The sequence below is a fragment of the Salinicoccus jeotgali genome, assembly GCF_039538805.1.
Taxonomy (GTDB): domain Bacteria; phylum Bacillota; class Bacilli; order Staphylococcales; family Salinicoccaceae; genus Salinicoccus; species Salinicoccus jeotgali.
This window is the reverse complement of sequence record NZ_BAABCK010000022.1, coordinates 1-57,671: the sequence shown is the minus strand read 5'-3', so window position 1 is coordinate 57,671 and position 57,671 is coordinate 1. Positions and strand designations below refer to the sequence as shown.

Genomic DNA, 57,671 nt, shown 5'->3' with positions numbered 1-57,671 from the left:
AGCATTGCCCTCTTTACGCATCGCCGAACCGAGCGTCGAATACCTCAATATGAATACATGATAGCCTTTCGCAAGGAATTCATAGGCAATTGGCTCAGCCTCCCGATCCGATACATACATATAACTGCCACCTGGACATATGACGACTGCTGGGCGACCTTCCTTTTCATATAAGCCGCTCTCTCCAAGCATCATCGTTACTTCTGCATGCTTACCCCCGATATAAAAACTTTGAAGATTCATTGTTCGTCCTCCCTATCAGTTGATCAGTCTATATAAATATTTCTCATTTCTATAAATCCCGTCTATATTCACGGCATCTACACGCTCGCCTTCCTCAAGAAATCCAAGCATCTTGTACAATTCAATCATTTCTTCATGGTCATCCCGAATTGCCGCTTCCAACCTATGGATCTGTATATCTTCTGCCCATCTGATGGCTGCATTCAATAGATTCCTGCCTATGCTGTTCTTTTGTTCCGACTTAAGTACCCCCATAGAAACGACTGCACGATGTTTCGTCGTCTCGCTGTGGTTCCCTCTCATACTGATATACCCTTGCATCTCCTGGTTTTCCAGTGCCAGGAAAATTTGACTTCTGCCATCTTGAAGCATATCAGATAATATATCTTCGGTGTTGCTGAGATTTATTTTCTTTTCGACATATAGATCATCCTGAGTATTGTACTCGAGGGACATCATCAAGTTTAAGAAGTTTTCACTGTCCTTCATTTCAACTGGTCTTATCTCCATTTTCATCCTCATTCCTTTAGCAAGAATTCCATAATGAAATCCAAAGCCGGTGGATTTTCATTCTTAAGTCCTTCAATGAACTTCCGACGATCATAGGGGACGTTCCTAAACATTGTGTTTATTGCGCCATCGTCTTTCAATTCGAGTATCGCATAAGGTGCAAAGGGAGTCTCTGTTACACCGAGTGCTCCTGGGTTGACCATTACAGGCCCTGAAGTCTTGAAGTGCTGGATGATGTGGTCATGTCCATACAGCACTACGCTATATGCTTCCTGTCCGTAGATTTCCTCAAGTAGATCAAGTGAAGGAGATTCTTCGATTGATCGGTACCGGCAACCATCCAGATGATAGTGGGTCAACAATATTCTATGGCCGTCCATCCTTTTTTCGGTAGTCAGAGGGAGGTTTTCCAGCATGTGGATATATCCAGGGTCGATGTGTTGCGAAACCCATAGATGATGTTCATGTTCAGGACCATTCACCCGGGATTTCATGCCTTTTAGTGCTTTTATCACTTCGTCATCGTGGTTCCCCGTAATCATAGTCAAATTCTCCATTTCAGACAGCACACTGAGCACTTCATTAGTCTGATGGCCAAGGGAGATTACGTCGCCTAAGCAATAAACTTCGTCTATCTTAAACTGTTCCATATCCTCGATTACTTTCTCCAACGCCTCGTAGTTCCCGTGTATATCGGAAATGACGGCGATTTTCATGGTCATGCGTTCATCTCCCTTACGCTCCTTTTGCCCTTTATGTTACCAAAAACCCTTTATACCACCTACCACTCACTCCCATGTTATCATATATGTATTATGACTAAGAGGTGTAATATGACTAAAATCTCACTTGTCAGACACGGTCTGACTGATTTCAATAGATTAAGGAAACTACAAGGGTTTTCTGACATTCCCCTCAATGAGGAAGGGGAAGGACAGGCTATCGATGCTTCGCTCTACCTTAAAGACGAGCCTTTTGACGCCATCGTTTCGAGTCCATTGAATCGGGCATTCCGAACCGCAGAAATAATCAACCAGAGTCATGGGCTGCCGATCACAACAATGGACGAACTTAAGGAACAACATTTTGGCAATCTTGAAGGGATGCATATCGATAATATAATGGATAAGTATCCAGATGGTAACCTACCTGGTATTGAAACGTTCGAATCGCTTTCCGCACGTGTCGAAAAGGCAATGAACATAATTTCAGAAGAATATGATGGACAATACGTATTGCTTACAGCCCATTCCCGTACAATCAAATCAATCCTCTCCCTCTATAGCGATGAAATTGATATGGCACAAACCAAATTGGATAACTGCAGCTTAAGCATCATCCAAAAGGTGAATGGCAATTGGCATGTGATCGACTATAATATTTCCACGGCGGTGTCCGGATCCACCCATGAATAGATATCTTCTTTACGCTAAAATATTGCGGCCCTTCCAACGGGTCATCATAGGAGCTGTAAACCATGCAGAACATCGAATCCACCATCCTTGCTTATAGAGGCGATCACTACAGCTACGGTATAATGCAGGGTGAATCTTTGAAACAGACCCACTATATGCAGAACAGAAATTACGAATGGATCAAAAGACGCCCAAAATTCAATTTGGACTATAGGGAGACAAAAGCTCTGTACCAGCATTTTGCACCGCGTATCTGGGAGGAATTGATGGGTTTACAGGAATCACTCGAAATCACCGACCATGAGGTCCTACTAAATCTCGCCCATTACCGTATCTCCCCTAAAGACAGTGGGTGCAGCGTCTATTTGGATAATGATACATTCATCAGGAACTATGATTATCATCCGAACACTTATGACGGTATATACAAACTTTTCCAACCTGATGATGGCTATTCGCACATCGGCCCTGCATCAAGAATAACCGGGAGAATGGACGGCATGAATGAGCACGGTCTTATCATGGCCTATAATTTTATGAATAGAAAACAGCCATTCGATGGATTTACATGCTTCATCATTGGACGGTTCATACTTGAACTTTGCAGGACAGCACAAGATGCGAAAGATCTATTGGAAGCGCTCCCCCATAGAGGCGGCTTCAGCTACGTCATCCAGGATAAGGGAAACAATTCATTCATCGCAGAAACTTCTGCACGCGGGATGGCATTTCGTGAAGCAAACATCTGCACGAACCATTATGAAGCACTGGCGCACGAAAACAGGAGGTATTTGGTCGATTCAAAGGAACGGCTGGATATTCTGAGGCAGTTGCGTTCCCCTTCTGAAGATGAATTGCTCGATTATTTCACCCAACCTGGTGAAGGTCTCTTCGTCGACAACTACAGAAGTTGGGCGGGGACCATCCACACTACCCGATACGATAAAAAGAACCTGACGGCTGGAATCCAGCTCGGCTCAGGTGATATGTACGATTTCGACTTTTCCGGTTGGCTTGCCGGTGAAGCGATCGGCCAACAGACCATCACAGGACAGCTCGCTACTGAACTCCCCTTCACCACTGCCGATTGGCGGCTGAAACCTATAAAATAGAATGGAGGGAGATTCAATGCTTGAATTCGATAACCTGATATTCAGCGGTTTCGATGTCATCCTGAGGACCGTGATTGTAGGCATCATGGCCTACCTTTCACTCGTCATCATCCTCCGGATCAGTGGTAAACGCACTTTGACTAAAATGAACGCTTTCGACTTTGTAGTGACAGTAGCCCTCGGTTCAATCCTCGCGAGCATCATCACCACCAAGGACATCACATTGATGCAGGGGGTGACCGCTTTCCTTGTTCTGGTCGTCATGCAGTATATATTCACCAAACTATCTGTAAAAAGTCTCTTTTTCAGTAACCTGGTGAAATCACAGCCTATCCTGCTCTACTTCAAAGACCAGTTTCTTGAAAATAATATGGCCAAGGAGCGCATTCTGGAAAGAGAAATCAGGCAAGCCGTCCGGGCAGACGGAAAAAATGATATGTCTGATGTACTGGCTGTCATTCTTGAGACTGATGGCAGCATCTCGGTCATAGGACAGAATCATGATAAGGAAAACTCAGATATGACGCTTCTTTTCGAGGACGTAAAAAAATAAGACCAGCTGGTCTTATTTTTTTATGGGCAGAATTTTCCCATAGGTTGACATGCGCCATATCCATTCGAGTGGTCCATATCTGAAGTGTCGCACCCAAAAGTGGCTCGCCATGACCTGAATTGCAAAAGTTGCTGCAACAATCAGGGGAAACCATACTGCTCCAATTTCATTGAACAGGCCGAAGCCAAAAAACAATGTGATCATCAATACGCTTTGCATGATGTAGTTGGTCAGTGCGAGCTGTCCGACAGGCTGCAGCAGTTTGGTGAAGGATTGGATTTTCAAGAACATCAGAGTCAACAGCGCAATATAGCCAAGTGACATCAAAGGGCCGCCTAATGTATAGGCGAGCATAGATAAGATGGACAGTGTTGGAGACCCCATGCCGTACGTCATGGTATATCCTGTGACCACTTTGACAGGGAGTCCGACTCCGATGCTGATTGCTGCAATTCTCCACAACTCCTTTTTGAGTGACCCCAGCCTTGTGTGGTAAGCTTTTTGTCCAGCATACAGCCCGAGGAGAAATATTGCCAGGATAAGTGGTGTCATCGCTATATTATTGACTGACATGAGAGCTAATATAGATAGATTCAGGGAAACGATGTCCCAGTAGGATCCCTTCGCTGCGCCGATCATGTCAATGCCGTAGGCGGAGCTGCCCGTCGCTTCTGCACTGATGTCCGGCAAGGATAGAGCAAGCATCGTCATCAATATTACGAACACTGAACCCAGCAATAGTATCATAGTCGAAATAAATAGATTAAAGCGAGGATTCAGGCGGTAAAAGAGAAGTAGTATGATGCCAGTCACAGCGTAGACGGTCAGGATATCGCCATACCAGATGAAAATGGCGTGGAGCAGGCCGATGATCAGCAGTATCGACATGCGCCTTACGAATAGCCTGTTCACCTGATGTGTCCTATTTTCAGCTCTTGATAAAAAGATGTAGAAGCCAAGCCCGAATAGGAAGGAGAACATCGTATAGAAATTGGCCGTGACGAATATGTTTATCAGCAGTATGATGATCGAATTGGAACCTGTGTATATCTCACTTGTATCAAATGTCAGCTGATTCTCCATCTGAGGGCCGGCAAAACTCATTATGTTCATCATCAAGATCCCAAGCAGTGCAAACCCGCGTATCGCATCAATTTCATGGACTCTGTCAGATGATCCAACCGGCAGATATTCCCGCTTCATGACATTCCTCCAAAACTAAAATGATTTACCCAATCATACCACAGTCCATTTCCGGATCACCCAAAAATCGGGGCATATAAAAATGGACTCAAAGATTTTGAGTCCATTTCTGCAGCCAATCCAGATCTATGAAATTTTGCAGCCAGTCCAGATCCATAAACTCCACCGGAGCACCTGTCATATAGGAATATATATAGTTGATGAAGAGTGCCAATAACGGTAGAAATACGAATATGAACAGGAACACCTTTAAAAATTTGGTGAATATATAATAGACCACCCTCAGTAGAACCAGGGCGATGGAAGTGGCAGCCACCGTCTTAAAATTATAGTCGAGATCGGCTATATCAAAATAATTTATGCCGTAAATGACGAAAAATGAGAGTGCTATAGTAAGTAGCAGTCTTATGAACATTTTTTCACACCCTTTAACTTACTGTCACTTCGTTTCTTTGACTTCAGTTACAAAAGCAGTGCAGAGTATGCCGAGTGCAATGATGAAGACACTGAGCCACGGTGCATAGCTGATATCAAAGTTGCTGATATAGATGCCGCCGATTACAGCTCCGATGCCGATACCTAGGTTCAGCCCGGACATATTCCAGCTGAACACCAGTGCTGCAGACCCCTGCACATTCTCCACCAGACCACTTTGTACTGCTGGGCTCGTGCTCCATTGGAACAGACTCCATATGAATAGAGTAATATAGAAAAGAACTGGTTTGCCATAAACGAGCGGCATTATTGCCATCGCCACCATAAATAAAGTCAGCATGATGAGAAGTGTGCGCTTCGTCCCGATCCAATCCACCATATTGCCCCCAAGATATGTACCAAGCATGCCGCCGACTCCCGCTATCAATAGAGCAACAGAGACATTCTCAATACTGAATCCATTTGTGGTCATCAACGGAGATATATAACCGAGGACGATATAGTTACCGATAAGAACAGACATTGTTACTCCAATATAAAGCAGGATATTTTTCCTGTCCAGAATTTTATCCGGCTCGGTATCACCAAGTTCTTCAGCATTCTTGTTAGGCACCAGAGCGAGTATGCCGGTACCCACCAGAACAGCTAATGCAATGACAATCCAAAATATGATACGCCAGCCAAATTGCTGGCCGATGATGGTGCCGAGTGGAATCCCGAATACATTCGCGGCACTGAATCCCATATAGACCAGAGCGATCATCCGTCCCCGAATTGCCGGTGCGGAAAGCAGCACTGTCATATCCATAATTTTGACTATAAACACTGCAGCAGCAAGTGCGGTCACAACTCGCCCGATGGCAAGCATGAAAAATGTAGTTGATAGCCCAAATATTATATTTCCGATTATAAATACGAGCAATGAAGCCATTATGACCGGTTTCGGCCTGATTTTTTCAGTCATCTTTACAAGCAATGGGCCGAATACGGCAAAGCTGACGGCATAGACCGTTATCAACTGCCCGGTCAATGCATTCGAAATGTTTAGATCAGCACTCATCAGTTCCAATATGCCTGATATGATAAGCTCCATCATTCCAAGAAGGAACACACCGACAGTAAAAGTTATTAATAGTTTCCTGTTCATGATAACCACCCATTCAAAAAGTCAACTTGACTATTATACAACATAAAGGCCTTCAATCAAACCTAAACGTGTTAATATTAAATAGAGGTGGTATTGTGAAAAATTTATTTCCCGTTTTGATTCTATTATTACTGACAGCCTGCAGTCAGCCTGACCAGGAATCCCTAGATGCACTCTATGAAGCTTTTGATAGGAATCACGACGAGCTTAAAACAGAATTTGAAGAAATGTATAAAGAGAGTTCAGAAACATCCGATCGAGAAGAACAACTTAAAATCATATACGATGAAATGCTGCCCAAAATCGAAGACTTCAGAAGGACCATCCATAATCATACTGTAACAGGGCATGAACATGAAAAATTCAAGGAAGATATATTGACATACATCGATTCCCTAGAGACTCTCGTTAAACTGCATGGCGAGTTCAACCGTACTTTCATAAATTATAATCCTCTCGGGGAAGATGAATTCAAAGGTGAAATCGAGGAGATCATGTCAGAAATAGAAGCCCAGGAAAAACAGCTTGATGAGCGATATGAAAATATCAATGAAACATATGAGGCACTATCATCGTCCTCCTCTTGAAGGGACCTGTCTAAGACAGGTCTCTTTTACAATATTTTTCAAAGAAATTCCTATAGGCAATCTTTTCAGTGAACGTTTCTCCGTACTTTCTCTTTAATGTTTCGATTAAATTGCCATATTCACCGGCATTTCCAAGGCGTTCAACATGATATGCAATCCCATCGAAGTCAGAGCCGAGTCCAATAGCATCTTCACCGCCGAGATTGATGATCCTATCTATATGGGGAGATACGTCTTCTATCTCTATTTTCCCCTCTCCAATAAATGGCGGGTTGAATACAATGTTGATCATCCCCCCTTTCTCAATCACCTTCCTTATCTGGTTATCCGTAAGATTCCGCCTGTGGTCACATATACTCTGTACATTCGAATGCGTCGCGATGACCCGATCCCCCTGCTCGATGACCTCCGTGATTCCTTTAGGGCTCAGGTGACTTATATCAATAAGCACATCATGGGCGTTACAAGAGGCCACAAACCTCTCTCCATACTCACTCAATCCAGCATCACGATTTTCCCCGACGCCGTCAGCCACCAGATTGGCATTGTTCCATGTCAGCCCTACAGAGAGTACTCCCAATCGGAATAGTGTACGGAGTTTCATCAGATCATTACCTACTGCATCCGCCCCTTCCAGTGTAAGGACCGCCCCAATTTCTTCTGGTTTTAGCCTCTCAATTTCTATAAGATTCTTTATATGGATAAAGTTCTCCTGACTCAGAACTTCATTATAGAAGCAATCCACCTGTTCCAACGCATGCTGCCATTTTTCATTGTCAGGAACTTCCGGTGGAATGAAAATCGCAAAAAATTGTACCTTCACTCCCCCCTCTTTCAGCCTCAATACATTCGTTTCAATTTCAGGAGAATCGTAGAAATTAAGCGTTTTCTCCCCATCATCATATGCTTTCCTGACATCCTGCTGTAATTTCAAAAGTGCGTCACAGTGTGTATCTATTATATCCATTTTTCCCTCTCCTTTATGTACAGTGCATGTAAGTTAATGGCACTCAGTTAGATTTTCATAATTATAAATAACAGTATAAACTAAATGCTATATTGAAAGCGTTATCTTATTAAGTCAAGATTTACAAATACCTTTCAACATGTATAATTATAGTACTAGGAGGTTAATTTATGCAAAAAAATGCNTACCCGTAGCATATCTCGCCAATCTTATGAACGAAATGATTGGATTGGATAATGTTGTTTTAATTGTTGTCATACTGATCAATATCTCCAGTCTGCTGACGATTGTTTTCAGCTGGTTCATCACGCCAAGTTCTGAATTTATAGGCAGTCTATTCAAAACCAATAATATTTGGGTCGTTTTACGTTTTCTTGGTGCACTATTCTCATTGATGGCCTATTTCGTTTTCGGACCAGAAGTGATCAATTCAGAGGTGACAGGCAGTTTGATGCTTTATGACTTATTGCCGACGCTGTTTTCAATCTTCCTGTTTGCCGGCGTACTTCTTCCCCTGCTGTTGAATTATGGTCTGTTGGAGTTTGTCGGAACCTTGTTCGCTAAAGTAATGCGCCCCCTCTTTACATTGCCGGGTCGCTCTACTGTAGACAATCTCGCTTCTTGGGTTGGCGACGGCACGGTCGGCGTACTCTTGACGAGCAAACAGTATGAGCAGGGATTCTATTCAGAGAGGGAAGCGGCTGTCATTGCCACGACATTCTCGGTAGTATCCATCACTTTCTCTATCGTCATACTCGATTTGATCGGACTTATGGATTATTTTGGTCTTTTCTACATGACAATTATAATAGCGGGTGTGATAGCCGCGCTGATAATGCCGAGGATTCCCCCTCTTTCCAGAACACAGGATAATTACCATGTAGAAGGTAGGGAACTTGATGAAAGCATACCTTCAGGACACAATATGTTTTCATGGGGCTATAACAAGGCGCTTCAAAGAGCGTCAAAAGCCAAAGGCTTTGCCGATTTTGCCAAGGACGGCATAAAGACTGTTGGAGACATGTGGTTTGCAGTCTTGCCGATAGTCATGGCAATCGGAACGATCGGCACCATATTTGCAGAATACACCCCTCTTTTCTCCTGGATCGGAGCGCCATTTGTACCTATTCTGGAAATGATGGGTATACCTGAAGCAAGAGCTGCATCTGAATCCTTATTTATAGGATTTACTGATATGTTCCTGCCATCCATACTGATAGAAGATGTCGCATCTGATATGACCCGGTTCATAATTGGTACACTCAGCATCACCCAGCTCATTTACCTTTCTGAAGTGGGAGGCGTCATCCTTGGGTCAAAGATTCCTATCGGTCTAGGCCGTCTCTTTGTAATCTTCCTGCTCAGGACGATCATCACGCTTCCAATCATTACAATAATTGCACACATGATTTTCTAAAAAAAAACTTCTGTTCAATATGAACAGAAGTTTTTTTATGCTGTATCATTAAAATCCGCGTCCGGCACCACCGCCGCCGCCAGAGCCGCCGCCGAAGCCGCCACCGCCAAAGCCGCCACCTGAGCTTCCACCGCCTGACGGTGGGAAGAAGATGGTCGGTCCGCCTCTTCCATGTCTTCTGGAACCGCCTTTTGGCGGCCCTCCGCCCCCCATAATCTTAAAGAGGACATAGATGACAATCATGGCAAATATTAATTTGAAAATACTCTCACCAATGCCGGCAGGTTGTCCATCGTTTGATGCCTCCCCTTTAGGGGTATCCCTTGTGAATTCGCCATCTTTATATTCGAAAGCTTCAAGGGATTCTTCGTATAATGTATTATAGAGGTTGGTCAACCCCTCTTCGTACTCGGCATAGGCGGCTTTTGACCCCTCTTCTTCCTCTGTTGCTGCAGTGAAGTGCTCCATCGCGACATCGTCTATGATGCGGCCTATTTTGGCATCGTTGAGATACCCTTCCACACCGTAGCCGACTTGGACTTCAACACCCCGGTTATCAAACTCATCTCCATTGTCAAGATTGAGCAGTATGACGATACCATTGTCACTTTCGGATTTACCGACGCCATATTCCCTCAGAGCCTCCAAGGCGAAGTCCTGGCGATGTACCTGACCTGTTGAAGGCATGGTCAACAGCATCATTTCGACTCCTGTTCCTTCCTCTAGATGTGTGCCTTTATCATTGAGTTCAGTAATCGTTGAATCACTGAGCACCCCTGCATTATCCTGTACAAAATGATGATCGGTGTTGAGTTCCGGAACTTGAACGCGCGCCTGTACAGGACCAGCTGTAAAAATGAATGCGGCCAGCAGAAGCATGACCAAACGTTTCATTACTCATCATCCTGTTCAGTATTGAATTCAATCTCCGGAACTTCTTTACTGCTCTCTTCTGCTTCAAAATAAGGTTTCTCATTAAAGCCCAATATACCTGCAACCATATTGCCCGGGAATGTCCGTGTATTCTTATTGTACTCCTGGACTGCTTCATTATAATCCTTTCTTGCCACTGCAATGCGGTTTTCCGCACCCGCCAATTCATCCCGGAGGCCCGTAAACTGTGAATCTGCTTTCAAATCAGGATAATTTTCAGAGATTGCCAGTAATCTGGATAGTGCAGAAGTCATGTCATTGTTTGCTTCCGCCATTTCTTCTACATTTTCCGAACCAGACAATTTGCTCCTTGCTTCAGCAATATCCGTGAAGATTTCCTCTTCGTGGGAAGCATATCCTTGGACGGTGCTGACTAGGTTTGGAATCAGATCACCACGCCTCTGGAGTTGGGTTTCGATTTGTGATTCCTGCTGATTGACCTCTTCTTCAAGATTTACGAATTGATTATATTTAGGGGCGAAAATGAGGGCCAGAATAATGAACAGCCCGATGATGATGCTTAAGGGTATAAGTAATTTTTTCATGATTCCTCTCCTGTCTCAAATGAACTGTCTTCCATTAATATTTTACCATCTTTCCATGTTTATGAAAGCAGCAGATGCAGATATTAAAAAAGCCGGTCTGACCGGCTTTTTTAATAATCATTTATAACGAATCATGTGATATTTTTTCTTACCACGTCTGATGATCGTAAATTCATCATCAAGCTTATCCTCATCCTGGAGGACATGGTCGACATCCTGCTTACGCTCTCCGTTGATATAGATAGCGCCGTTTTTGATGTCTTCCCTTGCTTGTCGACGTGATGGTGAGACACCGGTTTCAACCAATACTTTCACAAGATTTTTGTCATCGTCCTGGTAGATTGCTGACGGCACATCTTTGAATGCGTCTTTAAGTTGGTCAGCAGACAATGCTTTAATGTCTCCACTGAACAGTGCTTCTGTTATATTTTGCGCTTCTTTCAATGCAGCATCACCATGGAGGAAAGCTGTGATTTCCTCAGCAAGCCTTTTTTGCGCTTTCCTGAGATGTGGTTCTGACACCAATGATTCTTCAAGTGCTTCGATTTCTTCCTTCTCCATGAATGTAAAGAGTTTAATGAAACGGATGACGTCTGCATCACTTTGATTTATCCAAAATTGGTAGAATTCATAGGGTGAGGTGCGGGCTGGATCAAGCCAGATGTTACCGGATTCCGTTTTACCGAATTTTTTTCCGTCGGCTTTGGTAATAAGTGGAATAGTCATTCCCTCTGCTTCTGTTTCCCCGTACATTCTCCTCATCAGATCCAATCCGCTTGTAATGTTGCCCCACTGGTCTGAACCGCCAATTTGCAATTTACAACCGTATTCTTTGTTGAGGTGTCCAAAATCGATAGCCTGAAGAATTGTATATGTGAATTCCGTATATGAGATCCCTGTTTCCAGCCTCGTCTGAATGGAGTCTTTCGCAAGCATATAGTTTAAGCTGACATGTTTTCCGTAATCCCTAAGAAAACTGATCAGACTAATATTTTTAAGCCAGTCCCTGTTGTTTACAAGTATGGCCCCGTTCTCATCCGAAAAGTCAAAAACACGCTCCATCTGCTTTTTGATCCCTTGAACATTCTCTTCAATCTGTTCTTCCGTTTGAAGTTTTCTTTCTTCACTTTTGAATGAAGGGTCTCCAATCATGCCTGTACCTCCACCTAATAATACAATTGGACGATGTCCATGATTCTGAAAGCGCCTCATCGTCAAAAATGGGACGAGGTGTCCAATATGAAGGCTGTCAGCTGTTGGATCGGCCCCACAGTAGAGGGTTACTTGTTCCTTATCCAATAGTTCACTTATTTTATCTTTGTCGGTCATCTGATAGATGATGCCTCTGTACTCCAAATCTTCAAGCAACGCGTTCATTTTACTTCCTCCTAATTTGATATAAAATAAAAACACCCTTACATGACGTAAGGGTGCTGAATACACGGTACCACCAAACTTTTTTACTTGAGGGACAGGGACGTCTGCCCAGACGTTCGAATGTTTATACGCAGTGTATTCATCGGGAGTGTGCACTGATTTCCACCAAGCATCAGCTCTCTATATTCCACAAATCCGACTACTTCTCTGCCAATCGAATAATATCAATTTACAGAAATGATATATTTCCCATTGTGAAAAGTCAAGGGCAAAATCTATTTTCTGTATCGATATTACTGCAACTACAGCCTTTTAACATTAACTCACTTTGTTTTTTATGTGTTATAATGACCGATGATAGGAGGTAAAAATGAATAAGATTAACGACTTTTTAGATTATATTAAACACCTCTTTTCCAAAGGAGAAAAGACTTCCAACAAGGAAAAGGCTGAAAGTACTACATTCAAAGAAAAATTGAGCCATACCAAAACCCGCTTCAAAAAAGCGGGTTCCCCAATAAGAATATCATTCTTCACCGCCTACGATACCATCTGGAACATTATTCTGTTTACCGTATTGGCAGTAAGCCTGATAGCCATCTTTGCCTTCAGTATCGGAGTAGGCTACTTCGCTTCTTTGGTCAACGATGAAGAGATCCAGCCGGTAGATGAGATGAAGACTGCGCTCACTGAAATGACTGAAAGTACTACCGTGGCTTTCGGCTCCGGCGAATCGCTCGGTACACTACGGGCAGACCTCATCCGCGAGCGAGTCGACTATGAAGATATCAGTCCAAATGTCATTGAAGCTCTTGTGGCGACTGAAGATGAATACTTCTACGAACATAATGGCGTGGTCCCGAAAGCATTTCTGAGGGCCACGCTTCAGGAATTGGGAGGCTCTGAATCAGGTACAGGAGGCAGTACACTCACCCAGCAGCTTGTAAAGAACCAACTGCTGACGAATGAGTCGACTTTCGACCGTAAGGCAACTGAATTGCTTCTCGCTTTCCGTGTCGAGAAAGTGCTCTCAAAAGAAGAGATCCTCGAATCCTACTTGAATGCAGTTTCTTTCGGCCGCAATGCAAACGGTCAGAATATTGCAGGGGTCCAGGCCGCTGCTGAAGGGATTTTCGGCAAAAATGCAGATGAATTGAACCTTGCTGAAGGAGCCTTCATAGCGGGGCTTCCTAAAAACCCCTATGCCTACACTCCTTTCATGCAAGGCGGTAAGGTAAAAGATGAGGAGTATCTGCAACCAGGTAAAAACAGGCAACTCTTTGTTTTGAAGCGCATGCTTCTGGAAGATAAGATCACTCAGGAGGAGCATGATGAGGCAGTCGAATATGACATCTATGGTTCCTTGACGGACAGTGTGACGGTACCGAACCAGAACTATCCTTTCCTGGCAGATGAAATCGAAAGGCGCAGCGTGGACATCCTCAAGTATTACCTTGCAGAAGAAGATGGTTTGACTCGGGATGATGTCGACAGCACACCCCTGATCAACCAGGAATATACCACTAAGGCAGATTCTGCGCTCCGCAACAAGGGGTATCATATCGACACCACCATCGATAAGTCAATCTATGACAAGATGCAGGAAGTCAAAGATAACGCCCAATTTTATGGTTCCCGCAGCAGCCTTGATTCGACGGATGCCACAGAAGAGACAAAAGAAGAAACTCTGGAGCATGAACTTGGTGCAATATTAAAAGATAATCAGACGGGGCGCATACTCGGATTCATTGGTGGGCGCGACCACGACCGTTCATCCATCAATCATGCAACCCAGACTTCAAGAAGTGCCGGATCGACGATGAAGCCATTGATCAACTACGGCCCGGCGCTGGATAAAGGCTTGATCACTCCTGATACTGTATTGTTGGATAAATTCTTTACTATAGAGAGTCTGAATTATAGCCCAAAAAACTATGACGCAGACAAGGAATTCGGTCTCGTTTCAGCGAAACATGCTTTAAGCAACTCCTATAACTTGAGTACATTACGGTTGTGGGCCGAAGTCAAAAAGCACAATCCTGAAGAATACTTTGAGAAGATGAACATCCCTCTACCGGACGGGGCGACCAATAATCCTTCACTTCCACTTGGCACCAACGACATTTCCGTTGAGAATAATACTAACGCTTTTTCAACGTTCGCCAACAATGGAGAGCTTGTTGAAAGTTATATGATCGAATCCATTACAGATCCTTCAGGCGAAAAGATTTATGAAAATGAAAGCACATCAGAACAAGTGTTCAAAGATTCTACCGCTTATCTTATGACGGATATATTGAAGGAGACCCTCCAAACAGGTTCCGCATATTATATAAAAGATTATTATAATAGTGTTAAGGGCACCTATGATTGGGCAGCTAAAACCGGAACATCGAACAATTTCGTCGACTCCTGGTTTATGGGCTATAACCCGAAAGTAACCCTTGGCGTGTGGATGGGTTATGACCGTAATATCCCACAAGTTGCAAACCAGGATGCCGAACAGCATCTCCACATCTATAATTGGAGGAATCTTGCACAGGCACTCACAGAAATAGCGCCTGATAAGATGGGCGCCTACGAACGCTTTGAACGTCCTGATTCGGTCAGGGAAGAAACGTTCTGTGCCCTTACCATGGAACTTGAAGATGATTGTGAGAAGAAACTCGATAAGCCGATTAAAGGGCTTATCGCTGAAGACACACGTTTTGAAGATAAAAGCAGCCTGAATGACCCAGCAATCATGGACCGCATGGGAGATGACTTTGACTCCGGCCTTAGTGCATCGGATCTGATGGGTACTGTGACACGCTCCTATGACGACATATATCGGGTCGGTGGAAGCGAATCAAAAAGTAAAAGCGACGATGAAGATGAAGATAATGAAGATGATTAAAAGTTCATAGCGTAAAACTGCCTCCGGGCCCTCCAGATGAAGTGAAGTATCTAGAAGGCCCGGAGGATTTTCAATTATAATATAGAGAGAATTTTTACTAAAAAATTACATAAAAAGAAGGGCTGATTTACCAGCCCTTCAACACAACATTTCTTTCATATCAATGGTTCCAAAACTTGTTTTCCAATGTTTGCCACATTTTCAAGTGTTAGAAAAGTCCTTTTGAATTTCCCTCCGAATCTACATCCATGTTAACTGCAGAAGGCACTTTTGGAAGTCCTGGCATGGTCATGATATCCCCTGTTAGGGCTACTACGAAGCCCGCTCCTGTCTTGGCAATCACTTCTCTAACAGTAACCTTGAATCCAGTTGGACGACCGAGGAGTGAGGGATCATCGCTTAGCGAATATTGTGATTTGGCCATGCATACAGGGAAATCGCCCCAACCATGACGGTCGATTTCAGCCAACTGCTTCTTAGCCTTGTCCGTAAAGATTACACCGTCTCCCCCGTAGACTTCGGTGACAATCTTCTCTATCTTCTGGTCAATCGGCAGTTCATTTTCATATAGCTGTTTAAAGTTCTGAGGCTCATCAAGTACTTCCATCACCTGTTCTGCAAGCTCGACGCCCCCTTCTCCACCAAGTTCCCAAACTTTCGTCAAGGAAACCCTCACATCCTTAGATTTGCACCAGGATAGCACAAAATCCCTTTCTTCATCTGTGTCAGTGACGAAATCATTCAATGCCACAATTGGTTCCACCCCGAATTTGCGCGCATTTTCTATATGCTTTTCGAGATTTACGATCCCTTCTTTCAAAGCATTGACATTCGGTTCCCCAAGATCACTCTTGGCTACTCCACCATTCATCTTCAATGCACGGATGGTCGCTACCAGAACAATGGCATCCGGAGCGAATTCGCCCTTCCTGGCTTTTATGTTCATGAATTTCTCCCCACCGAGATCAGAACCGAATCCGCATTCAGTAACTACTATATCTGCAAGTTTTCTGGCAGTATTCGTTGCTATGAGCGAGTTGCACCCATGGGCGATATTTGCGAACGGTCCGCCATGGATCAATGCCGGCGTACCTTCCATCGTCTGCACCAGATTCGGCTTGATTGCTTCTTTCAGCAGCAGTGCTAAGGCACCTTCCACTTCAAGTTGTCCTACTGTCACCGGCTCCCTGTCGTAAGTATAGCCGAAAACAATTTTGGATAATTTATCTTTCAAGTCGATCAGGTCACTCGCAAGACAGAGTACCGCCATGATTTCACTCGCTACAGTGATATCGAAACCGTCTTCCCTCGGCACCCCTCTTGAAGGGCCTCCGAGTCCGACCACCACTTGCCGCAAGGCACGGTCATTCATATCGAGTACACGCTTCCATGTTACGCGTCTTGGATCGATATTAAGCTTGTTTCCATGGTGTATGTGGTTGTCGATGAATGCTGAAAGTGCATTATTGGCAGTAGTTATTGCATGAAGGTCCCCGTTGAAATGAAGATTTATCTCTTCCATCGGAAGCACTTGTGCACGTCCGCCTCCAGTAGCTCCACCTTTAATGCCCATAACAGGTCCGAGTGAAGGTTCACGTAATGCAACCATCACATTTTTTTCGAGCTTATTGAATGCATCCGCCAAACCTACAGTACAAGTCGATTTCCCTTCCCCGGCCGGGGTTGGATTCATTGCTGAAACAAGTACGACTTTTGAATCCTTCTCATTCCCTTCTATTTTATGTATATCAATTTTAGCTTTATATTTTCCATACATCTCGAGAGCATCGTGGGGAATATTTGCATTTTCAGCTATCTCTTCGATACCTTTGATATCCACTTCTGCGGCAATTTGTTGATCAGTCAATTGTGCCATATTTACATCTCCCTCTTAAGTATTATCTTATCCTCATTACATATCCATTATGCCATAATTCACAGAAAATTGCCTCTGATATCATCAGAGGCAATCAATGATCAATCATCATCCATTGAAGATAAATCACCTGCAGGTAGATCAAGTTCCCAAGCCTTCAGGACACGTCTCATGATTTTACCGCTACGTGTCTTCGGCAGTTTATCCTTGAATTCTATTTCCCTTGGTGCAGCATGCGCCGCCAAACCTTCTTTGACATATTTACGGACTTCTTCCTTCAACTCGTCTGTCGGTTCGTACCCTTCACGCAATGCAATGAATGCTTTGACGATTTCTCCCCTTACAGGATCTGGCTTGCCGATGACTCCCGCTTCCTGTACTGCTGGATGCTCCACCAGCTTGGATTCTATTTCAAATGGCCCAACACGCTCACCAGCAGTCATGATGACATCGTCCACGCGCCCTTGGAACCAGTAGTAGCCATCTTCATCCTTATATGCAGAATCTCCTGAAACATACCAATCTCCAATGAAGTAGGATTCATACTTGGCATCATTCTTCCATATTTTACGCATCATCGCTGGCCAGCCACTCTTCATTGCCAAGTTACCCATACGGTTTGCTGGCAGTTCATTGCCTTCATCGTCAATGATGGAAGCTTCGATTCCAGGTAATGGTTTACCCATCGAGCCGCCTTTGATGTCCATGGACGGGAAGTTGACGATCATATGCGCACCCGTTTCGGTCATCCACCATGTGTCATGTATCCTTAAGTTGAATACTTTCATCCCCCATTTGACGACTTCCGGATTAAGCGGTTCCCCAACGGACAGGACATGGCGCAAGGAAGATAAATCAAAATCATTGATGATTTCATCCCCTGCCCCCATTAGCATACGGAATGCTGTAGGTGCACTGTACCAGATGGTGACTTTGAGGTCTTCGATGGCACCATACCATGCTTCTGGAGAGAATCTTCCCCCTACTACAACGTTTGTGGCACCATTCAACCATGGCGCAAAAATTCCATAAGAAGTACCCGTGACCCAACCTGGATCTGCTGTGCACCAATATACATCATCTTCTTTAAGATCGAGTACATACTTGCCTGAAATATAGTGCTGGATCATTGCATACTGTACATGCAATACACCTTTTGGCTGACCAGTAGAACCACTTGTATAGTGGAGAATCATACCATCTTCCTTATCCAGCCATTCAATTTCAAAATCTTCTGAAGCATTATTATAACTTTTATTGAAATCGATGTATTTATCTTCTACATCGTCTCCTACGACAATGACTTTTTCTAAAGAAGGCAAATCGTCGACTGGGATTCTTGGTAGCAGCTCAGGTGTTGTTACAATGACTTTAGCATCACTGTTCTCAAGTCTATCCCTTACCGCCTTTTCCATGAAAGCCTCGAACAATGGACCAACGATTGCACCGAGTTTGAGTGCGCCCAACAGCGTGAAGTAGAGTTTGGGGCTTCTTGACATGAAGATGAAGACCCTCTCCCCTTTCACGACTCCACCCTCATCTTTTAGGATATTCGCAGCTTTGTTCGACGCCTTCTTCATATCTTCGAAGGTAAACGATGATTTGTTATCTCCATTCTTATAATGGAGCGCCACTTTATCACCACGACCGTTATCCACATGCTTATCGATTGCTTCATAAGCCATATTGAACTTGCCCGTTTCATACCAGGAGAAGTTCTTCTCGACTTCTTTCCAATCATGGTTTTTTACCGCTTCTTCATAATCCTTCAAGTTAGGATTTTGATCTGTTGCTTCATAAAGTTCCACGTCCATAATCTTAACTCCCCTTTTGTGTTTTCACTTTTACAATTCTTATTATATAATAGAATAGTAGCATATTTCAAAATAATTAAAATAACTTTCCAGGAGGTCTTCTTTTTGCGTCACATAAAGGCATACAATAAAGAAGAATATGACACGCAAAACCAATCATTTATCATAGAAGGACCGCTGACCGAAAAAGAACTTGAGCAGTTCACATATGATGATGGTCTTGATGCATTCCGCCGTCCTGCTGAACAGTTCGATGCATTAAAGGAAATTGCAGAGCTTGAGGAAGGAAGGATTATAATCGCACGCCTTAAAGACCATATCTTAGGCTATGTGACTTTCCATCACCCGGATCCCATGGAACGTTGGTCTGATGGTAATCTGCCTTATATCATGGAACTTGGAGCGGTTGAAGTCACTCTTAGCTATCGCGGTTTCGGCCTTGGCAAACAGATGCTTAAACATGCCATGAAAGACAATTTCATGGAAAATTACATCATATTGACTACAGAGTACTATTGGCATTGGGACCTCAAAAATAGTGGCCTCGATGTATATGAATATAAAAAGCTCATGATTGATTTTATGGCAAGTTCCGGTTTTGAAGTCTTTCAGACGAATGACCCCGAAATAACAGGCCACCCGGCCAATACACTCATGGCACGCATCGGTGAAAATATAACCAATGATCAGATGATGGAGTTTGACAAGCTCAGATTTAAAAATAGATTTTTTTTCTAGGAGGTTAAACATGCTAGTAGAAAGAATTATGACCAGCCCGGTTAAGACACTCTCACCGGAGCATACTATAGAAGACGCCTTGAATATGATGAGCACATATTCATTTAGACATATTCCAATTGTCGATGGTAATGGAGGCCTTCAAGGTATAGTGTCCGACCGCGATGTGAAGCTGACACTACCCTCAGTACTGTCTGATGATGACCCTGACTTTACGTTGAAAGTTCCGATATCGAGAATTATGCGAAAAAGGGTAACCTACTGCCACCCTTTGGACTTTGTTGAAGAGATAGCCCTCGATTTCTATCATTACTCCATCGGGGCGATACCAGTGCTCAGGAATGAGCAGGTTGTCGGCATCATCACGCAAAAGGACATGCTAAACACTTACTTGGAACTTACGGGTATAACTGAACCCGGCTCAATCATTGAAGTGGACATTGAAGACCGGACTGGCGTCATCTACGATATCGGTAAAGTTTTTAAGGATCTGAACATAAAGATAATCAGCATTTCCGTCTATGGAAATAAGGAAAAGAAAGGGTATAAGACAATTGTTCTCAGGGTGCAGGCGATGAATCCACAAAAAGCCATAGATACTCTTAAAGGTAAAGGGTTTTCAGTGCTTGAACCTTCTGAGATGGGCCAATGACGAAACCAATCTATATCTATGATGATTCATTGCTGAAATATCGCTTTAGTTCCACCCACCCTTTCAATCAAATGCGGGTCAAGATGACAACCGACCTACTCACCATGTCCTCACAACTCAATGAAGCTGACATTATCAAACCTCGTGATGCCACTGACGCAGAACTTGGCCTGGTTCATAAGCAGGATTATATGGATGCGGTCAAACAGGCGGGGGAAGGCAGATTGTCTCCTGAAAAAATGGAAAGTTATGGCTTGAACACAGATGACACACCAAGTTTTGAGGGAATGCATGAAAAAAGCCGTATGCTGGTCGGTGCTACATTGACTGCTGTTGATGCAGTGATGGAGGGGCGTGCCAAAAAGGCCTTAAGTCTTGCCGGTGGCCTCCATCACGGATTCAGCGGTAGAGCAAGCGGATTTTGCATCTACAACGATTCGGCTGTCGCTATAGAGTATATGCGCCAAAAATATAATCAGCGTGTGATGTATATTGATACGGATGCCCACCACGGTGATGGTGTCCAATGGATATTCTATGACAGCAATGAAGTCATGACTTATTCCATCCACGAAACGGGACGGTACCTATTCCCGGGTACTGGCAGCCTTACAGAACGTGGCACGGAAGAAGGTTTTGGATTTGCCGTCAATCTTCCAATTGATGCATTTACAGAAGATGAATCTTTCCTTGAAATCTTCAAGGAAACGTTGGAGGCTGCCATCATTAAATTTAAACCGGACATATTATTCAGTCAGAATGGTGTGGATGCACATTACAGGGATCCGATGACGCATCTTTCAGTGACTTCAAACACATTTGAGGAGATTCCAAGATTCGTCAATGAGATGGCAGATAAGTATACGGATGGAAAATGGATCGCAGTTGGTGGTGGCGGTTATAACCTATGGCAGGTCGTACCCAGGATGTGGGCGCAGATATGGCTTGCCATGAATGATATTCCTCCTTTACGGGGGCGGTTGCCTGAAGCATTCATCACCAAGTATGAAAGCAAATGTCCAGTTGACTTCCCAGTCCTCTGGGAAGACGATTTCAGTGATTATGATGATATACCCAGGCGGCGAGATATCAATGAAAAAAACAGGAGTATGCTCTCACGTGCCATGCTTCATATAGAAGATCAGTAAGGATACTCGGATATATGTGTTTTATGTGTATTTTTTAGCTGTGATATGGTTATACCGAATATTCATACCCATTACGACAGATGGGCATAAGAAAAATTTTGAACCTTATTTTGTCATTCACCATCAAAAAAACGGCTCGGAAATCCTAATTTAGGATTTCCAAGCCGTTTTCCGCTTCAGAGTTTGCCTCAGTGCGTTTACTTTGTAGTGGACCGATATTCAATTTTGTATGGGAGGATGACATTCGCTTCTTCAATCGGTTCATCCTTCATGTACTTCGTCAACAGCCTCATCCCGACAGCTCCGATATCGTAAAGCGGTAGAGCTATGCTTGATAAGGATGGACGCGACATATTGACCAGTCTTGTGTTGCTGCAGCTGATAATTTGTACATCAGCAGGCACCTTAAACCCTTCATCCATATAGGCATGAAGAATACCTATTGCAGTCTCATCACTCATGGTAATGATGACATCAGATTCAACAGTACGCAATTTCTCGAATATTTCTTTTCCAGACTGATAGTCTTCACCAGTCGAGAATATCAATTCATTTCTGAAATTTTTTCCTTTTTCCTTATAGGCAGCTTTAAGCCCTTCCTCAATATGCTGTTCAAGCTGCTCAGAATAGGAAGCTTTGACAAAACTGATCTGGGCGGCTCCTTCTTCAAAAAACTTCAAGGATGCTTCTTTAATTGCTTTGTGATAGTCAATATTGACTGAAGGCAGATTCTCATCCTTCTCACTTGTTCCACAGATGACTACAGGAAGATGCGAGCGCTTGATATCATCCAAAGTTTCGTCATTCAATGCACCACCCAAAAAGACGATGCCATCCACTTGTTTACTGATGAGACTCAAAAAGGCATCGCGTTCCTTTTCCGGATCATTATCTGTATTGGTGATGATGACCTGATAATTATACATTTCTGCTATATCATCCAATCCTCTTGCCAAAGAGGAATAGTATAGATTGGAGATATCAGGAATGATGACACCGACTGTTGTCGTTTTCTTGCTTGCCAGACCGCGTGCTACAGCATTAGGTCGATAATCAAGACGCTCGATGACGTCTTTGACTTTCTTTCTGGTATCTGGTTTAACATTGGGATTCCCATTTAATACCCTAGAGACTGTCGCCATCGAGACTTTGGCTTCCCGGGCAACATCATATATTGTAACCGTCATATTGCACCCCCGCGCGCTTTCTGAAAGCGCTTTTTGTATTATGATAACACGAAGAACAGCAATTAGTCACTGTTATGAGATGTTTTGATGAAATTTATCAAACTCCTCAAGTGTCATCTGCTGAGCCTGATCGCTAAGGGCATTTACAGGATCTGGATGCACTTCAGCCATTATGCCATCCGCACCTGCTGCAAGGGCAGCATTGGCACAGTCTGCCATGATTTCCTTAACTCCTGTTGAATGCGTAACATCAACCATGACAGGAAGATGAGTTTTTTGCTTAAGCAGTGGTACAGCAGAGATATCAAGGGTGTTTCGTGTCATCTTTTCATAAGTCCTTATGCCACGCTCACATAATATGACATTACTGTTGCCTTCTGAAAGTATATATTCGGCAGCCATCATAAACTCTTCTATTGTTGCACTCAGACCCCTTTTCAGAAAAACTGGTTTGTCGGATCTTCCAACAGCTTTCAATAATTCGAAGTTCTGCATATTGCGTGCACCAATCTGGAACATGTCCAAGTAAGGCTCGGCCAGTTTAACATGTTCAGGCGCTACAATCTCACTGATCACTTTCAGATTATAAGTCTCCTTGATCTTCAGTAATATTTCCAGACCCTCTTTGCCAAGACCTTGGAATTCATAGGGAGATGTACGCGGTTTGAACGCCCCTCCCCTTAAAATATCGAAACCTTTACTTTTCATGTGTTCTGCTACTGTCGCCACTTGATCGAACGATTCTACTGCGCACGGCCCGAAAATATGTACAGGAGAACCTTCACCTATCGACACATCGCCTACTCTCACAACAGTGTCCGTAGCTTTGGTAGATCTTGACACCAACAAAGGTGTTTTCCCTTTAGACTCGGCTGTAAGATTCAGGAGCGCCTCCATTCCTTCTCGTGAACCGAGCTCGCCAGCCAACTGTTCCAACCTTTTAAAATGATCAGTCATGTTGAAGGATTCTGGTTTGTCTAGCATTAATTCATGCCGTTTTTGAAAAAGTTCAAGCAATTCAATATCCGTATCCAAAATGGCTTTTTCAATATCCTTGCTTTGTCCATTCATGTTTTCACCTCATAAAATTAACCACATGCATGTACATGTGGTTAGTAGAAGAATGCCATCATATTATTACTATTTCTTATCTCCGTCAAGTGTTTCCTCGAATTTAGATACATCAACCGTTCTTACATCGTCACGGCCAGGCTCTTGGACTTCTTCCTGAATTGCATCTTTTTGAGCTTTGACGGCAGATTCGTCAAGGGATTTGACTCTCTGCTTTTCCTCTTGCTCACCTTTTTTTGCTTTTATCTCATCTTTGGTTTCATTAACTTTATTGCTGAGCTCTTCTTTTTTTTCTTGAGCCTTTTCCTTCAGACCACCCTGTCCCCCACCGGTTTCAGAGTTCAGGCCTTCTGAGAGCTTCTGGGTCTGCTCGGAGATATCATCCCTAAGCGCATCGCCAGATTTTGGTGCCAGTAATAAACCGCCGACTGTACCTACAATTAAACCGACAGCCAGGCCGACAGTGAAATCCCTGCCGGTCGATTGATGGACTTGTTCTTCATACTCTTCAACACCATGAAGGTGACGGTCACGGTTATAGGTTTCCATATATAAACCTCCTGTTATTTACGATCTTGTTCAAGACCTGCATTGATGCGGTCTTCATCTACATTATCGCTTTCTGTTACCGCTCGATTTACAGCGACCGGAAGATTATCCGGATCTGTTTCTGCTGTTGCAGAATATTTCGTGTTAAAAGCACTATTGCGCTTTTGTCTCATCTGCCATTTGTCGGCAACTTCCATCGCTACGTTTGACCATTGGACGACTTGCGAAATCTTATCTTCATTTTGGGAAATGTTATGTGTAATGGAGTTTGTCACTCTATCTACAGATTCATTAAGATTCCCCATGGAATTACCGATGCCTTGGACTGCATCCACTACAGAATTGAGTTTTGCAGATTTACCCTGAACATCTTCAGCAAGACGGTTCGTCTTATGAAGCAGGTCTGTCGATTCCCTAGTGATGCCTTGTATCTGACCTTCTACACCATCAAGTGTTTTTGCAACATGATCCAGATTCTTCTTCACTGAAAACAGTACTACCGCCAGTGCGATACAAAGAATCAGAAAAGCAATTGCAGCAATGCCTGCAGCAATATATAAAACTATTTGCCAATCCATTCCAACGCCTCCATATTCATTTATATTTGATTAGTCATACTTAAGATTAACCCAAAACATACGGGTGTAAACATGATTCATCCCTATTATGATAATAACTCTGTAAATCTCTTCTCATATTTCTGTATATCTCCCGCACCCATGAATATTATTACGGCTTCCTTGTGCATATTCAACTTCCCGATATCTTCTTCATCAAGGAGTTCAGCTCCTGGTATGAGCGCCACAAGATCCCGACTTGATAGGCTGCCCGCGTCTTCACGTGCGGAACCAAAGATATCCACTATATAGGACTTGTCGGAGCCGGACAATACTTCTGCAAATTCCTTAAGGAATTTTTCGGTTCTTGTAAATGTATGCGGTTGGAACACCGTAACGATTTCCCTTCCGCTATACTTTTTTCTGGCCGTTTCCAAAGTAGCCCTGATTTCACGGGGGTGGTGTGCATAGTCATCCACTATCACCATTCCATCTTGGTAGGTTTCGCTGAAACGCCTTTTAACCCCCCCAAAAGTGGTGAATGCTTCTTTAATGTTGGTCATATCCAAGTCTTCTAAGTAACTGACGGCTATGACAGCTAAAGCGTTTAAAACATTATGGTCTCCATGGAGGGGAATAAGGAAGTTGTTCAGGAATTCTCCTTTAAAATAGACGTCAAAAACCGTCCCATTGCTATTTGACTCTATATTATCAGCATAGAAATCGTACTCTTGCCCTATCCCATAGAAGTAGACAGGCACCTGATAGTCGATCTGCTGCGCATAATGGTCTCCACCATAAGCAATGACTGCTTTTTTCACCTGGGAAGCCATATCGGAAAATGCATCTATAACATCATCCAAGTCTGTGAAGTAGTCGGGATGATCGAAATCAATGTTGGTTATAATTGCGTAATCCGGATGGTAGCTTAGGAAATGACGTTTATATTCGCACGATTCAAAAGCGAAATATTCACTACTCTCAAGTCCGAAACCTGTGCCGTCCCCTATCAGGAATGTAGTGTCCACATCCCCATTCATAACATGGCTGAGAAGTCCCGTGGTCGATGTTTTACCGTGGGCCCCCGTGACTGCTATCGATGTAAACTGATTCATGAATTCAGATAAAAATTTATGGTATCTGATGACTGGATACCCGAGTTCATGAGCCTTTTTAATTTCTTCATGCTCGTCATTGAATGCATTGCCGGCAATATACGTCACACCTTCGACAATGTTATCGGCACTAAAAGGCAATATCAAGATGCCCTTATCTCTAAGTTGGTACTCTGTAAACACTTCTTTTTCTATATCTGATCCTTGGACCTGGTGCCCAATATCATGCAGAACTTGTGCTAAGGCACTCATGCCTGCTCCTTTGATTCCTATAAAATGATATTTTTCCATGAGACCACCACACTTTCATAAAATCTATTCATTTTCTCATTCCCTTGATGTGGGAAAATATCCTCTGCTTGATTTCCGGGGTCAGAACGCCTGCGTTGACTCGTACAGGCTGATTGGAAATTGGGATTTGAACCAGCATATCGTTTCCTTCTGCAAGTTCATTACTGCCATCGATCACCTTCGATTTTTCATCCTTAAACGACAGACGCGTCTGCATCTGTTGAAGCAGCTCGAATCGGATTCCAACATCACTTCTTGAATGGTTCAAGATCAAGTGCATTCCAAGCGGTTTGCCTTTTTTAAGCAGTTGGACGATTGCCCGTATCGCTTCAGGATTATTGTACTCGAACAAGTCAGATAAATCATCAATCACTACTACTATGACACTCTTTTTAGCATCATTGCTGACCCTTTGGTTATAACTGCTCAAGTTCCGCACATTCGCTCTTCTGAACTGGTTATGCCTGTCGTTCAGTTCATTGAGGGCATCTTCAAGTACCGTCTTGTCCCCAATTGACTTAGGTGTGCTGAACATGTGGGGCAAATCTTTGTAGGCGTCATAATGCGCCTTATCAGAAGCCACATGAATCCGAAACTCATCGGGGCTATGGTTCATCAGTAGGGAGACGAGTATATTGTCGATGACTGATGAGGTCTCTGCTTCATTTCCACCGTAAAGCAGGATATGTCCGGCTTTTGGCAGAAGGAAGCTGAAAATTTGATCGTCGACGGTTTTGCCCATGACGAACTTGTAATCATTTTTGCGAAGTCTAAGGCTGCTGGATGTAAAGAGTGTGGCGAAGGAAATGGGATAAGGTTCAGGTAGCATGAACTCTATCCCGATATTCGATGTGCCTGTAATCGGTGCTATTATCTTCATATCATCAAATGGTAGATATGGCAGTAGATGTTCTTTAAGCTTACCGACTACATTCAGCCTGAAATTCCGGTCCAAAGACAGTTCATAGCGGGCGGTTACACCATTCGTCTTGACATCACGCAGACGGGTCGGCACACCAATGGCCTGGAACGCTGAAACGATGACATCCCCCAGGCCTTCATCCCTCAACTCATACTGGCCATCCTTTTGCTGTCCCAGAATTTCGAGCGGCGGCAAGGTGTTTTTTGGTCCACTGCGTTTCACAGGGCGGTTAGGTGCGCTTTGTGATTTCTTTTTATCATAGGGCGTCATGATGACATTAAAAGGAGTTGATGCTTTAACCGAGTTTTGTTCATCAGCCTCTTTACCATCGTTTTCTCCAGATGAACTATAGGTCAACTTTCCAGGAGCAGTTCGCATTCCCTTCTTTTGTAGCGGGCCCTGATATTGGTTATGCTGAATTTTCGCCTTCTTTTTCTGGCGTCGTGCCCGTTCTTCGCGCTGGCGTTTCAATTCCTCGACGAGTGGAGACACATAGCCTCCATCTTTTTTTTCTTTTGCTTTTGCCTCGGATTCTTCTTTCTGATCCGGTTCGTGACCTTTTTTTGTTCCATGGATCGCAGAAGGCACTTCACGGGCTTTACTTATCGTGAACTTCGATGCACGGCGTTTCCTGGAATTATGCTCATCCAACAGAATCTTCTGTTGCTGTTGTCTGATCAGATCTTTTGAAGGTTCGTCAAAATCATCTGGGCTGCTTTCGCTACCCTTCGCCTCGTCGCCTATATCCAGCGGAAACCTGAAGTTTTCGCTGCTTGGATTTCTGTCTTCGAAATCACGACTGAATCGTCTTCTCCTTCTTCCTCTATCCACTTTCATCACCCTTATTTAACTTCAAATGGTTGTGATACTTCATAGCTGTCGTCCAACACATAAATTCCTTTGACACCATCATCCTCGAGGTTGAGTTCTTTCTTCGAACAGATCATCCCCGATGATTCCACGCCTCTTAATTTAGAAGGCTTGATATACATCCCGTCCGGCATCACTGCGCCGACTTTAGCGACCACTACAAGTTGGTCTTCACTTACGTTAGGTGCCCCGCATACTATCTGCAGCGTTTCATCACCGACGTCCACTTGACATACATTCAATTTATCAGCATCGGGATGAGCTGATTTCTGTATCACTTTTCCGACTACGAACTTTGGTGATAGATCTGGTTGGATTGTTTCCAGTCCGTCCTTCTCAAGTAGGTTATTGATTTCCTGAACAATATTTTCATCAGGCTCTATATTGACATCATCGGGCATAGTGATATGTTTTGAAGCATTGAATATATTCAATCCTATGATCCTATTCCCACTTTTAATGATTGTAACATCATCATGATACTCATAGATTGGATCATCCGCTTTTTCAAAGGTAACAAGTAGTACATCACCGACGTGTTTCCTGTTATATGTCAATTTCATTCTTCTCTACCTCTTTTATTGTTCTGTTGTTTCCCGAGTATGAATACCGGCTGCAGTTTGTCGCCATCATAGGAGAAGGACAGCGAAGTGATTGGTGTCAACCCTTCGGCGAAATACTGCATCATCATTTGTGCCATCACATCATAGCCCACATTATTTTTGACATCTGCGATTATAAGGACGTCCTGATGCGGTAAACCGACCATCATTTCACCTTCCATACTGTGGTACATTTCTCCGAGGAAGGCGTCATTCAGGATCCTGGTCGCATCATAGCCATCATTGTGGTTGATGAAATAGAAATCATTTTCCTGGATTGTATCCTTTTTGTAACTGATGGGTAATTTCTCAAGGTTTTTCCAAGCGAGTTTCTTTAAAGCTGCTTTATCGATGCCTAAGGAGTTGAGCAGTTCTTCATCAATCAGACGGTAGCTTTTCTCAAAATCGAGGGCATAATAGATATTTGTTTCATTTGTATGGTCATCTGTTATGAAAGGCAATCCACTTTTAGTTTCTTTATGGAAACTCGTTGACCTTACAACAGGATAGATGGCATTCTCATCGAGTGTCAATTCGCCTTCTTTCATTCGCTCGAGAGTTTCATCGATATAATACACCACTTCATCGACGAATTTATCATCCTTCTTTGCTTTGTCCACGGCTTTTGATAACGCAATATCCAATCCTTTGCCATTGTCAATGCGCTCCACCCTCAGCATTTCCTCTTCGCGATCAAATGCTGTCTGAAAATCATCACGCTTCTCCTTTAATTTCTCGATGATTCTGTCTCTAAGCTGAAAAATATTCATAAAAAAACCTCCACATCTGATTCTAATCTCATGTTCCCAGTTTAAGTGTCTGATCCCCTTCTTTTATCAAGCCTATACGTTTAAGCAGGATATAGAATATCAGAGTTACAACGGCTGGTAAAATAATTTGGAAGATCAGGATAAGTAACAGTACTTCCATCGTCGGCCCCATGGTTTCTATGGTCATGATCTGTCCAACAAGCCCGCTTGTGCCCATCCCGGCACCGGCAGCATTATTTTCCATCGGAAAGAATACGGTCATGATAGGGGCGATGATTGCACTCGCAAGGATTGGAGGCATAAGGATAAATGGATTCAACAATACATTAGGCACTTGGAGCATTGATGTGCCGAGGCCGATGGATAATACACCAGAAAAACCATTGTCCCGATACCCCGTCACAGCAAGACCCACCATATGACAGCAACAGCCAATGACTGCAGCTCCCGCAGCAAGTCCGCTTATATCAAGCATCAGGGCAAGGGCAGCACTCGATAATGGGGCCGTCAATGTAATGCCGAATATGACTGCTACCAGCATACCCATCACAAATGGACGCTGTTCCGTGGCAAAGACGATTACATCGCCCATGCCAGTCATGAAATCACCGATTACAGGTCCAATAAAACGCGCCACACCGTATCCGATGATAAGGGTGAAGAGCGGTGTCAATATAATATCTATTCTGGTCCTTCCAGCATATAGTCTGGCAATCTCTATAGAGGCGATGCTCGCAATATAACTACCTGCAGCCCCACCCATGTCATAGGCTGCATAACTGATCGCCACCACAGTGAAGATGACAAGAGGTGGCGCCTTCAAGCCGTATCCGATTGCGGCCCCTATGGCAGCTCCTGCCATGCTCATCGCCACAGCCCCTATCTCCCTAAAACCTGAAAGGTAAGGGATATATGTGCCGATGGTATCAATGATGAGGCCGATGATCAGTGATGAGAACAGACCGAGTGCCATAAAACTCATGCCATCTATGAACCATCTCCTAAGAAGCGTCCTCATCAGTGTCCTCTCAACTGTTCAACCTTTTGGGCGTCAATACCCTTCACAAGCTCCATCAGCATCTTCCTCGCTTCAAGATAGTCATTCCTATTGATGATTGAGTGGCTCGTGTGTATGTAACGTGCCACAATCCCAACCACTGCACTCACCACTCCATCATTGGCAACATGGATGCTGCCTGCGTCCGTGCCGCCTGGGGACTGATAGTATTGATATTTGATATCGTTCTCTTCCGCCGTGCTGATCATATAGTCGCGCATCGGTTTGGATAGGATCATTGTGCGGTCCATTATTCTCAGGAGGGTTCCCTCACCCAGTTTCCCAATGTCATCATTTTTACCCATCATATCATTCGCCGGGGAACAATCCACTACAAACGCGATGTCTGGCTGTATCATGTTGGCGCTTGCTTTTGCCCCTCTGAGCCCTACCTCTTCCTGGACATTCGCGCCGACGTATAAGTCACAATTAAGCTCAACATCCGCCAGTGCCTCGAGCGTCTCTATCGCGATCAGACAGCCGTAGCGGTTGTCCCAGGCTTTGGCGAGAAGTTTGTCCTCATTTTCCATCACTTGGAAATCCACATCTGGTACAACAGAATCTCCTGGATAGATGCCCATTTCCTCTAGTTCTTCCCGGCTATCTGCTCCGACATCAAGCAACATATCCTCGATCTTCACCATATTGCCTTTATCGTCCCTTTTTCTGAAGTGGACGGGCACGCTGCCTATAACCCCTGGAATCTCTCTGTCCCCAGAAGCCCTCACTTTAAACTTATGGCTAAGCAGTACATCATTCGACCATCCCCCAAGCGGAGTGATCTTCAATAGACCATTGTCGGTCGTTTGGGTAATCATGAAGCCCACTTCATCCATATGGCCTGCTATCATCACTTTAGGCGCATCTTTCACTTTGGATTTTTTAAGTGCAAAAATGCCTCCTAGACCATCTTGGATGATGTCATCCGCCAAAGGTGCCATTTCTTGTTTCATATAAGCGCGTACCTGATCTTCAAATCCCGGTGCGCCATGAAGTTCTGTCAATATTTTCATTCTCTCGAGAGTGTTGTCTGTGACTTTCATTACAATTCCCCTTTTCATGATCATTTGACACATAAATATGATAAAATTATTGCGATAGGAGGTCATACCATGCCATCTAGAAACATAAAGATTTCCATAGCTATTCTTCTTGCGCTGCTTCCCGCCCTTATATGGATCAGGATGAACAAAAACATCCACCCCCATGCCATCCTAGCAGAGTTACGTGCTCAATATGATGACATTACATTTATCTCACTTGACTATAGCCCTTCAAAGAAGAAGTTCCTCGGTCTCGAACGCGATGTCTACACTGGCCGTTTCCATACAGGAGAAGGAGATGCGACAAGGCGTTACCAATTTACTGCCGATGCTTATACAGGTGAAATGATGGAAGCTGTGGAACTGTAGTTCCCCAGCTTTTTTATTTTTCCATACCTTGAGAAACAATGGCGCCATTTACATTTTATCATTATTCATTGAGGAAATACACGACATAAAAAAAGCATCCTAGAAAGATGCTTTTAACCGATATATTTTATTTCCTTGAGCCGAGAACTTATTCTCATATTCAGTACGTATGTTCTCAGGAGGCTCATCAGCATGAAGATCCAGGATGACTTCTTCAAATGCCATTCCATAATTGTTCATGCTTCTCAGGCTGAACTCGAACAGATTCCTGTTATCAGTCTTGAATTCAACGTAGCCTTCCCTGTGCATTATTTTTCTATATCCATCAAGGAACCCTTCATGGGTAAGCCTTCTCTTCTCATGTCGATTTTTCGGCCACGGGTCGGAGAAATTGAGATATATCCTTTCCACTTCCTCTTCCCCGAAATATTCTTCCAGCTTACGGGCATCCAGAAGGACAAGCTTGATATTATCAAGCTCCTGTTCCTTCACCTTCTCGACTACACGGATCAGAACATTTTTGTCGAGCTCGATGCCGACGTAGTTTATTCCAGGGTTTCTTTTAGCCATTTCTATGATGAAGCTCCCCATTCCAGTACCGATTTCCATATGAATCGATTGCTTTGAAGGGAAAAACCCTTGAATATTTCCTGCATAGGACGAATCCGTATCCACGATATGCCCATGTTCGTTCAGAAAATCCATAGCCCATGGCTTATTACGCATCCTCATTATATACCACCTGTTACCGATTCTTATAAAACGTGACTCTATATGAAGCGGTCCCTCTCTATCACTTTGTTCAAAAAGATAATCCAGTCGTTCATGTCCTTAAACCGCTTATGGTCCTCATACCACTGGATCATAGTGATCGCCTGGACCAGAGTATACCACTTCATACGTTTCTTTAAATCTCTATTGAGCGGTTTACCATAACCCTCAAGCCATTCTTCCCAATCCTCCGGCTCCACATAAGTATACAGCAGCATCCCGAGGTCGATGGCCGGATCGGCTATCATCGCGCCTTCCCAGTCCACCAGATAAAGTTCATCCTGTTCAGACAGCAACCAGTTATTATGGTTGACATCCCCGTGACACACTGTGCAGAAGGATTCATCAATCTTTGGCATTTCATTCTCCAGATATTGAATGGCCGTCCGCACAGTATGATGGGCATTCACCTTAGGTGAAAGAGACGTTTGAATCTTATTGAGGAGGAGATCCGGCAACATCGGTTTCATGCCCAATTTTTTCAGCATGGTGCGGAGAGGATTGGATGAGTGTATCTTACTCATCAATAAAGCGACCCTCTCCGAGCACATTTCATCACGAGTCAGCTCCCGGCCATTCTTCCAATGCTGTGCCGTCACTACTTCGCCGGTCTCTATTCTTTTTGTCCAGACCAGCTTCGGAACGATGCCTTCAGCAGACAACGCAGCAAGGAAAGGGCTGGCATTTCGTTTCAGGAAGAGTTTCCTGCCATCCTGTTCCGCCTTATAGGCTTCACCGGAGGCACCACCGACGGGGTCTAGTGTCCAGCCGAGCTGATAGAAATGCTCCAAATTCCACACCTCTTTTCATCATCAAAGAAAAAAGCGCTAAATATTCAAGAATAAGATAGCGCAGATTTCTGTTCGTGTTATAAATTTTATAGTGTTTCTTCGGTTATTTCAAGAACTATCGTCGAACCGATTTTGATAACTGGATGTCCGGCACCTTCAAATCCATACAGTGCAAGCGTTGAAGGAATAAAAAATAATTAGAGTAATTTTTCCGTTTAACATTATTTGGACATGTTTAATTTTTGGGTCTTTTTTTGAAAGGTTTCTTGGATTCGCATCGTCATCGGACCTTTACTTCCTTCACCGATCGTCTGTCCATCCACTCTGCCTACCGCCAGCACTTCCAAAGTTGTGCTTGTAATGAATACTTCATCAGCTGCAGCGAGGTCAGCCAATGTAAAACTTTCTTCTTTTACTGGAATCTCCAATTCACCAGCTATTTCGAGTACTGAAAGTCTGGTAATGCCATTCAGTATTAAATTGTCCGCTGGATGAGTATATAAGACACCCTCCTTGACGATGAATACATTCGTTGAGGTTCCTTCCGTAACGATGCCATTGCGGTGCAATACCGCTTCTTTGGCCCCCTGCTCTACAGCACGCTGTTTTTCCAGTACATTCGGCAGCAGGTTGAGGCTTTTGATATCACACTTCAGCCAGCGGTAGTCTTCAGATGTGATGATGGCCGCTCCTTCTTTACTATGTGCGGCAGAGCCTTCAATCGTATTCATATATGCCATAACTGCAGGAGGCGTGTTAACCGGGAAAGAATGGTTTCTGCGATCTATACCTCTTGATACCTGAAGATAGATATAGCCATTGCTTATTTGGTTCTGTTGCTGCAGCCCAGCTATGATCTCCATGATTTCATTACGTTCGATCCCTTTGATCCCTATCTTTTCAATACTTCTGAAAAGCCGATCGATATGTGCTTCAAGTGTATAGAAAACGCCATTGTAAAGTCGGATGACTTCATAAACGCCGTCCCCAAAATAAAATGCTCTATCATTATAGTCAATCGAAATGTCAGAATCTTGCTTGAATTCACCGTTATAATAACTAATTTTCATTCAATTCACCCTTTATACATATTCTATGCAACGCTTCCAGATAGATTTCAGTGGCCAATAGCAGTTCTTCTATTTTCATCCGTTCATTCTTCTGATGCATAGTATCTTCCGTATCATTGAACATGGCACCATATGCAACACCCTTCTCGAGGACTCTCGCATATGTACCCCCACCTATCGTGAATGGTTCGGAATCATCTTCTACATGGTTGCGGTATGTATCTGTAAGTATTTTAACTAGAGGATCATTTTTATCCACGTAGTGGGGAGGCTGAAAGTCGACATCTTCGACAGTAAAGCCTTGTTCCATGATCTCCGCATCCAACTTTTCCACACTTGCTTCAAAATCGAGGCCTTCGGGATATCTCAGATTGACACCAAAGACGCCGCCATCGACTTCGGTATAGTTGATCATTCCGACATTGACGCTCGTCTCCCCGAGTTCCGGATGGGAGGCATCCATGCCGAGTAATGAACCATCGGTGCTGTTGGCCAGTCTTTCAGTGGCAAAACTTACGAAGCTCTCCGCATTATCATCCAGATTCAATCTCGATAGGAAGTCAAGCAGTATAAGTCCGGCGTTGACTCCTGCTTCTGGTGTAGACCCATGCGCACTTTTTCCTTGGACCCCGAGCTTCAGGAATCCGTTATCCACTTCATAATTCCCTTCTGCCTCAGTTTCGCGTAAAAAGTCTTCAAACGACTGGATCACTTCACTCATGTTCTGGAGCACTTTGAGTTTGGCTTCCGCATCTTCAGGCACCATATTATATCTCTCGCCTGAAATCAGAACCTTCAATTCGATGTTCGGCTCAGTTTCATCAACCTGAAGATTCTTTTGTACAAGATTGAATGTAGAGATGCCCTTTTCCCCATGTATAAGCGGAAATGCAGCATCCGGCGCAAACCCTGCCTCAGGCATCTCTTCTGACTTGAAATAGGCTTCTGTACATTTCCAATCGGATTCCTCATCAGTGCCGATGATTAGACGTGTCCGGTGTTTGAAGGGCAATTCTTGTTCATTGAGTATTTTCATTGCATAATAGGCAGCCATTGTCGGCCCTTTGTCGTCCTGCACGCCACGCGCGACAATTGTGCCATCCACGACTTTTGGCGTGAACGGATCGGAATCCCAGCCGCTACCCGGCGGAACTACATCAACATGCCCCAATATTCCAAACAGCGGCCCTTCCTTCCCTGCTTCGATATGTCCCGCTATCGAATCGACGGTCTTAGTCAGGAAACCATCCCTCTCACCAAGTTCCATCATGTAGTCCAATGCCTGTTTCGGTCCAGTACCGACTGGTGCACCTTCTACGGCCTCTCCCTTTACACTTTCTATCTCAAGCAACCCTTTGAGATCATTGATCAGTGCTTCACTATGCGATTCTACTAATGATTTATAATCCATCGATGACAACCCCCATAAAATATGACGCAATCTTTAGCTTAATGATAAAGAAAAGGAACCACAAAAACAAGGGGACACGTGTATATCACGCGTCCCCGTTATTATTACTTATTTTTCTTTTTTGATTGTAGACCTTCATCTGTGACGACGTGGATATTATGGTTGCCGTCCATCTCACCTTCGTCTTGTACCACATCAACATCTTCCTCGTCTTCTAGCCCTTCAATCACTTTTGCTTCATCCTTATTCAACTCACCGTGACTGACATCGTCCTGCAAATGTTCCTGCGGATGGATGCCGCCTTCTGAAATCCACTCATTGTTCATCTGTTCGTCTGTCAGCTGACCTTCTGCATCCATTCTGTCAGGTTTTGTGGAGTGTTCACCGGAAACACTACTTTTGCCCTGGCTTGCAGAAACCTTGTCACTATCATCTGAACCATCGTCTGAACTTGCTGATTCATCTTTGTTCATTCTTGATTTGGCTTTCTCCTGCGCTGACTGGGCATATCCTTTAGGATCTTCTTTAGCTTTCTCGATTTCGGATTTTGCCCGCTCCTGATATTCAGCAGCTTGTTTATTCACTTTTTCCTGTACATTTTGAGCGTAGCCTTTCGGATCTTGTTTCACCCGATCATATTCACTTTTCGCTCTTTCCTGGTATTCTCCAGCCTGTTTTGAAAGTTTGTCCTGAACATCTTGGGCATAGCTTTTAGGATCTTCTTTCACTTTATTGTATTCATTCTTCACTGCATCACGGTTTTCTTTCTTGGAAAGTTGTTTGGCAGCTACCGCCAGGCCAAGCATAGCTGCAACTTTCAGCAATCCACCTGTTTTTCTAGCCATTTAAAACACCTCTTGTCATATTATTTTGTAGTTGTCTACTGATTGATATTTACCCATTGGCATATTTGTTAAACGTTTCTCAACAAAGCAATTTCATTTTCTTTGAGTCGCCTGTATTCTCCAGGTTCTAAAGTCTTATCCATCTCCAAGACGGCAAAGGAGCTGCGCTCAAGGGCAATGACCTCATTTCCCAGGTAGCCGAACATTCTTTTCACCTGATGGAACTTGCCTTCGGTGATCGTCAACTCAACGACCTTCTCAGACAACCTATGTGCTTGAGCCGGAGCGCTCGTAAAATCTTTCAGAGGTATCCCTTCCCTGAGCAGCTCCAGGTCTTTTTCCTCCGGTACTTCTGACAATGTTGCGATATATGTCTTGGGTTGTTTTTTCTTTGGACTCAAAAGAGTGTGGGCGAGTTTGCCATCATTGGAGATCAGCAACAGACCGGTTGTATCTTTGTCGAGTCTTCCTACTGGAAAGAGTTCTTCTTTTTGCGGGTGATCGATCAGGTCGATAACAGTTGACGTGGCACCTTCTTCAGTGGAAGAAATGACACCTGAAGGTTTATTCAGCATAAAGTAGATGTACTGTTCGAGCTGGATTGTTTCTCCCTCCATCTCGACTGTATCTTCGGTTGAAACGGATGACTTCGGATCGGTTACCACTTTGCCGTTGACTGCGACATGTTTTTTTCTGATGAATCTTTTAACATCATTCCGACTGCCCACGCCGGCATTCGACAAATACTTGTCGAGTCTCATTTATAACACCTTCAATCTTTTGCGAATCTTATCTGCTCTACTTCCCAGTATTTCATCAGCCAGGCCGGTTCTGAAGGATAGTATCATATAGACTATTCCCCCCACCGGAACTGCGACGGCCATGATGATGATGGAGTTGAGTTTCTGCTCAACCTCGGTATTCAGGATGAAAATATAGTATACAACTTCGACTGCGAGAAGCATCACGAGACTGTAGACCATTATTTCCACCAGTGGTCTGAACAACGTCCTCAAGCTGAACCCACCGTGCTTTCTGATGATGTAGAAGTTGATTGCGACACCAATGCTAAGCGCTATGCCGGTGCCCATGACGGCTCCGACCGTGCCGAACTGCATTATAAGCGGAATATTGATTGCCGCCTTGATGGCAAGCATCGTCAGAACGACATAAAGCGTCAGATTCTGTCTATCGATGCCCTGAAGGATGGAGCATGTGATTGTGAATAATGAAATGACGATGCTGACCGGTGCATAGAACATCAGAATCTTAATGCCCATTTCATTATAGCTGTAGAACGAAGTATACAGTGGTGCTGCCAGGATCATCATGCCGATTGCTGCAGGTACTGCAAAGAACAGCAACATTAAAACCATCATCTTGATCTGGTGGTGTACGCCTTTCAAATTGCTCTGATGGTAGTTTTTCGTGATGAACGGCAAGATCGTAATAGCAAATGCAGAGGCAAAGGCCGTCGGAATCATGACGAGTTTGTGCGTCGTCAAGTTCAGCATGCCAAACCATGCATCATGAAACTCTTCAGGTACCCCTCCAAGGGCAAGACCATTATTATGGGTCAACTGGTCGATGAATAGAGTAAGTGGGATGCTGATGCCGACTATGATGAATGGAATACCGTATCTGATGATTTCAGAGTACATTTCCTTATATGAGAAATCATAGTCCGTCTCATCCGACTCGACCATTTTTTGGATATGAGGCTTTCTTCTGCGCCAAAAGAACCACAGTGTCGCCAGTGAACCAAGTCCCCCGATGAATGCTGCAAACACTGCAAGTTCATTGGCCGTCTGTACAGATCCACTCCAGACGTAGAGTACAAGAGAAGAACCGATGAGCAGGAAAGCGATCCTTAAGATCTGTTCGACGACTGCAGAGGCGCTTGTTGGTCCAAATGACTCGAACCCTTGGAAAATACCACGCCAAGTCGCCATGAATGGGATGATGATCACCGCAACGCCCACGACCCTGATGATGCGGGTGATATCTTCGGTAGACCAACGATGCTCACCATCACCGGCAGCAAGCGTCTGCAGTTCTGCAATATAGGGTGCCGCCATGAAAAGAATTAAAAAAGCGATGAACCCTGACGCCATCATGACGATCAGACTTGACCGGTATAACTTCTGGCTTGTGGCATACGCCCCTAATGCGTTGTATTTGGAGACGTACTTGGACACTGCCCCCGGCACTCCGGCTGCAGCAATAGACAGCATGATTGTGTAGGGCGTATACGCATAACCGTAGAGGGCAAGATTTTCTTCCCCGCCCATAATGCTGTAGAATGGTATCAGGTAAAGCATACCAAGGACTTTCGTGATGACTGTCGCGATAGTGAGCAGAAATGTTCCGCGCACCAGCTTATTTGAATCAGACATTTTATAACCCTCTTATTTTAAGAATAATATTCATTATAATCGAAAGCATAACAGTTTTAAACAAAAAGGAGAACAACAGATGTACCAGACAGTTGTAATAGGCGGCGGTGTGAGTGGGCTCATGGCGGCATTCGCCGCTTCCCAGACCCAAAAAAAAGTGCTGCTGATCGAGAAAAATAAAACTCTCGGAAGAAAGCTGCTCATTTCGGGGGGCGGCAGATGCAATGTCACCAACCGCCTTCCCTATGAGGAGATCATCAAGCATATCCCCGGTAACGGCAAATTTCTCTATGGGCCCTTCTCTACATTCGATAATGAGAGCATCATCGAATTTGTCGAAACCAGGGGGGTGGCGTTAAAAGAAGAAGACCACGGACGCATGTTTCCGAAAACGGACAAGGCAAAAGACATACTGCAAGTATTTCTGGACGCCCTTGAACGAAACGGTGTGGAAATCATGACTGAAACGATCGTAGATGAAATCATATCCGACAACAGTACGGTGCAGGGAGTCAGACTCACTGACGGCCGTACCATGAATGCCAGGTCAGTCATTGTAACCACAGGCGGCAAAAGCGTACCGCACACTGGCTCCACTGGTGACGGGCACCGCTTTGCAGAACAGGAAGGCCATAAAATCACTGAGCTCTTTCCGACGGAAGTTCCCATCACTTCTTCGGAACCTTTCATAAAATCAGGTGCGTTGAAAGGGTTAAGCTTGTCGGACGTCGCCCTTTCTGTGCTGAAAAAGAACGGCAAGCCGCGGGTGACCCATCGTATGGATATGATCTTCACCCACTTTGGCATCAGTGGCCCGGCAAGCCTCAGGTGCAGCCAGTTCGTCCATAAAGAGCTGCAGAGCCAGAAGTCAGAGACCATAAAAATGTCGATCGATTTCCATCCCGATGCAACTGTCGGCCAATTGAAGGAACAAGTGGAGCGTGCCATCAGGGAGAATCGGGACCGCTCCTTGAAAAACATCCTGAAGCCGCTCATGCAGGAGCGTATGGTAGTCTTCATGCTTGAATTTTTGGATATTGATGCAGCGCTGAGCGGCCATCATGTTTCCAAGGAAAATATCAATGCAATCATCCAGTTCCTGAAGCGTTTTGAGTTCGATGTAGATGGTACCCAGTCCATTGAAAAAGCCTTTGTGACCGGTGGGGGTGTAAGCCTCAAGGAAATCGTGCCCCAAACGATGGAAAGTCGTCTGGTGAAGGGGTTGTACTTTGCTGGAGAAGTGCTTGATGTCCATGGCTACACAGGCGGTTACAATATTACAAGTGCACTTGTCACGGGCTACGTCGCCGGCAACAGTACAGCACAATAGAAAACCCGCTTCCAAGGTATTTTGGAAGCGGGTTTTCTATTAATTGGCTACTATATTCACAAGTTTATCCGGAACCACGATTACTTTACGTACCGTTTTATCTCTGATCGCCTGTTGGACGTCATCGGATTCTATTGCAATTCGTTCCAGATCATCTTTTGAAGCGCCTGTTGGTACATTCATCTTCTGTTTCACTTTACCATTGACCTGAATGACGATTTCAATCTCTTTTTCAACAAGTTTTGATTCATCATATATTGGCCAATCTTCGTAGGCGATTGTAGTATCATATCCCATCTTTTCCCACAGTTCTTCCGCTATGTGCGGTGCGACCGGAGACAGGAGTTTGATGAAGCCTTCGACGAAATCCCTGTTTATCTGTTCTTTTTTATAGCCTTCGTTAACGAATACCATAAGCTGGGATATTGCCGTGTTGAAGTTGAGCGTCTCGTAGTCATCAGTCACTTTCTTGACTGTTTCGTGGTAGACCTTAGTCATATCGGCGGTTTCTCCATCGACTATGAAGTCCCTTATACTGCCATCCTCATCTATGAACAATCTCCATACCCGGTCCAGGAAGCGGCGGGCGCCATCCAATCCTTTATCACTCCAGGCAATCGACGCTTCGAGCGGCCCCATGAACATTTCATAGAGTCTCAGCGTGTCTGCCCCGTGGGAAGCGACGATATCGTCCGGGTTGATCACGTTCCCTTTGGATTTACTCATCTTCTCGTTACCTTCCCCAAGTATCATCCCTTGGTTGAAGAGTTTCTGGAAAGGTTCTTTAGTATTGACGACGCCGATATCGTACAGCACCTTATGCCAGAATCTCGCATACAACAGATGAAGTACGGCATGCTCTGCCCCGCCGATATATAAGTCGACTGGCAGCCAGTGCTCGATCTTCTCCTTGGAAGCCAGGGCGTCCGGGTTATGGGGATCGATGAATCTCAGATAGTACCAGCAGCTGCCGGCCCACTGTGGCATCGTATTCGTTTCCCGCCGGCCTTTGACACCATCTTCACGTGTGACGGAAATCCATTCTTCGTTGTTTGCCAACGGCGATTCGCCTGTCCCGGACGGTTTGATCTTCTCCATCTGTGGAAGGGTGAGTGGCAATTCATCCTCTTCCAGGACACTCATTGTGCCGTCCTCCCAGTGGATGATTGGAATCGGTTCGCCCCAATACCTTTGGCGGGAGAAGAGCCAATCATGCAGCTTGTAAGTCGTCTTCTGCTCCCCTACTCCTTTTTGCTCGAGGAGCTGGATTGCTTTTTTGATTCCTGCATCTTTATCCAGGCCATCCAACTCTCCAGAATTGATATGCAAACCGTCGCCCGTATAGGCTTCTTTTGAAATATCGCCGCCGTCAAGAACTGCTCTGACAGGCAGGTCGAAAGCATGGGCAAATTCGTAATCTCTCTCGTCATGAGCTGGTACAGCCATGATCGCACCTGTGCCGTAGCTCGCCAATACATAATCTGCAATCCATATCGGCATTTTTTCGCCAGAAAGCGGGTTTATGGCGTAAGCGCCTGTAAACACTCCTGTTTTTTCCTTTGCCAAGTCAGTCCGTTCAAGTTCACTTTTCATTGCTGCTTGTTCCTGATATGATTTGACCGCTTTAATCTGTTCATCTGAGCATATCTTTTCAATCAGTGCATGTTCAGGGGAAAGGACGGCATACGTCGCGCCATAGATGGTATCCGGGCGGGTGGTGAATGCTTCAAAGGATTCCTCGGTGCCGGCTATGTCAAAGCGTACGTTGGCGCCTTCAGATTTGCCGATCCAGTTGCGCTGCATGTCCTTTAAAGACTCTGGCCAATCCAATTCCTCCAAATCTTCGAGCAGTCGGTCGGCATATTCTGTGATCTTCAGCATCCACTGCTTCATCGGTTTTCTGACGACTGGGTGTCCACCGCGCTCCGACAACCCATCAATGACTTCTTCATTCGCCAGTACCGTACCGAGTGCCTCGCACCAGTTCACCGGCACTTCATCGATATAGGCGAGATCCTTTTTATAGAGCTGGATGAAGATCCACTGTGTCCATTTATAGTATTCCGGATCCGTCGTATTGATTTCGCGGTCCCAGTCATAACTGAAGCCGAGCTCTTTTATCTGACGCCTGAAATTATCGATGTTCTTTTCATTGAAGCTGCGGATATCATTCCCCGTATCGATGGCATACTGTTCAGCAGGCAGACCGAAAGCATCCCAACCCATCGGGTGCAGCACATTATACCCTTGCATGCGTTTCATCCTTGAGATTATGTCGGTTGCTGTATATCCTTCCGGATGTCCCACATGCAAGCCGGCTCCTGAAGGATATGGGAACATATCCAGCGCGTAGAATTTATCCTTCCCGATTTCATCCTCAGTTTTAAAAGTTTTCTGCTCTTCCCAGTATTGCTGCCATTTCTTTTCAATTTCTTTGTGGTTGAACGTCATGATAATCCTCCTTGAATATAAATAATCCCATGCCAATATAAGGCATGGGACGATCATATATGTATACGACCGCGGTACCACCCGCATTCACTTGATAGTGCAGCTCTTTTATACTACATGGAATTGATTCGTACCGGATGAGTTCCTATGCACGCATTGCCGGTTTGCAGCATCCACCGGCTCTCTGGAAATGATTATGCACAATACTAGTTCCTATACTTATAAATATAGATTATAAACCGCCAATAAGCAAGACGCAACCTCGCTATAGCCCCGTCCCTTCAATCATTAGAAGTTTTGTTTTTTTGTCTACTCCACCAGTATACCCCCCAAGCGACCCATCTGAGGCAATGACCCGATGGCATGGGATGATGATTGATATCGGATTTTTACCGTTCGCATTGGCTACTGCGCGTGAATAGGTTGGTCCACCGCAGTCGACTGCCAATTCCTTATAGCTTATGGTTTCGCCGTAAGGTATCTCGCTGAGCCGGCGCCATACTTTTCTCTGGAAGACCGTGCCGGAGCGGGTGATATCTACAGGCACTTCAAAAGTACGGCGTTCTCCTGAAAAATACTCTTCAAGCTCCGTTACACATTGGCGGATGACTCCGGACACTTCCGATAAATCCCCACCGACTTTCGGTCCATCAGCATGATCGAGTTCCACGATCACCCCATCTTCAGAACGAATTTTCAACCATCCTACTGGTGCATCCATAAAATAGATGTTTTGCATTTCCTTCACTCCTTATAGGTGATTTTGAATCCTTTATCATAGCGCTCTGCCACTTTGCGTAGCAGCCATATTGAAACCACTGCTGGTAATATGAGTGAACCAGCTACCAAAACTTGCCGGTCCACTCCAGTTGACCCGTCCATCAGCCCTGTAGCCACTCCTGTCAGCATAAGTACGACCACGAGGGAGAAGCTGATCATTACATTGCTTAGGGTATCAAGCCTTTTCCTCGGATTCCTATAGCTGACCACAGGGTTTTTGCTGCCTATCATCATGCCGATCGGCACTGCTACCAAGGCGGACAGCCATATCATGATGATTAGGAGGACGAGGTCCGCTGGCGTCGCTGGGGATAAGTACCAGACCACAGTGAAGGCCGCCATCATTACAGGTACAGTGGTCAGCAGAGTGAAAAGGTATTTAGAGACCGCAATGCTTGAGCCTTTAAGCGGCAGAGCTTTCAGCATGGCGAAATGTTCAGCATCACGCGCAGTATTATATGCTCCGACAAATAAAGACATCACCAATGTCCCTCCAACTGCCGATATGAGGATGTCGGTCATATCCAGAGTGCCCGCCTCGGTCTGCTTTGAGAATCCAGAGATGTATATTAGAAATAGTGGCAATAGATAATATGGCAATAGTACAGCCAGCTCCTTAAAGTCGCGCATTGTCACTTTCAAGTCTTTGCGCATCAGCGTAACGATTGGATGCATGACCTGCTCGTGTTTCGTTCCTGACTTCATTTTCTTGCCGGAATGACCGTAAAAATTCCAACCCCGGACCATCGCCCGTCTTGTCACATGGCTGGCTGATTTGGCCATTACGACCGCAAGCCCGACTAGAGACAATATGACTATGATGCTTTTTAATCCATCAAACCCGTAAAGGAACCCGTCGAATGACACAGGACTCCCAGGCATACTCTTCGTCCATCCTTCTATCGAATCCCCAAGAGCGAAGAAAGCGAGATAGACCAGTATGAAGGATGCAGCTCCTACGAATGAGAGTACCCCGCTGACCTTTTTGACTGGCAGGATATGGGCTGTCAGAAAAGTGCATAAATAAGCCAAGGATGTGATTACTACGCCTACTGCCAGAAAGTATACCGCGCTATTTACGAGCAGCATCCATTCCTCGAACCGAATGGCTAGGGCCACCCCCACTATCATGCCTATCGGCATAAGGATAATGGCCGCATGAAGAAATGCATGTTTGATGAACTTAGCCCAAAACAATTCCCCGGCCGAGATGGGAAAGGAGAGATACATCGGTACATTGGCACTTAAAATCATGTCCTTGATGATGAAATGTATCGACAGCAGAGTCAATATGACTATCGCGGCCAGCGACAGGATCATTATGTAACTGCTCAAATGATCCGTTTTCAGCGATAGCGTCAATGTAAAAAGTAATGATCCGAGCAACGGTAATGGCAGAAGCATGAATAGAAGCGCCATGATGATGTATAAAATCACCTTTGTTTCTCCCATTGACTTCCAATAGTTGAAGGCAGAACGCATTTCAGTTTTAAGTATCAGACGAATCATCGTGTGCCCTCTCCATCAGTCAATTCCAAAAAGATATCTTCCAATGTCGCGCCAACCGCTTCCTGCTTCAAGGAATCGAGCGAACCATGGGCACGTTTCTTCCCGTTATATATAATCAATATATCCGTGGCAATCTCTTCAGCAAGGGAAAGGTTGTGGGTCGTCAGGAAAACCGTTTTGCCGCTCTTTACGTACTCCATCAAGTATTGCTTGAGATTTCTGTTGCTTTTAGGATCGAGCCCCACGGTTGGTTCATCCAGAAATAGGACATCCGGCTGATGGACCAAGGCACCGACGAGAGCCAACTTTTGTTTCATGCCATGGGAATATTCTTCTATCAAGGTCCCGAGAGCGCTTTCTAGGTCAAACAGTTCCAGCAGTTCCTGTTTTCTTTCCATAAATACAGATTGCTCCATACGGTAGGCACTCGCTATAAAATTCAAATACTCATGGCCATTGAGCCTGCCTATCAAGTCAGGGGTATCCGGCACATAACTGATACGCTGCTTTAGCGCAACCTTATCGAGGCGCATTTCCTCACCAAATAGCTCAACTGAACCCGATGAGGGTTCGAGCAGGCCCGTCATCATACGGATGGTTGTGGATTTGCCGGAACCATTCGGGCCTATGAACGCAAACAGCTCGCCATCCCCCACTTCAAAATCGAGGTCTGTCACTGCATTATGTGCGCTATAGTTTTTATTCAACCGCTTTACTTTAATCATAGAATCTCCTCATCGTCCACACTCTGGATTAATAATTCCATCATACCTCATCTACGCCCTATGATAAACTTTGCATTTCTTCTTCAATTCTGTGGAGACCCGGTAAAACCATCCACGACATATGGTACACTTCTCAATATGTCAGGATGAGAGGTGGATGAACGATGGATTTTAAGTACAGTTTTGATGATAAACGATACCATACTTTGAATTATCATCTTAAAAATAAATTCAATGAAAAAATATTCAAGATCGCACTAGATGCTGGTTTTGACTGTCCAAACAGGGACGGCACCGTAGCCTATGGTGGATGTACCTTCTGTTCCGTCGCTGGCAGCGGCGATTTCGCCGGAGATCGGGTGGATCCGATACCGGTCCAATTTGAAAAGATCCGATCCAAAATGCAGTCACAAAAATGGAGGCATGGCAAATACATCGCCTATTTTCAGTCTTTTACCAATACCCATGCACCACTCGAGGTGCTGCGCGAGAAATTTGAAGCGGCGCTTGAAATTGAAGGAGTTGTCGGATTGTCGATCGGCACACGCCCCGACTGTCTCCCTGATGATGTCGTCGAATACTTAGCTGAACTCAACGAACGGACTTACCTATGGGTTGAACTGGGTCTTCAGACGATTCATGAAAGTACTTCAAAACTGATTAACCGCGCCCACGATTTGAAGTGCTATCGTGAAGGGGTCGATAAGCTCAGGCGACACAACATCAATGTCTGCAGCCATATAATAAATGGCCTTCCTGGTGAGGATTATCAAATGATGATGGAAACCACCAGGGCAGTGGCCGATATGAATGTTCAAGGCATCAAAATCCACCTGCTCCACCTGCTACATGGAACGCCGATGGTCAAACAGTATCAAAAAGGGTTACTCGAATTCATGACCCAGGCGGACTATGTCAATCTGGTCTGTGACCAGATTGAGGTGCTTCCTGAAGAAATGATCATCCATCGCATCACCGGTGACGGCCCGATCGACCAGATGATCGGACCGATGTGGAGCACAGATAAGTGGAATGTGCTCAATAGTATAGACACCGAGTTGAAGGTGAGGAATACGCATCAGGGACTGAAATATAAGAAGGAGGAGAGAGTCGATGTTTAGACGTATATTGCCTCAAGCAAAGCATTTATCAGAAGAAGTCATTCAGCCTGGCGACACTGTCATAGACGCCACGTGCGGGAATGGTCATGACACGAAATTTCTGGCAGAAGCGGTAGGACCAGACGGCGCAGTGTTCAGCTTCGATATCCAGGCCCAGGCGATCGAAACCGCCAAAGACTTATGTCATTCCCACAACAATATAGAATTCATATTGGACTCGCATGCAAACCTTGGGCGCTATATACCAAAAGGCACGCCAATCCGTTCCGCAATGTTCAATCTCGGCTACCTGCCAAAAGGTGATAAAGAAATCACCACTGTCTATGAGTCCACCTTCACCGCCTTAAATGAAATATTCAACCGTCTCACTGTCGGGGGGAGAATCATCATCGTGGTCTACCATGGGCACCCGTCCGGGAAAATAGAACGCGATAAACTGCTCGCCTCCCTTTCAGACTGGTCCCAAAAGGAAGCGCAGGTCCTCAAGTACCAATTCATCAACCAGAATAATGATGCCCCTTTCCTGCTGTGTGTGGAAAAAATCAGCATGCCTTAACGGTAGATTATTTTCCGCTTCATCAAAGAAGTATGCCCAACAAGTAGAAACCGCAGTTTCGATGTTATCTTCAGCCTATCCGAGTATATACAGGGACTTAAACATTTTTTTATTATATTAGAAGTTTACAGCTCGAAAAGAAAGATGAATATGGAATACAAAACGGCTCTACTTATGCCATGATGATCGTTGAAATGCTTCCCGAACTGAAACGTAGAGCCAAGGAAAATGACATTCCCGTCATATACTCAAACGATAACTTCGGCCTGTAGCATGAAGATATGAACCGGAGATAGGTGTGTTCTGTTCACTTCCTCCGGGGGATACATGCGGGAATTTAACTTGTGGGTGCCTTTTAATTGTGTGAATTCGGAGGTGGATGAAGATCACACCGTCTGCTGAAACTGATATTCCTGAAGCTTTTTAACGGTTCAAGTGAAAGTACAACTAAAAAATCCTTCAACCCAATAATATGGGCTGAAGGATTTCTTTCATTGACCAGGCACTGTCTCTTTTATATTTGTGCACAATAGGAATTACTGCGTAGACTATCTAATTTAAATGTCACTTTACTGCATGTCATCCATATAGGTGATGGACACTTTCAAATTTGCATTTTCTTCGCGTATCCTATCCAATAATTCTTTATCACTTGTCGTGTTTTTGCTGCGGATGGCATAAGTGTACAGAATCATCGTCCCCAGATTCGTCGTTTCAATCTGGCGAAGCGAGTGGCTGAGTGTATACTCATTGAAAGCATCCTCAAGCAGCCCATCATGATTCAGATTTTCTGGAACAGTAACTTTAAGTATCTGAGTATCCTTACCTTTCCCATATTCGAATTTATAAAGCAGGTACAAAACCAGACTTGCAAATAAAGTCAGTAGGATGGCCAATTTGAATTGGAAAAGTCCACTTGTCATGCCGGCACACAGGCCAAAAAATATGTAAGCAATGTCTTTAACGTTCGTGACAGCACTTCTAAAACGAATCAGTGAAAATATCGCAAACAAACCAAACGCTACTCCAGCATTGTCACTGACGACATTCATGACCACCGAGACCAAGACACTCAATATAACGATAGTATGGACGAATGATTGTGAATATCGTTCTCCAGTAAAAGTAATCATATATACTTGCGTAATAATCAAGCTCAGTAAAGCTGCAAGAACCAAAGCGACCATCACCATATAAATGCTTTCTGAATTCCCAGCTTGTGATTCAAATAAATTTGTAATGAAATCCACTTATATCATCTCTCCAATACAACTTTTTCTTTATTTATTCCGTTTGGCAGCTCATGGCCGCGCAGTAGTTCCATACTGGTGCAGTATTTGGATGCGCTGCGTTGTTCACACTCAAGCTCTTGCAATATGCGTGCCAACCACAGAGGAACACTGTTGTTCACTTTCACCTCTAACACGACCAACCCGGGATCAATAAAATTCACCCCGTCTGGACCGTTTTCAAGGTGAAGGTCCTCGCTGCGCGTCCGCAAGTTCAAATCAAAAGTAATGCGGAGTTGTGGATCATCGACGGCAAACAGAGCGAGTCGATCATAACTGACTATCATCTCAGGCCTCAACTGATACAGGCTTCGAAAACGATCTATTTCACGAAGAACTTGCGAGTCGCGAAGCATCTCCTTCACTTCTTCTTTTGATCCATCTTTCGTCATGGAAATATATCGGTACGCTTGTTGAAGTGGCAGGGATGTCCTACGCTTATTCACCACTTGACTATGCTTTTGCTTCACCTCAAAAAAAGAAGGATCTTCTAATCCGGCTTGACCATATATACGAAGGCGAAGTTTTTGTCTGAATGGCAATTTATTTTTGGTTTCAAAATATATTTTATGGTCGACACTATCGAAATATAGACTGGTGACGGTGTACCTCCCCTCATCTCCCAATCGGTCCGCCCTCATATAAGGCGATATTTTTTCCAAGAGTTTTTCGTATTGTTTCTTTGTAATAAGATATTTCTGTTCTCTTCTATTGAAGACTTCTACAGACATTCTCTGCACCTCTTAAGCGATTTTTAATAACCAATTTAAAAAAAGACAATTAGAGTACTTTACAGTAACATTATTATTTTGTCAATTTTCATTAATTTGTCTATATAGAGTAAATGTTTTCTATTTCTGCATCATTATTATTTAAAAGGAAAATCAAATTAAAAAAAGCCTCTTTAGAGGCTTTTTTTAATCAATCTTTGAATAGTAATGCACGGCTGTTGGGGTAAGTCGGAAATTGATTGAAGGGAATGGTCCAGTCCTGTTCTGGTACAGAAAAATCATATCTATTGACTAGGTGATCGGAGAATACCCTCATGCTGTGGAGGGTGATCCATTCTCCGGCACACCGGTGCATCTCCCTGAACTTCCCGCCCCCTTGGGCAATCATTTCATACTCTTCTTCGTAGGAGAGCGATGTCGCATTGTCCTTGTACCGAGTGATCTCAAATTTTTCAGGATCTGCAATCGTTCTCGCATCATGGTTGCTGCCGTAGAGGTCAAGCACTACCCAACTGCCTTCAGGTATTTCATAGCCGTCGATTTCCACATCACGCACTGCGATCGCCGGCAGCATCGGGAAGAATGGATAGTAGCGGCGCATTTCCTGGATGAATGGGTCTTGCAGGGCATCAAAATCTTCCTTTAGTGCCGTGCGAATGTCATCGTATGAGAACAACGCATGTCCCATCAGCGCAATCCAGACTGTCAAGGCGACTGTCGGTCTGATGATATTCAATAGTTCAACAGCAGCCACTTCCACAGGCAGCAGGTTGCCATCCAAATCAGTTGCCTGAGCAAATGTATACAATGCAAGATGTTCCTTGCCCTTCACCGGATGGGCGCGAGCTTCTTCTATCAATCCGCGTGCCCACTTTTCCGATTCATTGCGGTCTGTGACTCCCTTTATATGATCTTTAGGTGAAGTGACTGCACCACTGATCATGGATATTTGGTTCTGTGCCAGATCTTCAAGCGTCTTGTCGTCGTACCTCTCCAGATTGATGCCTGACCACTCGGCGATGGAATTGAACAGTACTCTGTTGGCTAGGTCGAACAACTCGAATTCTCCGTGCTGCTTGTCGAGTTCCGCCGTCAGGTTCCTATCCAATATCTTCTGGTAGTCCTCCATGCGTTCAGGTTTCATCAGATCCATGAAGTAATTTTTGCGATGGTGGTGCGCTTCACCGTCGAGTGTCTGGACACCATCTTCTCCAAACAATGTTTTCAGGATGGGGGTCGGCATTGCGCCGCCCCTTTTGAAGTTTTCCGGGTCGTAGAATTTGCGTGCCGCTTCTTTCCCGTAAGTGATTATCATCTCTTCATTCAAAAGTTCCGCTTTTACTACCGGCGCCCCTACATCCTGCCGAAGTTCCTCTAAAAGGCCATAGCCTTTATCCATCAGCTCTTTGATTTCGGTCAATTTGATTTTTGTTTCTGGTACTTGTTTCAATGTTCATTCTCCTAATACTTTTTTAAGTTCTACACTATAATGATAACGATTGATGTAAGCGCAATCAAATAAAATGCATGCAGACGACATTTATTATCCCGGTTCAGCGACAGCCAGCTCCTTGCGACGCCAACGTTTGGACAGTCAGTTTATGGAATTATGGTATTGGAGAAGATGAAGGTCTCCGGAAAGTCAAAGTACGCCGATCCGGAACAGCTGATCATCGAGGAAACGCGCCACGTAATGGTAAGGCTCTGTAATGTCGTCTCTTTGGAACACGCTGTGCTGGACATTGTCTAACGCCAGCAGTGTCATCTCGCTTGTATTTATATCTTTTAGAATCTTAACCGTCAACGACTTTTCAATGATGTCATTTTCCTTGCTTGTAATCGCCAGTATGGGAACATCCGGCATATCATCAATGTACTCAGAAGTATCTTTCATCTGATTGACGACAGTGCGGTACCAATGATGGCTCACTTTACGCACTAACAGCTCATCATTCTCGTACAGTTCCAGATATTTTTTGTCTGTCGTAAAATACCCGGGTTCGAGCCCAGGGTCAAAGCGTTGGGTGTCACTTCCCATTCTGATGCTCGAGCGGATTGTGTTTTTGCGGTTGATGAATGATTGCTTGAATGCAAGCAGCGGATTAAGCACTATCAATCCATCTGCCCTGACCATATTGTGTCTCAGTGCTTCAATTGCAATAAGCCCCCCAAGCCCTTGTCCAAGGATGAATGTTGGCAGTCGATAGGCCCGTGCCACCTCATGCCATTCCTTCATCCTATCCAGATATTGGGCGAAGTCGGATATGTGCCCTTTATTCATACGTGTCGTCTGGCCATGGCCCGGCAGATCACCTGTGACCACATGGTAGCCGTCATTTCTGAGCTGTGCGATCAGACCGGCATAATAATCATGATGCTCCATCATATCGTGTATGACGAGGACGACCCCTTTCGGCCGTTTATCAGTTTCCCACTTCCACATTACAAAGCTCCTAACATACTTAAATTCATTCTTATATGATAAACTTATTATAACAATACTTGGAAGAAAGGAAATATGAAATGATAATGGACTATAAGGGATATACCCCTGAAATTGATGAAAGCGCTTTTATCGCCCCGGATGCCACCGTCATCGGTGACGTGGTGCTCGGCGCCCACTCTTCTGTGTGGTTTGGCTCCATACTGCGGGGGGATGTCGCTCCGATCAGGATAGGTAGCCATACCAACATCCAAGACTTATCGATTCTTCATGAGACTCCTGATATGCCCCTGACCATAGAAGATCACGTCACTGTAGGCCATAAGACTACGTTGCACAGCTGTACAATCAAAAAACATGCTTTAATTGGAATGGACTCTACAATACTGGATGGGGCCGTCATCGGCGAAGGTGCTTTTATCGGCGCTGGAAGCCTAGTTACTCCCGGGACTGAAATCCCTCCAGGTACATTGGCGTTTGGACGGCCTGCAAAAGTGGTAAGGGAACTCACAGAGGAAGACAAAGAAGAGATGCAGAGGATAAATGAAACATATGTGAATCATATCCCGTATTACAAATGACACTATATGTTTCTTCTAACTCGAGATTCACGTATGATAATATAAAGATAAAATTCAGGAGGTACACTATGCCACTACTTAGGGATGTCTTCATCAAACTATCAGAGAATCAGGTTTTGAATGATGCAACAAAAAAGATGGGACTTAAATTCGGTGCAAACAAGGTCGTAGGCGGCATTTCCGTCGATGACACGATTGAACGCATCAAAGATCTTAATTCACAAGGTATGAGCGTGTCGTTCGATAACCTTGGAGAGTTCGTAACGAGACGTTCTGATGCAATACATGAGAAAGACATCATCTTAAACATGATCAATGCCATCGGCGAGAACGGTGTGGATGCCTCAGCTTCCATCAAACTCAGCCAGATTGGACTCAATATAGACTATGATTTCTGTATAGAGAATATTACAGAGATAATGGATGCTGCGAAAAAACACAATATGTTCGTCAATATCGATATGGAGAACTATGCATCATATGAAGATACCGTACGTGTCATCGATCATCTGATGGAGCGTTATGATAATATCGGTACTGTTTTGCAGTCCTACCTCTTCGATGCGAAGAATGACGTCTATAAATATAAGGACAGGAGAATCCGTCTTGTCAAAGGGGCCTACAAAGAGGCGCCTGCAGTCGCCCTCCAGGAAAAAGAAGACATCGATAAAGCATTCGAACTGCTCATCAGACTCCACCTGACAAAGGGTGATGGGTTTACATCAATCGCCACCCATGATCATAATATCATTGAGAAATCAATTGAGTTCATTAAGGAGAATGATATTCCGAACGACCGCTTCGAATTCCAGATGCTGTTCGGTTTCAGGAAAGAACTCCAGAAAGAGCTTGTTGAGCGCGGATACAATGTCTGCATCTACATTCCGTTCGGCAATGACTGGTACGCCTACTTCATGAGACGTCTCGCTGAACGTCCACAGAACATCAACCTTATCGTCAAATCCGTAACTAAAGACCCGATGTTCCAGACGGGAGTAAAAGTAGTAGGTGCTCTGGCACTTGGTGCCGCGGCACTGAAATTTTTCAACAGAAAATAGTTTATGAAACGAACCAAAAAAAGGGGTGCAGCTGCACCCCTTTTTTTAATACATGTCTTCATAAAAACTATTAATCAGCTTTTGCGCATTTTTTTGAAGTAACTGTACAGAGTTCGAAAGATAATCCGACCCTATCGTCAAAGCACCGAGCGCATACATACCTTGAACCGTGCCGACCTTCGGACTGATGACATGCCTGCTTGCATCCACCATGATGCCACCAAACTCACTTGGTGCTATGATCATATGGTTCATCAACGATTGGATGATTTTCGAATCCCCTCTGCGCACATCCTTGACAGGCCCTGTGGCGTTAATCAATGTGTCGACTTGATATTTTTCACCTTCTTTAGTCAGAATGGTGAATCCAGCCTCTTTTTTTATGTGTTCTGTACCGTCTATGATATGCAGCCTACCTTCTTCGCCCCATTGCACCAGTAATCGCGCTACCTCAGCAGGCATGGGTGAATGGTTCTCTTCAATCAAGTGATGATACTTTTCAAGAAAGGCTTTTTTATCATTGCGGGAGAGGTACTGATAGACATCACTGAAAATCGGATTGACTTTGATGATGAGGTACTGCAGCTGTCCCACTGTCTCTTGATGTTCAAGGTCATAATTCAAGTCCTGTAGTGTATTGCCTGTACGACGGAAGAATAGTGATTGATCAATATTTTGATGCTCCAATTCCTTTTTGAACAGTGTAATGATATCTGTGAGCGCTATTTCATCATTCCGGATTCTATTTTTCAGAATTTCTTCAGTAAAATACTTCAATTTGATTTCTGTCTGCTCTCCTCTGACAGAAGGCATTTCACCACTGCGGGAAAATAGAGAAACTTTTTCCACTTGTTTATCCATAATCAGATAACGCACACAGTCAATCGCCGAAAGGCCTGCACCGAGGATTCCTATATTGTCATCTTCAATGTCTGCGAGCTTTCTTGAGAGGGGGTAGGGATCATAGAGGAAACCCTGACTCCCTTTAAGATCATAGGGATCGCCGTAACTGAGCTGTCCGATGGTCAGAAAGACGCGGTCGTATAACACTTCTTCCCCTTCTATGGAAAGCGTGAATTTCCCGCTACCGGAATCATATTCAATCCCGTCAACTTTTGTATATTTCAAATGTACTCCTCCGTGTGCGGACCCAATCCCCTCCAACTGATCTTTAACATAATCCCCGAATTGTTGACGGCTGGTATACATTCTTCTACCATTTTCTGTTCTAAGCCAGGTTTCATAATCCGGGTGGCTCTCTCCTAGCGACATTTCATCAGCAGGAACATTAATGAGCAGATGCTCATTATCTTCCTGATAAGCCTGGCCTCTGCCCATCGTATACGCGTTATCGTATATATCAACTGTAATCTCACTAGTGAATCGTTCATCGTGCACAAGATGGCTTAATATGGATACCCCTGTTACGCCACCACCTATAATCGCCACTTTAGTCTGCTTCATACACCCACACTCTCTTCCTTCTTTACTTATGGTACATTATATAGGTATATGAAAGATTTTGCATTTTCATTCTTGTTTTAAGGGGGTCGGGCGTATGAAAAAGTATATTGCCATTTCATGTGGCGCAATGATCGGGGCCATTTCAAGGTATGCGATTGCGTTGTCTTTGGCCTCACTGACACCCTTTTTCTTTACTGCCACATTGGTCGTCAACCTTCTTGGGGCATTTTGTATAGGCTTCATCTTCAAGAAATTGGTGGAGCGTAATCCACTGTGGCATGACTTTTTGATTACTGGTCTCCTCGGCAGCTTTACAACTTTTTCCCTGCTCACCTATGAAAATTATACACTGGCGGATACTGGAGACTTCCTTACACTTTCCATTTATCTGGCAATCAATTTGTTTGGTGGATTCATGCTTGCATTTCTTGGGATGAAATCTGGAGGTGCTTCATGATTACAATAATATTTATCGGTATTGGTGCCGCTCTTGGAGCTTCATTGAGAAGTTATATATCAACACGCCCGAAACTGCAGAGTTTCGGCTTTCCTCTCGGGACCCTCATCATCAATTCGGTCGGCTCTTTTCTGATGGGGGTCATCATCATATTCCTGAGTACAGGCGGGACACTCTATTCAATCATAGTTACAGGGTTCCTAGGTGGGTTCACCACGTATTCATCGTTCACCCTCGACCAATTGAAGTTATATGAGCAAAGGCGCTATAAAGCATTCATCGCATATTCGCTTTTGATGTTTACCGTGCCCTCCCTGGCCCTTCTACTCGGCCTTTACGTTTCCTCTCCATCATAAAAAGTCCGCCCCGGCATGGGACGGACTTTTTGCTTTAAACGCGCATGGATGTGATTTTCGTTTCGAGATACGGTTCGATGCCTTCAGGGCCGCCTTCACGCCCCATCCCGCTTTCCTTGAGTCCGCCAAATGGAATCTGTGCTGCACTCGGTTTACCATTGTTCCAGCCCAACACACCGAAATCAAGACCTTCCTGGAGCTTGATGCCATCGCGGTAACTTTCTGTGAAGAAATAAGCTGCCAGACCATACTCGGTATCATTTGCTTTTTCAATGGCTTCATCCAAAGTGGAGAATGTCTGGATTGGCGCCACCGGTCCGAACGTCTCTTCATTCATGATGACCATTTCATCAGTGGCACCGGTGATTATTGTCGGTTCGATGAAGTATCCTTCATCCTTTGAACCCTTACCGCCCGTTAGGATCTTACCACCTTTCTCCTCGGCATCGTTGATGTGTCGCATTACCTTATCGTAGCCATCTTCGTTGATCATCGGTCCTATTGCGACGTCTTCATCAAGACCGTTGCCCATCTTCAGCTTCTTCGAAGCATCTGCAAATTTTTTGCTGAAAGCGTCGGCAATATCTTCATGGATATAGAAGCGGTTGGCACATACGCATGTCTGTCCGGAGTTTCTGAATTTGGAGGCAATCGCCTGCTCGACGGCCATATCAATGTCCGCATCCTTGTGGACGACCAGAGGGGCATGTCCGCCCAATTCCATGGTGATGTTCTTGACTGTTGAGGCAGCACCTTCCATCAATGACTTTCCGACAGCGGTGGAGCCTGTGAATGTTATTTTCATTACTTTATCAGACTCTGTGAAAGCCTCACCGGCATCTTTACCAGAGGCGGTAACGTATTGGACGACACCTTCATCGAATCCTGCTTCCAATGCCAGATCAAGGAATTTCATTGCAGATAATGGGGTTGCACTTGCAGGTTTAACCAGGAAAGTACAGCCAGCTGCAACTGCAGGTGCTGCTTTGCGGGCCATCATCGCAATCGGGAAGTTCCATGGCGTAATGGCAGCGACGACGCCAATCGGCTGTTTGGTCACTACCATGCGCACATCATCTTCGTGCGGTGGTATGGTGCGGCCATATACACGTTTTGCCTCTTCAGCATAATAATCGACATAACTGCGTGCATAGTCGACCTCACCGCGTGATTCCTGTAGCGGCTTACCATTCTCTTTTGTTATCAATTCAGCGATTTCCTCTTTGTGTTCACCTATCAGCTTGGACCACTCTGTAAGTAGTGCACTGCGGTCATGAGGATTCTTTTTCTTGAACTTTTTGAATGTTTTATGCGCTTTTTCAATTTTCTTGTCAATATCTGCTTTATTCTCTTTTTTCACCCTGTCGATTTCCTGACCTGTTGCAGGGTTCAGTACAATGATTTCTTCAGACATAAATGATTGCCTCCCATTAAATAGAACGCCGATTGTAAAATTAAGCTAGACACCTAAAAAGGGTCACGCGTGATACACTCAAAATGAGTTTTCCGACCAAAGAAAATCATAGGAGTGATCACGCATGACCTACACCCATATTACCACGGAC

The 57,671-nt window shown here is 44.5% G+C and carries 56 protein-coding genes (1 of these 56 running past the window's edge); 17 read left to right on the top strand and 39 right to left on the bottom strand.

The window, feature by feature from the left end:
* The 3 genes in view from ABD734_RS06430 to ABD734_RS06420 are tightly spaced (at most 15 nt apart) and all read right to left on the bottom strand, a layout consistent with a single transcriptional unit that may run on beyond the window.
* On the bottom strand, nucleotides 1–243 hold the beginning of the coding sequence (locus ABD734_RS06430) for an alpha/beta hydrolase (protein WP_344702610.1). Its footprint begins 678 nt before the window's first position; the window shows 243 of its 921 coding nt (coding positions 1–243); it begins with the start codon at nucleotides 241–243; its stop codon lies beyond the left edge, outside the window.
* 15 nt (nucleotides 244–258) lie between these two features.
* A complete protein-coding gene (locus ABD734_RS06425; protein WP_344702608.1) occupies nucleotides 259–753 on the bottom strand; it encodes a GNAT family N-acetyltransferase in 495 nt (164 codons plus the stop codon).
* Nucleotides 754–761: 8 nt separating this feature from the next.
* Nucleotides 762–1,475, bottom strand: a complete 714-nt coding sequence (locus ABD734_RS06420; RefSeq protein ID WP_344702606.1) for a metallophosphoesterase family protein — start codon at nucleotides 1,473–1,475, stop codon at nucleotides 762–764.
* 111 nt (nucleotides 1,476–1,586) lie between these two features.
* Between ABD734_RS06420 and ABD734_RS06415 the strand changes: the two genes are divergently transcribed.
* The 3 genes from ABD734_RS06415 to ABD734_RS06405 all read left to right on the top strand — a co-directional run bounded on the left by ABD734_RS06415 (nucleotide 1,587) and on the right by ABD734_RS06405 (nucleotide 3,833).
* On the top strand, nucleotides 1,587–2,168 hold the full coding sequence (locus ABD734_RS06415; RefSeq protein WP_344702604.1) for a histidine phosphatase family protein: 582 nt from the start codon (nucleotides 1,587–1,589) through the stop codon (nucleotides 2,166–2,168).
* 62 nt (nucleotides 2,169–2,230) lie between these two features.
* The gene (locus ABD734_RS06410; protein WP_344702602.1) at nucleotides 2,231–3,280 is read left to right on the top strand and encodes a C45 family autoproteolytic acyltransferase/hydrolase; all 1,050 of its coding nucleotides are present in this window, start codon (nucleotides 2,231–2,233) and stop codon (nucleotides 3,278–3,280) included.
* A 16-nt stretch (nucleotides 3,281–3,296) separates the two neighbouring features.
* The gene (locus tag ABD734_RS06405) at nucleotides 3,297–3,833 is read left to right on the top strand and encodes a DUF421 domain-containing protein (protein ID WP_344702601.1); all 537 of its coding nucleotides are present in this window, start codon (nucleotides 3,297–3,299) and stop codon (nucleotides 3,831–3,833) included.
* Nucleotides 3,834–3,845: 12 nt separating this feature from the next.
* Here ABD734_RS06405 and ABD734_RS06400 read toward each other — a convergent pair whose 3' ends face one another.
* The 3 genes from ABD734_RS06400 to ABD734_RS06390 all read right to left on the bottom strand — a co-directional run bounded on the left by ABD734_RS06400 (nucleotide 3,846) and on the right by ABD734_RS06390 (nucleotide 6,618).
* Nucleotides 3,846–5,036, bottom strand: a complete 1,191-nt coding sequence (locus ABD734_RS06400) for a DUF418 domain-containing protein (protein WP_344702599.1) — start codon at nucleotides 5,034–5,036, stop codon at nucleotides 3,846–3,848.
* An 88-nt stretch (nucleotides 5,037–5,124) separates the two neighbouring features.
* Complete coding sequence (locus ABD734_RS06395; RefSeq protein WP_344702597.1) at nucleotides 5,125–5,451, bottom strand: hypothetical protein; 327 nt, start codon at nucleotides 5,449–5,451, stop codon at nucleotides 5,125–5,127.
* Nucleotides 5,452–5,475: 24 nt separating this feature from the next.
* On the bottom strand, nucleotides 5,476–6,618 hold the full coding sequence (locus ABD734_RS06390; protein ID WP_344702595.1) for an MFS transporter: 1,143 nt from the start codon (nucleotides 6,616–6,618) through the stop codon (nucleotides 5,476–5,478).
* A 95-nt stretch (nucleotides 6,619–6,713) separates the two neighbouring features.
* On the opposite strand from ABD734_RS06390, the gene ABD734_RS06385 reads away from it, so the two are divergent.
* A complete protein-coding gene (locus ABD734_RS06385) occupies nucleotides 6,714–7,205 on the top strand; it encodes a hypothetical protein (RefSeq protein WP_344702593.1) in 492 nt (163 codons plus the stop codon).
* 10 nt (nucleotides 7,206–7,215) lie between these two features.
* Here ABD734_RS06385 and ABD734_RS06380 read toward each other — a convergent pair whose 3' ends face one another.
* Nucleotides 7,216–8,172: a dipeptidase gene (locus tag ABD734_RS06380; RefSeq protein WP_344702591.1), complete on the bottom strand. Its 957-nt coding sequence runs from the start codon at nucleotides 8,170–8,172 to the stop codon at nucleotides 7,216–7,218.
* 229 nt (nucleotides 8,173–8,401) lie between these two features.
* Here ABD734_RS06380 and ABD734_RS06375 point away from each other — a divergent pair, with 229 nt between their 5' ends.
* Nucleotides 8,402–9,589 carry a YjiH family protein gene (locus ABD734_RS06375; RefSeq protein ID WP_344702589.1) on the top strand — a complete coding sequence of 396 codons (1,188 nt, stop codon included), beginning with the start codon at nucleotides 8,402–8,404 and terminating at the stop codon, nucleotides 9,587–9,589.
* Between the two features lie 48 nt (nucleotides 9,590–9,637).
* On the opposite strand, the gene ABD734_RS06370 is transcribed toward ABD734_RS06375, so the two are convergent.
* The 3 genes from ABD734_RS06370 to tyrS all read right to left on the bottom strand — a co-directional run bounded on the left by ABD734_RS06370 (nucleotide 9,638) and on the right by tyrS (nucleotide 12,444).
* Nucleotides 9,638–10,483 (bottom strand): TPM domain-containing protein, encoded by an 846-nt coding sequence (locus ABD734_RS06370; RefSeq protein ID WP_344702587.1) that lies wholly within the window; start codon nucleotides 10,481–10,483, stop codon nucleotides 9,638–9,640.
* Entirely contained in the window at nucleotides 10,483–11,067 is a 585-nt protein-coding gene (locus ABD734_RS06365; RefSeq protein ID WP_344702585.1) for a LemA family protein, read from the bottom strand. Before ABD734_RS06365 ends, ABD734_RS06370 begins: the two co-directional genes overlap by 1 nt.
* A gap of 117 nt (nucleotides 11,068–11,184) precedes the next feature.
* Complete coding sequence (gene tyrS, locus ABD734_RS06360; RefSeq protein WP_344702583.1) at nucleotides 11,185–12,444, bottom strand: tyrosine--tRNA ligase; 1,260 nt, start codon at nucleotides 12,442–12,444, stop codon at nucleotides 11,185–11,187.
* A 370-nt stretch (nucleotides 12,445–12,814) separates the two neighbouring features.
* Here tyrS and ABD734_RS06355 point away from each other — a divergent pair, with 370 nt between their 5' ends.
* Nucleotides 12,815–15,340, top strand: a complete 2,526-nt coding sequence (locus tag ABD734_RS06355; RefSeq protein ID WP_344702581.1) for a transglycosylase domain-containing protein — start codon at nucleotides 12,815–12,817, stop codon at nucleotides 15,338–15,340.
* Nucleotides 15,341–15,548: 208 nt separating this feature from the next.
* On the opposite strand, the gene ABD734_RS06350 is transcribed toward ABD734_RS06355, so the two are convergent.
* Together ABD734_RS06350 and acsA are read right to left on the bottom strand one after the other, a co-directional pair.
* Nucleotides 15,549–17,216, bottom strand: a complete 1,668-nt coding sequence (locus tag ABD734_RS06350; protein ID WP_344702579.1) for a formate--tetrahydrofolate ligase — start codon at nucleotides 17,214–17,216, stop codon at nucleotides 15,549–15,551.
* A gap of 101 nt (nucleotides 17,217–17,317) precedes the next feature.
* Nucleotides 17,318–19,030, bottom strand: coding sequence for an acetate--CoA ligase (gene acsA, locus ABD734_RS06345; protein WP_344702577.1), 1,713 nt, complete (start codon nucleotides 19,028–19,030; stop codon nucleotides 17,318–17,320).
* A gap of 105 nt (nucleotides 19,031–19,135) precedes the next feature.
* Here acsA and ABD734_RS06340 point away from each other — a divergent pair, with 105 nt between their 5' ends.
* The 3 genes from ABD734_RS06340 to ABD734_RS06330 are packed head-to-tail and all read left to right on the top strand — an operon-like array spanning nucleotide 19,136 to nucleotide 21,568.
* Nucleotides 19,136–19,768, top strand: a complete 633-nt coding sequence (locus ABD734_RS06340; protein WP_344702575.1) for a GNAT family N-acetyltransferase — start codon at nucleotides 19,136–19,138, stop codon at nucleotides 19,766–19,768.
* A gap of 10 nt (nucleotides 19,769–19,778) precedes the next feature.
* Nucleotides 19,779–20,420, top strand: a complete 642-nt coding sequence (locus tag ABD734_RS06335) for a CBS and ACT domain-containing protein (RefSeq protein ID WP_344702573.1) — start codon at nucleotides 19,779–19,781, stop codon at nucleotides 20,418–20,420.
* Nucleotides 20,417–21,568, top strand: a complete 1,152-nt coding sequence (locus ABD734_RS06330) for an acetoin utilization protein AcuC (protein WP_344702571.1) — start codon at nucleotides 20,417–20,419, stop codon at nucleotides 21,566–21,568. Before ABD734_RS06335 ends, ABD734_RS06330 begins: the two co-directional genes overlap by 4 nt.
* Before the next feature lie 197 nt (nucleotides 21,569–21,765).
* On the opposite strand, the gene ccpA is transcribed toward ABD734_RS06330, so the two are convergent.
* From ccpA to ABD734_RS06280, 10 genes are all read right to left on the bottom strand, one after another.
* The gene (gene ccpA, locus ABD734_RS06325; protein ID WP_344702569.1) at nucleotides 21,766–22,755 is read right to left on the bottom strand and encodes a catabolite control protein A; all 990 of its coding nucleotides are present in this window, start codon (nucleotides 22,753–22,755) and stop codon (nucleotides 21,766–21,768) included.
* A 72-nt stretch (nucleotides 22,756–22,827) separates the two neighbouring features.
* Complete coding sequence (locus ABD734_RS06320) at nucleotides 22,828–23,826, bottom strand: bifunctional 3-deoxy-7-phosphoheptulonate synthase/chorismate mutase (RefSeq protein WP_344702567.1); 999 nt, start codon at nucleotides 23,824–23,826, stop codon at nucleotides 22,828–22,830.
* A gap of 69 nt (nucleotides 23,827–23,895) precedes the next feature.
* On the bottom strand, nucleotides 23,896–24,375 hold the full coding sequence (locus ABD734_RS06315) for a YtxH domain-containing protein (protein ID WP_344702565.1): 480 nt from the start codon (nucleotides 24,373–24,375) through the stop codon (nucleotides 23,896–23,898).
* Between the two features lie 14 nt (nucleotides 24,376–24,389).
* On the bottom strand, nucleotides 24,390–24,953 hold the full coding sequence (locus ABD734_RS06310) for a DUF948 domain-containing protein (RefSeq protein WP_344702563.1): 564 nt from the start codon (nucleotides 24,951–24,953) through the stop codon (nucleotides 24,390–24,392).
* 86 nt (nucleotides 24,954–25,039) lie between these two features.
* Complete coding sequence (murC, locus tag ABD734_RS06305; RefSeq protein WP_344702561.1) at nucleotides 25,040–26,338, bottom strand: UDP-N-acetylmuramate--L-alanine ligase; 1,299 nt, start codon at nucleotides 26,336–26,338, stop codon at nucleotides 25,040–25,042.
* Between the two features lie 28 nt (nucleotides 26,339–26,366).
* Entirely contained in the window at nucleotides 26,367–28,091 is a 1,725-nt protein-coding gene (locus tag ABD734_RS06300) for a DNA translocase FtsK (RefSeq protein WP_344702559.1), read from the bottom strand.
* An 11-nt stretch (nucleotides 28,092–28,102) separates the two neighbouring features.
* Nucleotides 28,103–28,693 (bottom strand): YtpR family tRNA-binding protein, encoded by a 591-nt coding sequence (gene ytpR / locus ABD734_RS06295; protein ID WP_344702557.1) that lies wholly within the window; start codon nucleotides 28,691–28,693, stop codon nucleotides 28,103–28,105.
* A complete protein-coding gene (locus tag ABD734_RS06290) occupies nucleotides 28,690–29,502 on the bottom strand; it encodes a DUF1444 domain-containing protein (protein WP_344702555.1) in 813 nt (270 codons plus the stop codon). The genes ytpR and ABD734_RS06290 overlap by 4 nt, the downstream gene beginning before the upstream one ends.
* A 28-nt stretch (nucleotides 29,503–29,530) precedes the next feature.
* A complete protein-coding gene (locus ABD734_RS06285; protein ID WP_344702553.1) occupies nucleotides 29,531–30,520 on the bottom strand; it encodes a PTS sugar transporter subunit IIC in 990 nt (329 codons plus the stop codon).
* Entirely contained in the window at nucleotides 30,520–31,602 is a 1,083-nt protein-coding gene (locus ABD734_RS06280; protein ID WP_344702551.1) for a M42 family metallopeptidase, read from the bottom strand. The genes ABD734_RS06285 and ABD734_RS06280 overlap by 1 nt, the downstream gene beginning before the upstream one ends.
* 69 nt (nucleotides 31,603–31,671) lie before the next feature.
* Here ABD734_RS06280 and ABD734_RS06275 point away from each other — a divergent pair, with 69 nt between their 5' ends.
* Nucleotides 31,672–31,971 carry a hypothetical protein gene (locus ABD734_RS06275; protein WP_344702549.1) on the top strand — a complete coding sequence of 100 codons (300 nt, stop codon included), beginning with the start codon at nucleotides 31,672–31,674 and terminating at the stop codon, nucleotides 31,969–31,971.
* 99 nt (nucleotides 31,972–32,070) lie between these two features.
* On the opposite strand, the gene trmB is transcribed toward ABD734_RS06275, so the two are convergent.
* The 7 genes from trmB to ABD734_RS06240 all read right to left on the bottom strand — a co-directional run bounded on the left by trmB (nucleotide 32,071) and on the right by ABD734_RS06240 (nucleotide 39,255).
* Nucleotides 32,071–32,703, bottom strand: coding sequence for a tRNA (guanosine(46)-N7)-methyltransferase TrmB (gene trmB / locus ABD734_RS06270; RefSeq protein ID WP_344702547.1), 633 nt, complete (start codon nucleotides 32,701–32,703; stop codon nucleotides 32,071–32,073).
* Nucleotides 32,704–32,741: 38 nt separating this feature from the next.
* Entirely contained in the window at nucleotides 32,742–33,533 is a 792-nt protein-coding gene (locus tag ABD734_RS06265) for a phosphotransferase (protein WP_344702545.1), read from the bottom strand.
* 221 nt (nucleotides 33,534–33,754) lie between these two features.
* Entirely contained in the window at nucleotides 33,755–34,603 is an 849-nt protein-coding gene (gene dat, locus ABD734_RS06260) for a D-amino-acid transaminase (RefSeq protein WP_344702543.1), read from the bottom strand.
* Complete coding sequence (gene pepV, locus ABD734_RS06255; protein ID WP_344702541.1) at nucleotides 34,593–36,014, bottom strand: dipeptidase PepV; 1,422 nt, start codon at nucleotides 36,012–36,014, stop codon at nucleotides 34,593–34,595. Before pepV ends, dat begins: the two co-directional genes overlap by 11 nt.
* Before the next feature lie 104 nt (nucleotides 36,015–36,118).
* Nucleotides 36,119–36,859, bottom strand: a complete 741-nt coding sequence (locus tag ABD734_RS06250) for a hypothetical protein (RefSeq protein ID WP_344702539.1) — start codon at nucleotides 36,857–36,859, stop codon at nucleotides 36,119–36,121.
* A 68-nt stretch (nucleotides 36,860–36,927) separates the two neighbouring features.
* Complete coding sequence (locus ABD734_RS06245) at nucleotides 36,928–37,620, bottom strand: pseudouridine synthase (protein WP_344702537.1); 693 nt, start codon at nucleotides 37,618–37,620, stop codon at nucleotides 36,928–36,930.
* Nucleotides 37,621–39,255, bottom strand: coding sequence for a putative polysaccharide biosynthesis protein (locus tag ABD734_RS06240; protein WP_344702535.1), 1,635 nt, complete (start codon nucleotides 39,253–39,255; stop codon nucleotides 37,621–37,623).
* A gap of 79 nt (nucleotides 39,256–39,334) precedes the next feature.
* On the opposite strand from ABD734_RS06240, the gene ABD734_RS06235 reads away from it, so the two are divergent.
* A complete protein-coding gene (locus ABD734_RS06235) occupies nucleotides 39,335–40,585 on the top strand; it encodes a BaiN/RdsA family NAD(P)/FAD-dependent oxidoreductase (protein WP_344702533.1) in 1,251 nt (416 codons plus the stop codon).
* A gap of 39 nt (nucleotides 40,586–40,624) precedes the next feature.
* Here ABD734_RS06235 and leuS read toward each other — a convergent pair whose 3' ends face one another.
* From leuS to ABD734_RS06215, 4 genes are all read right to left on the bottom strand, one after another.
* Nucleotides 40,625–43,036 (bottom strand): leucine--tRNA ligase, encoded by a 2,412-nt coding sequence (leuS, locus tag ABD734_RS06230; RefSeq protein ID WP_344702531.1) that lies wholly within the window; start codon nucleotides 43,034–43,036, stop codon nucleotides 40,625–40,627.
* Nucleotides 43,037–43,301: 265 nt separating this feature from the next.
* The gene (locus tag ABD734_RS06225) at nucleotides 43,302–43,775 is read right to left on the bottom strand and encodes a methylated-DNA--[protein]-cysteine S-methyltransferase (RefSeq protein WP_344702529.1); all 474 of its coding nucleotides are present in this window, start codon (nucleotides 43,773–43,775) and stop codon (nucleotides 43,302–43,304) included.
* Between the two features lie 5 nt (nucleotides 43,776–43,780).
* Nucleotides 43,781–45,325, bottom strand: a complete 1,545-nt coding sequence (locus tag ABD734_RS06220; RefSeq protein ID WP_344702527.1) for a hypothetical protein — start codon at nucleotides 45,323–45,325, stop codon at nucleotides 43,781–43,783.
* Nucleotides 45,322–46,050 (bottom strand): ABC transporter ATP-binding protein, encoded by a 729-nt coding sequence (locus tag ABD734_RS06215; RefSeq protein ID WP_344702525.1) that lies wholly within the window; start codon nucleotides 46,048–46,050, stop codon nucleotides 45,322–45,324. The genes ABD734_RS06220 and ABD734_RS06215 overlap by 4 nt, the downstream gene beginning before the upstream one ends.
* A 164-nt stretch (nucleotides 46,051–46,214) precedes the next feature.
* Between ABD734_RS06215 and mnmL the strand changes: the two genes are divergently transcribed.
* A complete protein-coding gene (gene mnmL, locus ABD734_RS06210) occupies nucleotides 46,215–47,171 on the top strand; it encodes a tRNA modification radical SAM protein MnmL/YtqA (RefSeq protein ID WP_344702468.1) in 957 nt (318 codons plus the stop codon).
* Nucleotides 47,164–47,727 (top strand): tRNA 5-(aminomethyl)-2-thiouridylate-methyltransferase MnmM, encoded by a 564-nt coding sequence (gene mnmM / locus ABD734_RS06205; protein ID WP_344702466.1) that lies wholly within the window; start codon nucleotides 47,164–47,166, stop codon nucleotides 47,725–47,727. The genes mnmL and mnmM overlap by 8 nt, the downstream gene beginning before the upstream one ends.
* A gap of 569 nt (nucleotides 47,728–48,296) precedes the next feature.
* On the opposite strand, the gene ABD734_RS06200 is transcribed toward mnmM, so the two are convergent.
* The 4 genes from ABD734_RS06200 to ABD734_RS06185 form a co-directional block, all read right to left on the bottom strand.
* Entirely contained in the window at nucleotides 48,297–48,977 is a 681-nt protein-coding gene (locus ABD734_RS06200) for a DUF4956 domain-containing protein (protein ID WP_344702464.1), read from the bottom strand.
* A 5-nt stretch (nucleotides 48,978–48,982) separates the two neighbouring features.
* Nucleotides 48,983–49,747 (bottom strand): polyphosphate polymerase domain-containing protein, encoded by a 765-nt coding sequence (locus ABD734_RS06195; RefSeq protein ID WP_344702462.1) that lies wholly within the window; start codon nucleotides 49,745–49,747, stop codon nucleotides 48,983–48,985.
* Nucleotides 49,748–49,937: 190 nt separating this feature from the next.
* Nucleotides 49,938–51,197 (bottom strand): cytochrome P450, encoded by a 1,260-nt coding sequence (locus tag ABD734_RS06190; RefSeq protein WP_344702460.1) that lies wholly within the window; start codon nucleotides 51,195–51,197, stop codon nucleotides 49,938–49,940.
* 192 nt (nucleotides 51,198–51,389) lie between these two features.
* On the bottom strand, nucleotides 51,390–52,190 hold the full coding sequence (locus tag ABD734_RS06185) for an alpha/beta fold hydrolase (RefSeq protein WP_344702458.1): 801 nt from the start codon (nucleotides 52,188–52,190) through the stop codon (nucleotides 51,390–51,392).
* An 80-nt stretch (nucleotides 52,191–52,270) separates the two neighbouring features.
* Here ABD734_RS06185 and ABD734_RS06180 point away from each other — a divergent pair, with 80 nt between their 5' ends.
* A complete protein-coding gene (locus ABD734_RS06180) occupies nucleotides 52,271–52,771 on the top strand; it encodes a gamma carbonic anhydrase (protein ID WP_344702456.1) in 501 nt (166 codons plus the stop codon).
* Between the two features lie 68 nt (nucleotides 52,772–52,839).
* Complete coding sequence (locus ABD734_RS06175; RefSeq protein ID WP_344702454.1) at nucleotides 52,840–53,829, top strand: proline dehydrogenase family protein; 990 nt, start codon at nucleotides 52,840–52,842, stop codon at nucleotides 53,827–53,829.
* A 45-nt stretch (nucleotides 53,830–53,874) separates the two neighbouring features.
* Here the strand turns inward: ABD734_RS06175 and ABD734_RS06170 are convergent, their stop codons facing one another.
* On the bottom strand, nucleotides 53,875–55,293 hold the full coding sequence (locus ABD734_RS06170; RefSeq protein WP_344702452.1) for an FAD/NAD(P)-binding protein: 1,419 nt from the start codon (nucleotides 55,291–55,293) through the stop codon (nucleotides 53,875–53,877).
* Nucleotides 55,294–55,387: 94 nt separating this feature from the next.
* Here ABD734_RS06170 and ABD734_RS06165 point away from each other — a divergent pair, with 94 nt between their 5' ends.
* Together ABD734_RS06165 and ABD734_RS06160 are read left to right on the top strand one after the other, a co-directional pair.
* A complete protein-coding gene (locus ABD734_RS06165) occupies nucleotides 55,388–55,750 on the top strand; it encodes a fluoride efflux transporter FluC (RefSeq protein ID WP_344702450.1) in 363 nt (120 codons plus the stop codon).
* Nucleotides 55,747–56,106 (top strand): fluoride efflux transporter FluC, encoded by a 360-nt coding sequence (locus ABD734_RS06160; RefSeq protein WP_344702448.1) that lies wholly within the window; start codon nucleotides 55,747–55,749, stop codon nucleotides 56,104–56,106. Before ABD734_RS06165 ends, ABD734_RS06160 begins: the two co-directional genes overlap by 4 nt.
* A gap of 34 nt (nucleotides 56,107–56,140) precedes the next feature.
* On the opposite strand, the gene ABD734_RS06155 is transcribed toward ABD734_RS06160, so the two are convergent.
* On the bottom strand, nucleotides 56,141–57,520 hold the full coding sequence (locus ABD734_RS06155; protein ID WP_344702446.1) for an NAD-dependent succinate-semialdehyde dehydrogenase: 1,380 nt from the start codon (nucleotides 57,518–57,520) through the stop codon (nucleotides 56,141–56,143).
* Between the last annotated feature and the right edge of the window lie 151 nt (nucleotides 57,521–57,671).

What these genes read in the sequence shown, in the direction of transcription:
- ABD734_RS06425 (WP_344702608.1), bottom strand. Translation starts at nt 753, where the DNA reads ATGGAGATAAGACCAGTTGAAATGAAGGACAGTGAAAACTTCTTAAAC.
- ABD734_RS06420 (WP_344702606.1), bottom strand. Translation starts at nt 1,475, where the DNA reads ATGACCATGAAAATCGCCGTCATTTCCGATATACACGGGAACTACGAG.
- ABD734_RS06415 (WP_344702604.1), top strand. Translation starts at nt 1,587, where the DNA reads ATGACTAAAATCTCACTTGTCAGACACGGTCTGACTGATTTCAATAGA.
- ABD734_RS06410 (WP_344702602.1), top strand. Translation starts at nt 2,231, where the DNA reads ATGCAGAACATCGAATCCACCATCCTTGCTTATAGAGGCGATCACTAC.
- ABD734_RS06405 (WP_344702601.1), top strand. Translation starts at nt 3,297, where the DNA reads ATGCTTGAATTCGATAACCTGATATTCAGCGGTTTCGATGTCATCCTG.
- ABD734_RS06400 (WP_344702599.1), bottom strand. Translation starts at nt 5,036, where the DNA reads ATGAAGCGGGAATATCTGCCGGTTGGATCATCTGACAGAGTCCATGAA.
- ABD734_RS06395 (WP_344702597.1), bottom strand. Translation starts at nt 5,451, where the DNA reads ATGTTCATAAGACTGCTACTTACTATAGCACTCTCATTTTTCGTCATT.
- ABD734_RS06390 (WP_344702595.1), bottom strand. Translation starts at nt 6,618, where the DNA reads ATGAACAGGAAACTATTAATAACTTTTACTGTCGGTGTGTTCCTTCTT.
- ABD734_RS06380 (WP_344702591.1), bottom strand. Translation starts at nt 8,172, where the DNA reads ATGGATATAATAGATACACACTGTGACGCACTTTTGAAATTACAGCAG.
- ABD734_RS06370 (WP_344702587.1), bottom strand. Translation starts at nt 10,483, where the DNA reads ATGAAACGTTTGGTCATGCTTCTGCTGGCCGCATTCATTTTTACAGCT.
- ABD734_RS06365 (WP_344702585.1), bottom strand. Translation starts at nt 11,067, where the DNA reads ATGAAAAAATTACTTATACCCTTAAGCATCATCATCGGGCTGTTCATT.
- tyrS (WP_344702583.1), bottom strand. Translation starts at nt 12,444, where the DNA reads ATGAACGCGTTGCTTGAAGATTTGGAGTACAGAGGCATCATCTATCAG.
- ABD734_RS06355 (WP_344702581.1), top strand. Translation starts at nt 12,815, where the DNA reads ATGAATAAGATTAACGACTTTTTAGATTATATTAAACACCTCTTTTCC.
- ABD734_RS06350 (WP_344702579.1), bottom strand. Translation starts at nt 17,216, where the DNA reads ATGGCACAATTGACTGATCAACAAATTGCCGCAGAAGTGGATATCAAA.
- acsA (WP_344702577.1), bottom strand. Translation starts at nt 19,030, where the DNA reads ATGGACGTGGAACTTTATGAAGCAACAGATCAAAATCCTAACTTGAAG.
- ABD734_RS06335 (WP_344702573.1), top strand. Translation starts at nt 19,779, where the DNA reads ATGCTAGTAGAAAGAATTATGACCAGCCCGGTTAAGACACTCTCACCG.
- ABD734_RS06330 (WP_344702571.1), top strand. Translation starts at nt 20,417, where the DNA reads ATGACGAAACCAATCTATATCTATGATGATTCATTGCTGAAATATCGC.
- ccpA (WP_344702569.1), bottom strand. Translation starts at nt 22,755, where the DNA reads ATGACGGTTACAATATATGATGTTGCCCGGGAAGCCAAAGTCTCGATG.
- ABD734_RS06320 (WP_344702567.1), bottom strand. Translation starts at nt 23,826, where the DNA reads ATGAATGGACAAAGCAAGGATATTGAAAAAGCCATTTTGGATACGGAT.
- ABD734_RS06315 (WP_344702565.1), bottom strand. Translation starts at nt 24,375, where the DNA reads ATGGAAACCTATAACCGTGACCGTCACCTTCATGGTGTTGAAGAGTAT.
- ABD734_RS06310 (WP_344702563.1), bottom strand. Translation starts at nt 24,953, where the DNA reads ATGGATTGGCAAATAGTTTTATATATTGCTGCAGGCATTGCTGCAATT.
- murC (WP_344702561.1), bottom strand. Translation starts at nt 26,338, where the DNA reads ATGGAAAAATATCATTTTATAGGAATCAAAGGAGCAGGCATGAGTGCC.
- ytpR (WP_344702557.1), bottom strand. Translation starts at nt 28,693, where the DNA reads ATGAAATTGACATATAACAGGAAACACGTCGGTGATGTACTACTTGTT.
- ABD734_RS06290 (WP_344702555.1), bottom strand. Translation starts at nt 29,502, where the DNA reads ATGAATATTTTTCAGCTTAGAGACAGAATCATCGAGAAATTAAAGGAG.
- ABD734_RS06285 (WP_344702553.1), bottom strand. Translation starts at nt 30,520, where the DNA reads ATGAGGACGCTTCTTAGGAGATGGTTCATAGATGGCATGAGTTTTATG.
- ABD734_RS06280 (WP_344702551.1), bottom strand. Translation starts at nt 31,602, where the DNA reads ATGAAAGTCACAGACAACACTCTCGAGAGAATGAAAATATTGACAGAA.
- ABD734_RS06275 (WP_344702549.1), top strand. Translation starts at nt 31,672, where the DNA reads ATGCCATCTAGAAACATAAAGATTTCCATAGCTATTCTTCTTGCGCTG.
- trmB (WP_344702547.1), bottom strand. Translation starts at nt 32,703, where the DNA reads ATGAGGATGCGTAATAAGCCATGGGCTATGGATTTTCTGAACGAACAT.
- dat (WP_344702543.1), bottom strand. Translation starts at nt 34,603, where the DNA reads ATGAAAATTAGTTATTATAACGGTGAATTCAAGCAAGATTCTGACATT.
- pepV (WP_344702541.1), bottom strand. Translation starts at nt 36,014, where the DNA reads ATGGATTATAAATCATTAGTAGAATCGCATAGTGAAGCACTGATCAAT.
- ABD734_RS06250 (WP_344702539.1), bottom strand. Translation starts at nt 36,859, where the DNA reads ATGGCTAGAAAAACAGGTGGATTGCTGAAAGTTGCAGCTATGCTTGGC.
- ABD734_RS06245 (WP_344702537.1), bottom strand. Translation starts at nt 37,620, where the DNA reads ATGAGACTCGACAAGTATTTGTCGAATGCCGGCGTGGGCAGTCGGAAT.
- ABD734_RS06240 (WP_344702535.1), bottom strand. Translation starts at nt 39,255, where the DNA reads ATGTCTGATTCAAATAAGCTGGTGCGCGGAACATTTCTGCTCACTATC.
- ABD734_RS06235 (WP_344702533.1), top strand. Translation starts at nt 39,335, where the DNA reads ATGTACCAGACAGTTGTAATAGGCGGCGGTGTGAGTGGGCTCATGGCG.
- leuS (WP_344702531.1), bottom strand. Translation starts at nt 43,036, where the DNA reads ATGACGTTCAACCACAAAGAAATTGAAAAGAAATGGCAGCAATACTGG.
- ABD734_RS06225 (WP_344702529.1), bottom strand. Translation starts at nt 43,775, where the DNA reads ATGCAAAACATCTATTTTATGGATGCACCAGTAGGATGGTTGAAAATT.
- ABD734_RS06220 (WP_344702527.1), bottom strand. Translation starts at nt 45,325, where the DNA reads ATGATTCGTCTGATACTTAAAACTGAAATGCGTTCTGCCTTCAACTAT.
- ABD734_RS06215 (WP_344702525.1), bottom strand. Translation starts at nt 46,050, where the DNA reads ATGATTAAAGTAAAGCGGTTGAATAAAAACTATAGCGCACATAATGCA.
- mnmL (WP_344702468.1), top strand. Translation starts at nt 46,215, where the DNA reads ATGGATTTTAAGTACAGTTTTGATGATAAACGATACCATACTTTGAAT.
- mnmM (WP_344702466.1), top strand. Translation starts at nt 47,164, where the DNA reads ATGTTTAGACGTATATTGCCTCAAGCAAAGCATTTATCAGAAGAAGTC.
- ABD734_RS06195 (WP_344702462.1), bottom strand. Translation starts at nt 49,747, where the DNA reads ATGTCTGTAGAAGTCTTCAATAGAAGAGAACAGAAATATCTTATTACA.
- ABD734_RS06185 (WP_344702458.1), bottom strand. Translation starts at nt 52,190, where the DNA reads ATGTGGAAGTGGGAAACTGATAAACGGCCGAAAGGGGTCGTCCTCGTC.
- ABD734_RS06180 (WP_344702456.1), top strand. Translation starts at nt 52,271, where the DNA reads ATGATAATGGACTATAAGGGATATACCCCTGAAATTGATGAAAGCGCT.
- ABD734_RS06175 (WP_344702454.1), top strand. Translation starts at nt 52,840, where the DNA reads ATGCCACTACTTAGGGATGTCTTCATCAAACTATCAGAGAATCAGGTT.
- ABD734_RS06170 (WP_344702452.1), bottom strand. Translation starts at nt 55,293, where the DNA reads ATGAAGCAGACTAAAGTGGCGATTATAGGTGGTGGCGTAACAGGGGTA.
- ABD734_RS06165 (WP_344702450.1), top strand. Translation starts at nt 55,388, where the DNA reads ATGAAAAAGTATATTGCCATTTCATGTGGCGCAATGATCGGGGCCATT.
- ABD734_RS06160 (WP_344702448.1), top strand. Translation starts at nt 55,747, where the DNA reads ATGATTACAATAATATTTATCGGTATTGGTGCCGCTCTTGGAGCTTCA.
- ABD734_RS06155 (WP_344702446.1), bottom strand. Translation starts at nt 57,520, where the DNA reads ATGTCTGAAGAAATCATTGTACTGAACCCTGCAACAGGTCAGGAAATC.